This is a genomic window from Methylobacterium oxalidis (genome assembly GCF_007992195.1).
Lineage (GTDB): Bacteria > Pseudomonadota > Alphaproteobacteria > Rhizobiales > Beijerinckiaceae > Methylobacterium > Methylobacterium oxalidis.
Genome location: NZ_BJZU01000104.1, coordinates 1 through 44742, shown reverse-complemented (window position 1 = coordinate 44742; position 44742 = coordinate 1). Strand labels below are relative to the sequence as shown.

At 66.8% G+C, this 44742-nt stretch carries 56 protein-coding genes and 2 pseudogenes; 35 read left to right on the top strand and 23 right to left on the bottom strand.

The window, feature by feature from the left end:
* Both MOX02_RS22310 and MOX02_RS22305 read right to left on the bottom strand, forming a co-directional pair.
* Positions 1–251: pseudogene (locus tag MOX02_RS22310) on the bottom strand (hypothetical protein); the annotation flags it as partial.
* A 1198-nt stretch (positions 252–1449) separates the two neighbouring features.
* Positions 1450–1923 (bottom strand): hypothetical protein, encoded by a 474-nt coding sequence (locus tag MOX02_RS22305; protein ID WP_147028034.1) that lies wholly within the window; start codon positions 1921–1923, stop codon positions 1450–1452.
* 441 nt (positions 1924–2364) lie between these two features.
* Here MOX02_RS22305 and MOX02_RS22295 point away from each other — a divergent pair, with 441 nt between their 5' ends.
* From MOX02_RS22295 to MOX02_RS22280, 4 genes are all read left to right on the top strand, one after another.
* Positions 2365–3504: a 2OG-Fe(II) oxygenase gene (locus MOX02_RS22295; RefSeq protein WP_147028032.1), complete on the top strand. Its 1140-nt coding sequence runs from the start codon at positions 2365–2367 to the stop codon at positions 3502–3504.
* Positions 3505–3654: 150 nt separating this feature from the next.
* Positions 3655–4017 (top strand): hypothetical protein, encoded by a 363-nt coding sequence (locus tag MOX02_RS22290; protein ID WP_147028031.1) that lies wholly within the window; start codon positions 3655–3657, stop codon positions 4015–4017.
* A 221-nt stretch (positions 4018–4238) separates the two neighbouring features.
* Positions 4239–4601, top strand: coding sequence for a hypothetical protein (locus MOX02_RS22285; protein WP_147028030.1), 363 nt, complete (start codon positions 4239–4241; stop codon positions 4599–4601).
* 137 nt (positions 4602–4738) lie between these two features.
* Complete coding sequence (locus MOX02_RS22280; RefSeq protein WP_147028029.1) at positions 4739–6013, top strand: cation:proton antiporter; 1275 nt, start codon at positions 4739–4741, stop codon at positions 6011–6013.
* 831 nt (positions 6014–6844) lie between these two features.
* On the opposite strand, the gene MOX02_RS22270 is transcribed toward MOX02_RS22280, so the two are convergent.
* The 4 genes from MOX02_RS22270 to MOX02_RS22255 form a co-directional block, all read right to left on the bottom strand.
* A complete protein-coding gene (locus tag MOX02_RS22270) occupies positions 6845–7114 on the bottom strand; it encodes a hypothetical protein (protein WP_147028027.1) in 270 nt (89 codons plus the stop codon).
* A 112-nt stretch (positions 7115–7226) separates the two neighbouring features.
* A complete protein-coding gene (locus tag MOX02_RS22265) occupies positions 7227–7997 on the bottom strand; it encodes a potassium channel family protein (RefSeq protein WP_147028026.1) in 771 nt (256 codons plus the stop codon).
* A 177-nt stretch (positions 7998–8174) separates the two neighbouring features.
* A complete protein-coding gene (locus MOX02_RS22260; RefSeq protein WP_147028025.1) occupies positions 8175–9515 on the bottom strand; it encodes a DUF2254 domain-containing protein in 1341 nt (446 codons plus the stop codon).
* 151 nt (positions 9516–9666) lie between these two features.
* Entirely contained in the window at positions 9667–10191 is a 525-nt protein-coding gene (locus MOX02_RS22255; protein WP_147028024.1) for a DUF421 domain-containing protein, read from the bottom strand.
* Between the two features lie 212 nt (positions 10192–10403).
* Between MOX02_RS22255 and MOX02_RS22250 the strand changes: the two genes are divergently transcribed.
* On the top strand, positions 10404–10835 hold the full coding sequence (locus tag MOX02_RS22250; protein WP_238179522.1) for a cation:proton antiporter domain-containing protein: 432 nt from the start codon (positions 10404–10406) through the stop codon (positions 10833–10835).
* Here MOX02_RS22250 and MOX02_RS22245 read toward each other — a convergent pair.
* Positions 10825–11594 (bottom strand): IS5 family transposase gene (locus MOX02_RS22245; RefSeq protein WP_147028023.1). Its coding sequence is split into 2 segments (ribosomal slippage): positions 10825–11273 and positions 11273–11594, totalling 771 coding nucleotides; the frame shifts between segments, so codons are not numbered across the junction. The genes MOX02_RS22250 and MOX02_RS22245 overlap by 11 nt on opposite strands.
* Here MOX02_RS22245 and MOX02_RS22240 point away from each other — a divergent pair.
* The 3 genes from MOX02_RS22240 (at position 11491) to MOX02_RS22230 (ending at position 15428) form a co-directional block, all read left to right on the top strand.
* Positions 11491–12534: a cation:proton antiporter gene (locus tag MOX02_RS22240; RefSeq protein ID WP_147028022.1), complete on the top strand. Its 1044-nt coding sequence runs from the start codon at positions 11491–11493 to the stop codon at positions 12532–12534. The genes MOX02_RS22245 and MOX02_RS22240 overlap by 104 nt on opposite strands.
* Positions 12535–12950: 416 nt before the next feature.
* Positions 12951–14129: a Na+/H+ antiporter NhaA gene (gene nhaA / locus MOX02_RS22235; protein WP_147028021.1), complete on the top strand. Its 1179-nt coding sequence runs from the start codon at positions 12951–12953 to the stop codon at positions 14127–14129.
* 180 nt (positions 14130–14309) lie between these two features.
* Positions 14310–15428, top strand: coding sequence for a site-2 protease family protein (locus tag MOX02_RS22230; RefSeq protein ID WP_147028036.1), 1119 nt, complete (start codon positions 14310–14312; stop codon positions 15426–15428).
* Positions 15429–15743: 315 nt separating this feature from the next.
* Here the strand turns inward: MOX02_RS22230 and MOX02_RS22225 are convergent, their stop codons facing one another.
* From MOX02_RS22225 to MOX02_RS22215, 3 genes are all read right to left on the bottom strand, one after another.
* Entirely contained in the window at positions 15744–16220 is a 477-nt protein-coding gene (locus MOX02_RS22225; protein ID WP_147028020.1) for a hypothetical protein, read from the bottom strand.
* 17 nt (positions 16221–16237) lie between these two features.
* Entirely contained in the window at positions 16238–17434 is a 1197-nt protein-coding gene (locus tag MOX02_RS22220; RefSeq protein WP_147028019.1) for a tyrosine-type recombinase/integrase, read from the bottom strand.
* Between the two features lie 429 nt (positions 17435–17863).
* Complete coding sequence (locus MOX02_RS22215) at positions 17864–18547, bottom strand: hypothetical protein (RefSeq protein ID WP_147028018.1); 684 nt, start codon at positions 18545–18547, stop codon at positions 17864–17866.
* Between the two features lie 209 nt (positions 18548–18756).
* On the opposite strand from MOX02_RS22215, the gene MOX02_RS22210 reads away from it, so the two are divergent.
* From MOX02_RS22210 to MOX02_RS22200, 3 genes are all read left to right on the top strand, one after another.
* Complete coding sequence (locus tag MOX02_RS22210) at positions 18757–19002, top strand: hypothetical protein (RefSeq protein ID WP_147028017.1); 246 nt, start codon at positions 18757–18759, stop codon at positions 19000–19002.
* Positions 19003–19166: 164 nt separating this feature from the next.
* On the top strand, positions 19167–19385 hold the full coding sequence (locus MOX02_RS22205) for a hypothetical protein (RefSeq protein WP_147028016.1): 219 nt from the start codon (positions 19167–19169) through the stop codon (positions 19383–19385).
* A gap of 152 nt (positions 19386–19537) precedes the next feature.
* Entirely contained in the window at positions 19538–20251 is a 714-nt protein-coding gene (locus tag MOX02_RS22200) for a hypothetical protein (protein ID WP_147028015.1), read from the top strand.
* A gap of 38 nt (positions 20252–20289) precedes the next feature.
* On the opposite strand, the gene MOX02_RS22195 is transcribed toward MOX02_RS22200, so the two are convergent.
* From MOX02_RS22195 to MOX02_RS22145, 11 genes are all read right to left on the bottom strand, one after another.
* Entirely contained in the window at positions 20290–20904 is a 615-nt protein-coding gene (locus MOX02_RS22195) for a DUF1643 domain-containing protein (RefSeq protein ID WP_147028014.1), read from the bottom strand.
* Positions 20905–21237: 333 nt separating this feature from the next.
* Positions 21238–22275, bottom strand: a complete 1038-nt coding sequence (locus MOX02_RS22190) for an AAA family ATPase (RefSeq protein ID WP_147028013.1) — start codon at positions 22273–22275, stop codon at positions 21238–21240.
* Positions 22275–23261 (bottom strand): PD-(D/E)XK nuclease-like domain-containing protein, encoded by a 987-nt coding sequence (locus MOX02_RS22185; protein ID WP_147028012.1) that lies wholly within the window; start codon positions 23259–23261, stop codon positions 22275–22277. Before MOX02_RS22185 ends, MOX02_RS22190 begins: the two co-directional genes overlap by 1 nt.
* A 5-nt stretch (positions 23262–23266) precedes the next feature.
* Positions 23267–23506, bottom strand: a complete 240-nt coding sequence (locus tag MOX02_RS22180; protein ID WP_147028011.1) for a hypothetical protein — start codon at positions 23504–23506, stop codon at positions 23267–23269.
* Positions 23503–23856, bottom strand: coding sequence for a hypothetical protein (locus MOX02_RS22175; protein WP_170267953.1), 354 nt, complete (start codon positions 23854–23856; stop codon positions 23503–23505). Before MOX02_RS22175 ends, MOX02_RS22180 begins: the two co-directional genes overlap by 4 nt.
* Complete coding sequence (locus tag MOX02_RS22170; protein ID WP_147028009.1) at positions 23853–24197, bottom strand: helix-turn-helix domain-containing protein; 345 nt, start codon at positions 24195–24197, stop codon at positions 23853–23855. The genes MOX02_RS22175 and MOX02_RS22170 overlap by 4 nt, the downstream gene beginning before the upstream one ends.
* 96 nt (positions 24198–24293) lie before the next feature.
* Positions 24294–24701, bottom strand: coding sequence for a hypothetical protein (locus MOX02_RS22165; protein ID WP_147028008.1), 408 nt, complete (start codon positions 24699–24701; stop codon positions 24294–24296).
* Positions 24698–24925 carry a hypothetical protein gene (locus MOX02_RS22160; RefSeq protein ID WP_147028007.1) on the bottom strand — a complete coding sequence of 76 codons (228 nt, stop codon included), beginning with the start codon at positions 24923–24925 and terminating at the stop codon, positions 24698–24700. The genes MOX02_RS22165 and MOX02_RS22160 overlap by 4 nt, the downstream gene beginning before the upstream one ends.
* Positions 24925–25308, bottom strand: coding sequence for a hypothetical protein (locus tag MOX02_RS22155; protein WP_147028006.1), 384 nt, complete (start codon positions 25306–25308; stop codon positions 24925–24927). The genes MOX02_RS22160 and MOX02_RS22155 overlap by 1 nt, the downstream gene beginning before the upstream one ends.
* Before the next feature lies 1 nt (position 25309).
* Positions 25310–25546 carry a helix-turn-helix domain-containing protein gene (locus MOX02_RS22150; protein WP_147028005.1) on the bottom strand — a complete coding sequence of 79 codons (237 nt, stop codon included), beginning with the start codon at positions 25544–25546 and terminating at the stop codon, positions 25310–25312.
* Positions 25547–25549: 3 nt separating this feature from the next.
* Positions 25550–25732 carry a hypothetical protein gene (locus MOX02_RS22145; protein WP_147028004.1) on the bottom strand — a complete coding sequence of 61 codons (183 nt, stop codon included), beginning with the start codon at positions 25730–25732 and terminating at the stop codon, positions 25550–25552.
* A gap of 286 nt (positions 25733–26018) precedes the next feature.
* Between MOX02_RS22145 and MOX02_RS22140 the strand changes: the two genes are divergently transcribed.
* Positions 26019–26312 (top strand): hypothetical protein, encoded by a 294-nt coding sequence (locus MOX02_RS22140; protein WP_147028003.1) that lies wholly within the window; start codon positions 26019–26021, stop codon positions 26310–26312.
* On the opposite strand, the gene MOX02_RS22135 is transcribed toward MOX02_RS22140, so the two are convergent.
* Together MOX02_RS22135 and MOX02_RS22125 are read right to left on the bottom strand one after the other, a co-directional pair.
* Positions 26302–27258 carry a LexA family protein gene (locus MOX02_RS22135; RefSeq protein ID WP_170267952.1) on the bottom strand — a complete coding sequence of 319 codons (957 nt, stop codon included), beginning with the start codon at positions 27256–27258 and terminating at the stop codon, positions 26302–26304. The genes MOX02_RS22140 and MOX02_RS22135 overlap by 11 nt on opposite strands.
* Positions 27259–27748: 490 nt before the next feature.
* A complete protein-coding gene (locus tag MOX02_RS22125) occupies positions 27749–28084 on the bottom strand; it encodes a hypothetical protein (RefSeq protein WP_147028000.1) in 336 nt (111 codons plus the stop codon).
* A gap of 85 nt (positions 28085–28169) precedes the next feature.
* Between MOX02_RS22125 and MOX02_RS22120 the strand changes: the two genes are divergently transcribed.
* From MOX02_RS22120 to MOX02_RS22010, 23 genes and pseudogenes are all read left to right on the top strand, one after another.
* On the top strand, positions 28170–28895 hold the full coding sequence (locus tag MOX02_RS22120; protein WP_147027998.1) for a hypothetical protein: 726 nt from the start codon (positions 28170–28172) through the stop codon (positions 28893–28895).
* Entirely contained in the window at positions 28892–29089 is a 198-nt protein-coding gene (locus MOX02_RS22115; RefSeq protein ID WP_147027996.1) for a hypothetical protein, read from the top strand. The genes MOX02_RS22120 and MOX02_RS22115 overlap by 4 nt, the downstream gene beginning before the upstream one ends.
* On the top strand, positions 29086–29370 hold the full coding sequence (locus tag MOX02_RS22110; RefSeq protein ID WP_147027994.1) for a hypothetical protein: 285 nt from the start codon (positions 29086–29088) through the stop codon (positions 29368–29370). The genes MOX02_RS22115 and MOX02_RS22110 overlap by 4 nt, the downstream gene beginning before the upstream one ends.
* Before the next feature lie 40 nt (positions 29371–29410).
* Entirely contained in the window at positions 29411–29827 is a 417-nt protein-coding gene (locus MOX02_RS22105; RefSeq protein ID WP_147027992.1) for a hypothetical protein, read from the top strand.
* 3 nt (positions 29828–29830) lie between these two features.
* The gene (locus MOX02_RS22100; RefSeq protein WP_174804957.1) at positions 29831–30349 is read left to right on the top strand and encodes a RuvC family protein; all 519 of its coding nucleotides are present in this window, start codon (positions 29831–29833) and stop codon (positions 30347–30349) included.
* Positions 30346–30582, top strand: a complete 237-nt coding sequence (locus MOX02_RS22095) for a hypothetical protein (RefSeq protein ID WP_147027990.1) — start codon at positions 30346–30348, stop codon at positions 30580–30582. Before MOX02_RS22100 ends, MOX02_RS22095 begins: the two co-directional genes overlap by 4 nt.
* 2 nt (positions 30583–30584) lie before the next feature.
* Complete coding sequence (locus tag MOX02_RS22090; RefSeq protein ID WP_147027988.1) at positions 30585–30845, top strand: hypothetical protein; 261 nt, start codon at positions 30585–30587, stop codon at positions 30843–30845.
* Positions 30845–31090, top strand: coding sequence for a hypothetical protein (locus MOX02_RS22085; RefSeq protein WP_147027986.1), 246 nt, complete (start codon positions 30845–30847; stop codon positions 31088–31090). The genes MOX02_RS22090 and MOX02_RS22085 overlap by 1 nt, the downstream gene beginning before the upstream one ends.
* A 57-nt stretch (positions 31091–31147) precedes the next feature.
* The gene (locus MOX02_RS22080) at positions 31148–31654 is read left to right on the top strand and encodes a group I intron-associated PD-(D/E)XK endonuclease (RefSeq protein WP_147027984.1); all 507 of its coding nucleotides are present in this window, start codon (positions 31148–31150) and stop codon (positions 31652–31654) included.
* A gap of 43 nt (positions 31655–31697) precedes the next feature.
* Positions 31698–32231 carry an MT-A70 family methyltransferase gene (locus tag MOX02_RS22075; RefSeq protein WP_238179523.1) on the top strand — a complete coding sequence of 178 codons (534 nt, stop codon included), beginning with the start codon at positions 31698–31700 and terminating at the stop codon, positions 32229–32231.
* Between the two features lie 5 nt (positions 32232–32236).
* On the top strand, positions 32237–32428 hold the full coding sequence (locus MOX02_RS22070; protein WP_147027980.1) for a hypothetical protein: 192 nt from the start codon (positions 32237–32239) through the stop codon (positions 32426–32428).
* The gene (locus tag MOX02_RS22065) at positions 32425–33879 is read left to right on the top strand and encodes a replicative DNA helicase (RefSeq protein WP_147027978.1); all 1455 of its coding nucleotides are present in this window, start codon (positions 32425–32427) and stop codon (positions 33877–33879) included. The genes MOX02_RS22070 and MOX02_RS22065 overlap by 4 nt, the downstream gene beginning before the upstream one ends.
* Entirely contained in the window at positions 33876–35006 is a 1131-nt protein-coding gene (locus tag MOX02_RS22060; RefSeq protein WP_147027976.1) for a DUF1376 domain-containing protein, read from the top strand. Before MOX02_RS22065 ends, MOX02_RS22060 begins: the two co-directional genes overlap by 4 nt.
* Positions 35007–35055: 49 nt before the next feature.
* Positions 35056–35658 carry a transcription termination/antitermination protein NusG gene (gene nusG, locus MOX02_RS22055; RefSeq protein WP_147027975.1) on the top strand — a complete coding sequence of 201 codons (603 nt, stop codon included), beginning with the start codon at positions 35056–35058 and terminating at the stop codon, positions 35656–35658.
* Positions 35659–36493: 835 nt separating this feature from the next.
* Entirely contained in the window at positions 36494–36652 is a 159-nt protein-coding gene (locus MOX02_RS22050) for a DUF3309 domain-containing protein (protein WP_147027973.1), read from the top strand.
* 120 nt (positions 36653–36772) lie between these two features.
* A complete protein-coding gene (locus tag MOX02_RS22045; protein WP_147027971.1) occupies positions 36773–37090 on the top strand; it encodes an HNH endonuclease signature motif containing protein in 318 nt (105 codons plus the stop codon).
* Positions 37091–37204: 114 nt separating this feature from the next.
* Positions 37205–38554 (top strand): site-specific DNA-methyltransferase, encoded by a 1350-nt coding sequence (locus tag MOX02_RS22040; protein ID WP_147027969.1) that lies wholly within the window; start codon positions 37205–37207, stop codon positions 38552–38554.
* Between the two features lie 68 nt (positions 38555–38622).
* Complete coding sequence (locus tag MOX02_RS22035; RefSeq protein WP_147027967.1) at positions 38623–38958, top strand: RNA polymerase subunit sigma-70; 336 nt, start codon at positions 38623–38625, stop codon at positions 38956–38958.
* Positions 38958–40625, top strand: coding sequence for a terminase large subunit (locus MOX02_RS22030; RefSeq protein ID WP_147027965.1), 1668 nt, complete (start codon positions 38958–38960; stop codon positions 40623–40625). Before MOX02_RS22035 ends, MOX02_RS22030 begins: the two co-directional genes overlap by 1 nt.
* A gap of 20 nt (positions 40626–40645) precedes the next feature.
* Positions 40646–42616 (top strand): phage major capsid protein, encoded by a 1971-nt coding sequence (locus MOX02_RS22025; protein ID WP_147027963.1) that lies wholly within the window; start codon positions 40646–40648, stop codon positions 42614–42616.
* Between the two features lie 67 nt (positions 42617–42683).
* Positions 42684–43037, top strand: a complete 354-nt coding sequence (locus MOX02_RS22020; protein WP_147027961.1) for a hypothetical protein — start codon at positions 42684–42686, stop codon at positions 43035–43037.
* A 2-nt stretch (positions 43038–43039) separates the two neighbouring features.
* Positions 43040–44419, top strand: coding sequence for a phage portal protein (locus MOX02_RS22015; protein ID WP_147027959.1), 1380 nt, complete (start codon positions 43040–43042; stop codon positions 44417–44419).
* Positions 44419–44742: pseudogene (locus MOX02_RS22010) on the top strand (collagen-like protein); the annotation flags it as partial. The gene MOX02_RS22015 and the pseudogene MOX02_RS22010, both read left to right, overlap by 1 nt.

Genomic DNA, 44742 nt, shown 5'->3' with positions numbered 1-44742 from the left:
TCCTGGGGCGGGCGATCCTTCGGGTCCGCGGGCTTGCCGGAGCCGGGGACCTCCCGGCCGCCCGCGGCCGGATCCGCGGTGGGCGGCGCCTTGCCCGTGATCTCGCCGCTCTGGCGCAATTCGCCCTTCGCGCTGTCGTTCGCGCCGGCGGCGCGCGGGGGCGGCGCGCCCTCGGAGGGCTGGGCTACGGCGGGACCCGCCGTGGCCAGGACAAGCAGGGCGGCGAGGCTGGCGGACGGGGCGCGCATCATCGAAAGGCTTCTCGGAGCGGATGGGTCAAGCGGCCGGACCCGGATCGGCCCTGCGCCATAGGAACCCGGCGAGACGGCCCCGGGTTCGGCGGGGTGCGCGACACCGGCTCCCGCCCCTTTCGGAAGGTCTCAGCCAAGTCCGCAGCCCGCGCGACAGCCGCCGAGATCCCTGATCGGGCAGCGACCCGGACGGACCGCGGCGTCGTCGCGCGGCCTCGGCCGGGCACCGCAATCGCCTGACACGTCACGAGAAATCTGGTGGGCGGTGAGGGACTCGAACCCCCGACCCTCTCCGTGTAAAGGATGGGTGTTAGCGCGCCCTCCTCTGCGTTTCCCTCTGCGATAGGCCTTCTCAAGACCTCCTGTGCCCGTTCGTTCCCGGAGTTTCTGGGGAATAACTGGGGGGAGGTTCTCGTCCCGTTCGCAACGCCTAGGGGCCAAAATCTGACGCTTGGTACCCGCTGGCGAGGGCCCGCTTGCGACCCTTCTCGGGCCTTCAGAGGTCTGCTTACCAGCAGTCTGATTGGCCCAGAACGACAGAGCCTGGCCGAAAGCAGAACGGCGGCTTCCGGGCGAGTCACTGAGGTTAGCGGACGTCCCAGTCCAGCCCGCCTTGTTCCTGGCCAAAGCCGTCGCGACCGACGTTCCAATAGGGCCTGGAACGTCAGCGCGTCCGCCGTTCCAAAACGCCGGATGACACCTTGAGCCCTGCTTGATTTCTTAAGGTCAGCCCTTCTGCGCTGAAGCCGCCAAGATCGCTCGGCGCAAGGCTGCCCTTTTCAACCCTTCGCTAGCCTCACGGTCCCTCAAAATCCTGCCCACGAATGCCGCTGAGTGTGCGATCCGAGCGACGTTGATGTGATAAGCGTTGCCCAAAGGCACCAGCTTCGGCGCTGGCGGCACCAAGGCAGCCTCAACGCTCGCCTGAACCTCCTCTGCGGTGACAAGGCCTCCCTTTAGCAGATTGCCGACGGTCAGGTCTGTCGCCATGGAGCAGAAGCTAAAACTCGAACGCGCTTTTTTAAACGAGCAGATGGTGGCAGGTAATCCGGCGCTCCGCTCGCTACTCTGCAAAATTAGCTGCGTATGATCGCGCTTCCACGTCGCGCTTAGGTCGATCCGGTCTGCCTATGCTTGCTCGAAGGCAAGCGATACATTCTCCTCCGGCAGCGTAGCGACACGCGACGACGCTTGGCCATCAATGCTGGCGGGCGTCTGCACTCACACCGTGCATTAAGCTGGCAGCGGGCTCCTCGGCCCTGCTGGCCGCTCGCAGGATTCCTGGCACGTCCGCTCCAGCCGTGCCAAAGCGCGACCACGCTGCCTGGCAGCGGCGATGATCAGGGTCAGCAAGGAAGTAGCTGTCCTGCTCCTCCAGCAAGGTGTTGAAAACCGCAGCTCGTACGCCGTGGCTGTTGCCGACATAGAGCTGGTATACGCGGTCCCACAGCACCTCATTCAACTCCCACTCGCAGTTCGCGGCTGCCTTCATCATCGCCAGCTTGCGCAGGCTCTGGCGCTCTGCGTGAGGCATGGACAGGAAGCCGTACTGCGCCTTCAACACCTTACCGCCGGCCCCGTAGCCACTCTCGGTGGTGAGCGCCCAGCCGGTGTAGGCCGCTGCACTCATAAGCACGATGCCGGCGAAGAGGGTTGCTCTGAGGATGGTCATCCACACACCTCGGGACCGCAGCGGTAGGGATCCTACAACCTTGACGGTATCATGGAAGCACATGCTGAGGGATGCGGCTTGACGGCTGAGCGGGGATGAAGGCCACGATCAAAACGCCTACCCAGAGAGCTGCCCTTGGTGTGGAGGCAGCAAGAGACCTGCTGCCGTACTCTCGGGCTGAGCAACGTTACTTGTTTCCGCTCAGCCGCTTGGCTGTTCTGCTGAAGGATAGAGATGATCAAGCTGATGCTCTTTGTAACGCTCGGAACCGCAACGACGCCGTCCGTCCCGGTTCACATCGGGACCTTCGATGACATGCAGAAGTGCGAACAAGCGGCGCGAGCATCGAAGTTGATCACCCCGGACGGAGGCTTGGCACCCAATCGCCACTTCGTCTGCGTGAACTCAGGCTCTCTTCAGTAATTCAGAAGGCCGGCTGCGATGAGCGTTGTCACTGATCAGCCGCGCGCCTACGCGCAGCTTCTGCTAGGCGATCCTGCACCCTGGTTCCACCAGCGCTCCTCCGGCAATCCCCGCTACGCGTTCGACACGGTCGCCGGACGCTACGTGGTGCTCTGCTTCTACGGCTCAGCTGGCGATGCGCAGGCGCAGCAGGCCCTGGCAGCCGTCGCGGCCAACCGACAGCACTTCGATGATCAGCGCGCGAGCTTCTTCGGCGTCAGCATCGATCCGGAGGATGAGGCGCAGCAGCGGGTTCAGGAGAGCATTCCCGGCATCCGCTTCTTCTGGGACTTCGACACTGCCGTGAGCCGCCTCTACGGCGCCGCGCCGAGGGAGCCGACGCAGGATGGAGCCACCACCCTCCGGCGCTTCTGGATGGTGCTCGATCCGGCCCTGCGCGTGCTCAGGATCTTCCCGCTCGGTGAGCACGCGGCGCTGTTCGCCTACCTTGACCAGCTGCCGCCGGTCGGCCACTCGGCCGGCTTCGAGGTTCAGGCGCCCGTCCTCGTGCTGCCGGACGTGTTTGAGCCTGAGGTCTGCCGGCACTTGATCGGCCTCTACGAGGCGCAGGGCGGCTTCCAGAGCGGCTTCATGCGCGAGGTCGACGGCAGGACCGTCGAGGTGCACGACCGCAGCCACAAGGTCCGCAAGGACTTCATGATCGAGGACGAAGGGCTCACCAAGCAGCTGCAGGCGCGCTTCCTGCGCCGGGTCATCCCGCAGATCGAGAAGGCGCACTGCTTCAAGCCGACCCGCATGGAGCGCTACCTCGTGGCCTGCTATTCGGCCGAGGACGGCGGCCACTTCCGGGCGCACCGGGACAACACCACGGCCGGCACGGCGCACCGCCGCTTCGCGGTCTCGATCAACCTGAACGCGGAGTTCGAGGGTGGCGAGGTGAGCTTCCCGGAGTACGGGCCGCGCAGCTTCAAGCCGCCGCCTGGCGGTGCCGTGGTGTTTTCCTGCTCGCTCCTGCACGCGGTCTCGCGCGTCACGGCCGGGCGCCGCTACGCCTTCCTGCCGTTCCTCTACGATGAGGCCGCGGCCAAGATCCGCGAGGCCAACGCCGCCAAGCTCGCGGGCGGCAGCGCCTACATGGCGCAGTCCAGCTCGTCTTAGCGGTGCGGCTGCGGGCACTCGCTGGATCCTTGGCGTTGATGCGCTGGGTCTGACCGCTTGAGGCCAGATCGCCGAACCCTCACATGGTCGGAACTGAAGAGCTAGCCGCAGGCTTATTGGCGGCCTTTATCGTAGGAGTGGGTGACAGCAATGAAGGGGGCCTACCCTTTCGCTCTGGCCGGTGTGGCATGGATCGCCATCGGCACCTGGGCTGAAGCTCGTCGTGCGTCCCTCCAAGAGGACAACCCGGCGCTTCGTGCCGGCATCGAGGCTGATCTCGCCAGTCGTTACTGCCCAGGACTACGCATCGACCCGGAGCGGTTCCGCAGCTTCGGGCAGGCGCATGGGCTGAGCCACGAGGACTTCTTCATGAAGCGCCGCTCGGCCGGTCTGAAGCAGAGCATTGCTGCCACGACGCAGCGACTGCGGCAGACACCCGGGTCTGCCTGCGATCGCCTGTGGGCTGATTACGGCACAGCCGGGCACGCAGCCCAACTTCTCAAGCGGATGTAGTAAGCTGCGACAGAACAAATTATCTCTGTTGTTAACGGATTAAAATAAGACACTATCCGTATTCAGAGGATTATTAAATTTCATTCATCTACCTTGTTGCCCCGTGCCGCCGTAGCCAGATCAATTTAGGCCAAGGATCTACTCTGCTGCTCTTGCTGAGGCAAGACTGGCAATGAACCTTGCCTGCATTCAGACGACGCCCTGGAACAAGGAGACGCATGATGACGAGCATCAAGAGCACCATGACCCTGTTCGGCGCCCTCATGCTAGCAACCAGCCCGGCCTGGGCTGTCACCGTGACCAACCAAGCTAAGCAGGAGCATACCCTCACCGTCGACCTCGGCGCGACGGAGAACGACCACAAGGTCGCTGCGGGCAAGTCCCTGAACGTTGACTGCCCGGTTGGCTGCGCCCTGCGCCTGCGTAGCGGACCAGCAGGCTATGACCGCATGGCCGACAAGGGTGACAAGCTCGTGATCAACCAGGACGGCTTCCTGCTCTACGCGGACGAGGAGCTGGTCACAGGCTCGGTCAAGGAGAAACCGACCGACAAAGGCACAAAGGGTGACGCCACACAGAAGTAAGACAGTCGCTCCGCCAGCCTAAGCGATCTCTGGCTGGCTGCTCTCGATTGGGACGCCAAGGCCACTGGCACTAAAGGGGCGGATCTCTGGCGCATCTACGCTGCGGAACAGCGGGAGCTGCCGGGGGTTCGCCCCCGATGAACGTCTACGTGCTTGCTTTGGGCGGCTTCGGCGCCCTGGTTCTGCTGACGGCTTGGCTGCCGATGGTGCTGCGGCAGCTGCCATTGTCCCTGCCGATCGTGTGCGTCGGCATCGGTGCGGCGTTGTCCAGTCTGCCCTTCGTCGCAGAGGCCGTCGCTCACCCCCGAGAGCACCTGCATCTCGTCGAGCGCCTGAGCGAGTTCGTCGTCATTGTCTCGCTCATGGGAGCAGGCCTGAAGCTGGACCGGCTGATCGGCTGGCAGCGCTGGATCGTGACCTGGCGCCTGCTCGGCATCGCGATGCCGCTGACGATCCTCGCGCTGGCGTTCCTTGCGAGCACCCTCCTAGGCCTTGGGGCAGCTGCTGCCGTTCTCCTCGCCGGAGCCCTCGCGCCGACCGACCCGGTGCTCGCCTCCGACGTCCAGGTTGGTCCGCCGCAGCAGGGCCAAGAGGACGAGATGCGGTTCGCCCTCACCTCCGAGGCCGGGCTGAATGATGGCCTGGCCTTTCCCTTTGTGCACCTGGCAATCGCCTTGGCGGCTGCGGAGGGTTTCGGGCTGTGGCAGCTCGGCGAGTGGTTTGCGATCGCGGTCTTATGGAAGATTGCTGTCGGTGTCGCTCTGGGTGCCCTGATTGGCCGCGGGCTGGGTTGGCTGACTTTTCACCTGCCCAACAACGCCAAGCTGTCGCGGACCGGCGACGGCTTTGTGGCGCTCGGCGTCACCTGCATGACCTATGCGGCCGTCGAGATCGCGCACGGCTATGGCTTCATCGGTGTGTTTGTGGCTGCCGTGGCGCTTCGCTCAGCCCACCACAGCCACGACTACCATCACAAGATGCACGACTACGCCGAGGAGCTGGAGCGTTTGCTGATGATGGTGCTCCTCGTCGGCTTCGGTGCGGCTCTGATCGGCGGTGGGCTGCTCAAGGGGCTGACCTGGGAGGCCGCGCTGTATGCCGGTCTCGCGCTCTTCATCGTGCGCCCTGTGTGCGGGTGGCTCAGCCTGCTCGGCACAAACCAGCCCACGAGCGAACGGGCGGTGATCAGCTTCTTCGGCATCCGTGGCTTGGGCACGATCTACTATCTCGCTTACGGGCTGAACCATGCGGTGTTCGAGCAGGCCGATCTGCTCTGGAGCACGGCCGGTCTGACGATCCTGATCTCCATCCTGCTGCACGGCGTGACCGTGACGCCCGTTCTGCGCTTCCTCGACCGGCGCAGCGGGCGTGACACGGAGAGCGCTCAGCTCGGCCTGCCCCTGCCATCTTAAGTCGGCTCGATCCGGCTCCCGCCGCGTTAGTGGGGGTAGAGCCGTCCGAGGAACGCTCGCAGCTCGATGCGCCTGAGTTCGTCCTCGACCACCTGAACGGCCTGCTCGCTGATCTCGCCGCGGCGCTGGAGGTGGTTGAGCCTATCCCGCGCGGCCTTCAAGGCACGACGGCGCAGCTCGTCCTGGGTAGGCCGCCTGAATGGATTGTGCATATGAGAAGAACGGCTGACCGCCCCAACTCAGTCCGTTGTCCAAGGCCTCAACGATGAAGCTCAGGTGCTTGAGCTATGAGGTCGGCTCCTCGCTGCTGGCCAGCATCTCGATAGTGGGGCGGCCCGATCCCACGGCTGCGCCCGGACCCTGGAAGATGGCACAGGCGTAAACATGAGGCTGCGCCTCGCAAGGATCTTGGCCAGCGGCACCATCGAAGCGTGCAGCCAAGGCACTGAGAACGAGTAGCGAGGTCACAAACGCCAGCAGCCTGAGACGTGCGGCCATAGCAGCAGTTCCGTGGTTGGACAGCGGTTGGATGCGGGTGATTGCGCGATCGGAGTTAACAATCCGACAAGGCGCGCGATCTGCTCTGCAGAGGCGGTCAGGGAGCCTGGCTCCTAGCGAGGATTGATCCAGCGGACACCAACGGCGCTCGGCTCCCCGGTTGTAGCCGGCTCGTCGCTGTCGGCATCCGCTGGCTCGGTCTGATGCAGCGGAACGATCAAGGCTTGAACGATGGCTGCCCCTGCTCCCAGCAGCGCCACGAGCAGGTAGATCGCAGCGGCCCGCCCCGCCTGATGCAGCAGTTCCCGTGGTAGGGTTCGCATACGGCCACCCCTAGCGTGCCCGGAGAGCTGCGAAGGGCGCCCAGAGAATGACCGCTACAGCGACGAACATCGCCGCTGACATGGTCACGGCCTGCAGCGGAACGACGCCTAACAGGAGCGGGTCCGAGATCTCAAAGAAGGCCGGCAGATGATGCTCGACCGCCCAGGCGAGGCCGATCACCAGGGCCGCGACTAGGAGGTGCGTGAGGAACACGAACGTGACGCGAACCATCTCGCGCAGAGCGGTAGAGAAAACCGATGGCTGCGTGGGCTTGGGCATGGGCCACCAGATCCCTGAAGGCTGCGGCAGGCAAGCTTGGGCGTTCATAGGGTCAACGCTCAAGCCGCAGCTTTTTTCCCGGGTGGCCGTCAAGAAAATGCTGGCGTGCCGCTCAGTAGGTCCCCTCGTCCGGGATGTTGACGAGAGCGCCGCAGGCCTTGCAGTGCACGGCGTCGGGCTCATGCCGTTGCAGCCCACAGGCGTGGCAGGGGTAGCGCACCTTGTAGGGTCGGAACAGCACCTGCGCGAGGCGGAAGAATAGCGTCACCCCGCAGATCATCACAACGACCGAGATGATCCGGCCCGATGTGCCCGGCAGGGTGATGTCGCCGTACCCCGTCGTCGTCAGCGAGGTGACGGTGAAGTACAGCGCGTCGACCGGGTTGCTGATCGCAGGGTTGGTGTGGTGCTGGGTCGCGTACACCACCCCGGTCATGATGAAGACGAACACCAGAAGGTTCGTGGTGGCGAGGATCACCTCCTCGTAGTTGCGGAACAAGACGCTGTCCTGGCGCAACCGATCGAGCAGCTGGTAAGTCCGCAGCAGGCGCAGGGTGCGCAGGATGCGCAGGAACCCGGCCCCTTCCACAAGGAGGGGCGCCAGGAAAGAGATGATCGCCGCGATGTCGGTCCAGGTGGTCAGGCGCAGAAACTCACGCGCCGGTCGCGGGCAGATGATCAGGCGGGCGCCGAAGTCGAGTAAGACGGCAAAGCCCAAGACAATGTCGGCCGCCACGATCCAGCCCATCAGAGGCAGGAAGGAGGACACGATCACGAAGGCGATGGTGGCGATGTCGAAGACGAGCAGCCCGTAGCGGAAGCGGTGCGCCCTGTCGGTCTCGCCTTCGTAGAGTTCCTTGAGCCGTGCAATCAGTGCAGTCATGGAGCCTGTTGAGAGAAGTGGCTGCTCTTGGTTCTCGTTAGGCTCAGGAGGGCCAACGGCGGAGGCGCGAGCTTCATCCTCAGCAGAGTACCAGAACCTCGCGGACGCATCGGCCCCTGCATGGACTCTCCCATCGCGCGAACTCACGGAGAGCTGAGGTCCCCAAAAGCCGACAGGTCAGGTCCGGAGCGGAATGGTGCCGTCGCCGATGTATTCGGGAGTTGGGGCCGCATTCCAAGTCTGCACGCTGACGAACTTGGCATGCCGTTCCACGAGGTCGGCCAAGTCATGCGGGTCGTTGACGTCCCGCCGCGCCGCGGAGATGACGAGATCGGCGTGCCGCCGGAGCACGGCGAGACGGTCGGTCAGCCGTTCGACCTCGGCAACGCGGGCGAGCACGTCAAGCATGCGGGCGAGGACGTGCACCGAGCCAGAGGCGTTCTGGCGGATCATGTGGAACATCGCATCGCACAGCCCATCGTAGTCCGTCACTGGATGGAGGAGCACGATGCGTCCGTCGCGGGCGATCACTCCCGTTGGCAAGTGGCGGGGCACAATCCGGCACAGAGCATCGCCCAGGTGGTCGAGCACGCTTGCCGCTGTCATGGGATCGTTGATGCTGGGCGAGAGCGCCCGCACCGCAATCTCAACGAGCTGCCGCACTGAGTATTCCAGGTCCTGCAGGGCCGCCGGTCGGCGCCCGAAGGTGAGTGAACGGGCAACGGCGTCGCCGGCTCCCCCAACGCCAGCGGACAGGAAGGCGGTGGGAAAGCCTACCGGCACGTAGTCGCCGGGGCGCACACGCAGGGCGAGGACCACGCCAGCCTTCTGCGCCCACTCGGCAAGGCTGCCGGTATCGATCGCTTGCAAGTAGCCGCCGTCCGCCGCGGCCACAGGGCTGCCCTGCGGTGTGTCAGGGGGCCGCTGCAGGCCCGCCGCGTCGAGGGTGCGCTCCTGGACAGCCTCGCAGAGGTCGCGGTGCACGGCGTCGACCACCGTCTCGACGTTGATGCTGGTGGCGATGTGGTGGACGAACCAGACGAGCGTTCCGAGGCAGACCAGCGCAAGGGCGACGGCGCCCGAGACGGCCAGATGTGGAACGAACGGCTCTTCCTCGACGGTGCGGACCGTGCGCAGGACCATCAGGGCGTAGGCGAACGTGCCGAGAAAGATGCCGAGCACGATCTGGTTGCGCGCGTCGCGCACGAAGTTTCGAAGAAGCCGCGGTCCCATCTGGTTTGAGGCGAGCGTCAGCGCGGCGATGGTGATGGAGAAGGTTGTACCCGCCACCCCGATGGTGGAGGACGCAACCGCGCTGAGCAGCGCCCGTGCACCCTCGGCACCGCCGGCCCAGCCCCAGTTCGCCGTGGGTGAGGAGGCATCGTGACCGGCAACGTGCGCCGTCTCCAGCCAGACCGCGAATTGAGCCAAGCCGATGCAGCCGAGCACGACCAAGGTTGGGCGGAGCCAGAACTGGTCACCCAGGAACTCGATCCATGCTCGTAGCCGCGCCCTCATCGACGCTCCTCCTGAGAAACTCTGACGCGATGCAGGGCGAAGTGGCTGAAGGCGGGCTCCCTCTCATGCATGCCGCGTCGAACCTCCCTGGGTCGTCAGCTCGGACGTCCCGGTGCATCGTAGGCGGGGTCGCATGAGCGGTCAGGCGGCATCACCCGCCGTGCGCACCGGCGACATTGCTCAGTGTTCCGTGCCGGAGCGCTGCATCCGACTTCTCGGTCATGACGCTCAGGGAGCCATCCGTCTCAAGCACGACCGCACTCACTGCTGCCACATCGTAGGCGCCCTGCGACCGCAGTGCCGCGAGCACCTCCTCTCGAGTTACGCGCTGCTCCCGAAGCGCTTTGTCGAGGAACCGACCACGATGCAACAGAAGGGACGGCTCGCTTTTCACCAAGTGTCCGACGGTTGGGAAGCGGACGGAAAGCCATGTGATGGCAAACTGAAGGACCACGAGTAGGGCAAATGCCAGCACCCCTTCTGCTAACGCCACGGACTTGCTGAGCAGAGTTGTTGCCAGCGTCGAGCCAAGCGCCACTGTGACCACCAGATCGAAGGCGTTGAGCTTGGTCAGTGTGCGCTTCCCCGAGACCCTCAGGAGTACAACGAGTGACAGGTAGGCCAGCGGGCCGACGATGAGGACGCGTGCCAGCCCGGTCCAACTATCGAAGATCATGGTGGAGGCCCCTCTGCCGAGCGCATGTGGGGAGCGGACGCGTCGCAGCCGGAATGGTTGCCTTGCCGGCGATCCTCATGCCCGTTTGAGACGTTCCTGAGTTCGGACGCGCTTCGAGCAGCGCTGGTACCGGATCGCTGTCCGTTTGATGCCGGAGGGTGGGCGCGGCACGCAGCGAAGGGCATTCACCACGCGAGACTCAGGACCACTGTGTGATCTCCATCTTCGACCTCGTCGCGATGCTGCTGACGCTGTCCGCGCTGTTCGGCTGGATCAACCGTCGCTTCGTGCACATGCCTCACAGCATCGGCCTGCTCGTGATGGGCCTCGTCGCCTCGCTGCTGCTGGTGCTCCTCGACGTCGCCTTTCCGAACCGGCATCTCTACGACGCGCTGACCGGTGCCTTACGGCAGATCGACTTCGCCGACGTGGTCATGAATGGGATGTTGGCCTTCCTGCTCTTCGCCGGCGCCATGACCCTCGACCTTAGCGCCCTGCGCAGCAGGGCTTGGCCCGTAGCGATTTTGGCACTTGTCGGTACCATCATCTCGACTGTTGTCGTGGGTGGTGCCTTCTGGGCCGCCGCTCAGGGCATTGGCCGCCCGATCTCCCTTGCCTGGGCGCTACGGCCTGTTAGCTCTTGAGCCAATCGAGGGCGGCTGCGAGCGAGAGAACGCCCATGAAGCTTGAAGCTGTCTTCTCGTAGCGGGTTGCGATGGCACGCCATTCTTTCAAGCGCGCCCAGAGCCGCTCGACGAAGTTGCGGTTGTTGTAGATCCAGTCCGGACAGGCGACGGGAGCTTCATTGCGCTTTGGTGGGATCGCGGGCCGGGCACCCAAGGTCCAAATGTGCTCGCGAAAGGCGTGGCTGGCGTAGCCCCGATCAGCCACCACCCACTTCGGCACGCCCGGCAGACGGTCCAGCAGCGGGATAGCGTGTGGGAGTTCATGGGCCTGACCGGGGGCCAGGATGAAGGCGACCGCGCGACCGAGACCGTCGGCGATCACGCAGGCCTTTGTGCCAAAGCCACCGCGCGAGCGGCCCAGCGCCTCGCGCCTGTCCCGCTCAGCTTGTGAGCCCCTTTTCGATAGGCTCCTGCGGCCTTCTGATGCGCACGGATGCTGGTGCCGTCGAGGAACGTCATCCCGAGCTGCACCCCGGCATGCTGAGCGAGGCGGAGCAGGCGCTCCCAGACACCGAGGCGGGCCCAACGGATGAAGGTCTGAGCCGCGCGAGCCCAGGGACCAAACTCAGCCGGGATGGCTCGCCACTTGGCCCCGTTCTGATGCCGCCAGAGGATGGCCGAGATCGTGCGGCGCAGCTCCTGCGGCGGGGTCTTACCCCGCGGCCGGCACGCCTCGATCAGCGGCGCCAGCTTTCTCCATTCTGCGTCTTCCAGCATCACTCCTCCCCGTCAGGAGGAGCAAAACGCCCGCACACGGAACACGTTCAAGGCCGAACAGGCCGTAGTCTTCGGTGCCCTGATCAGCCCGACAGACCCGGTTGCAGTGCTCGCCACGTTGAAGAACGTGAAGGTGCCGCAAGCTCTGGAGATCGAGATGCAGGGCGAGGCGTTGTTCAACGACGGCGTCGGCATCGTCCTGTTCACCGTTCTCCTCGGTTTTGCAGCAGGCATGCACAGCGAAACGTCCAGCGCGACTAGCGTCGCTCACCTGCTCTTGCAGGAAGCTTGTGGTGGTCTGCTCCTCGGCGTCGTGACCGGGTACGTTGCTTATCGTGCAATGCGGACCATCGACGACTTCCCAGTTGAGGTCCTGATCACGCTGGCGCTCGTGGCCGGCACCTATGCTCTGGCGCAAAAGCTCCATACCAGCGGGCCACTCGCCGTCGTCGCCGCCGGGTTGCTCGTCGGCGACAGGGCACCGCGCGACGCAATGAGCGAGCGCACACAGGGGTATGTTTCGGCTCTGTGGACGCTTATCGATGAAGTGCTGAATTCCGTGCTCTTTCTCCTGATCGGCCTCGAGGTGCTGGTCCTGCGCTTCGAGACGAACTCCCTCATTCTTGCCCTGGCGGCGGTACCGATTGTCCTGCTCGCCCGCCTCATCGCGGTCTCCGCGCCCCTGTTGGGGTTTCGATGGAGCGGGAACTTGTCCGCCCGCAATGTACCCTTTCTTACCTGGGCAGGTGTCAGGGGCGGCATCTCGGTGGCTTTGGCTCTCTCGGTGCCAGAGAGCGAAGCCAAGCCTGTCATTCTCGCTGCGACCTACGCCGTGGTGCTGTTCACCATCATCGTGCAGGGGTCTACCCTTGGCGTGGTTGCACGACGCACGCTCCATGACCAGGATCAGCCCATTGCTGCAAGGAAGGTGCCGACGTGAATTTGCAGATCAGCCGGCCCGCTTAGCCGAGGGTAGAACGTGGACCGGGTGATGCCGAACTCCTCCAGGCTGCGGCGCACCGGCAGGTGGGACTGCTCGACCAGCCGGATGATTTCCAGCTTCTCGGGGATACGTGGCTGCCAATGGCGTCGTGGATGCCCTCAACGCGCTGTCGGCGGCCGTCACGGGCGACCGCAAGCACTTTCACCTCACAGCGCCGACCACGCCCGGCGGAGCCCTGACCCCGCTGCCAATGGCCGAGGAATAGACCGCCGCGCGAGGTCATTTGCCTCGTCGGTTGAAGGTTGCGGGCATTCCGCGGTGATGCGATAGACGCGCCTCGGGTGCGCGGGCCGAAGGTCGGACCGGCAGGTTTCCAGCGTTGGTCGGGCCGCCAGCGCCGGAGACCTGTGCTTGTGTTGCGCTCCTCTCGCCCTGCATCCGTCCTGCGCGCCTTCCTGGCCAGCGAGGCGAGCGGCGGCCTGATCCTGATGGCCAGCGCGGCTCTCGCGCTGATCGTGGCCAACTCGCCCCTGGCCGACAGCTACTTCGCAGCCCTGAAGAGCTACCTCGGCCCCCTGAGCCTGCTGCACTGGATCAACGACGGCCTCATGGCCGTGTTCTTCCTGCTGGTCGGCTTGGAGATCAAACGCGAGGTGCTGGACGGGCGGCTGCGCACCTGGCCGGATCGCATCCTGCCGGGCGTCGCCGCGCTTGGCGGCATGGTCGCGCCGGCGCTGGTCTATGTGGCGGTCAACTGGCACTCGCCCGGGACCCTGCGCGGCTGGGCCATACCGGCGGCTACCGACATCGCATTCGCCCTCGGCGTGCTGGCCTTGCTCGGCTCGCGCGTGCCGGTCTCGCTCAAGATCCTCCTGACGGCACTCGCCATCATCGACGATCTCGGCGCCGTGCTGATCATCGCCGCCTTCTACACCGCCGACCTGTCGCTGCCGATGCTGGGCGGCGCGGCCGTCACGTTCGCCGTGCTGTACGGGCTCAACAAGGCCGGCGTCGGTCGCCTGCTTCCCTACCTGCTGCTCGGCGTCGTCCTGTGGCTGTTCGTGCTGAAGTCGGGCGTGCACGCCACCATTGCAGGCGTGCTGCTGGCGCTCACCATCCCGCTGCGCCTGAGCATCGGCAAACCGGATGACCCCACCTCGCCGCTGCACAAGCTGGAGCACGCCATCCATCCCTGGTCGGCCTACCTCGTTCTGCCGGTCTTCGGCTTCGCCAACGCGGGCGTGTCTCTGGCGGGCTTCGATCCGCACATGCTGCTGGATCCGGTCACGCTCGGTGTCGCGCTGGGTCTGTTCCTCGGCAAGCAGCTCGGCGTTTTCGGTTTCGTGCTGGCGGCTGTGAAGCTCGGGCTGGCGCAACGGCCGTCGCGGGCGAGCTGGACGCAGATCTATGGCGTGGCGCTTCTGTGCGGGATCGGCTTCACGATGAGCCTGTTCATCGGCCTGCTGGCGTTTGCCAACAATCCAGCGCTCGAAGCCGAGACGAAGATCGGCGTCTTGGTGGGCTCGCTCACCTGCATGGTGCTGGGCGCGTTGGTACTCCGGCTCAGCCCCAGTGCGGTGAAACGGGCCTGAATTTTCGCGGCAGGAGGGGTCGAAGAGCGGCCCTCAGCTCCGGTTGGGCCCTGCGACGCAGGGGCGTTGCAACTCAACTCACTAGTTCCGGTTGCTTCCCTGATCCGATGCTGTCGACTTGAGCCTCAGCTTCCAAGGCAGGCTCGCCTCGGAGCAGACAGGGACTTGGCAGGAGAAGCTATGGGCTGGTCGCTCCCGGTAGGCGTGGTGAAGGGCACGGTCATCCGCGTCCACATCACGTTCCTGCTCTTCCTCGTCTGGATCGGCGTGGCCGCCTTTGCCCGAGGCGGTCAAGGTGCCGCTTTGCAGAGCCTGCTCTACATCGTGCTCCTGTTTCTCTGCGTGCTCCTGCACGAGTTCGGGCATGTCTTCGCGGCCCGCCGCTACGGCATTCAGACACCCGACATCACGCTTCTGCCGATCGGCGGTGTCGCTCGCCTGGAGCGCGTTCCGGAGAAGCCAGCTCAGGAACTCGTCGTGGCGCTGGCAGGACCTGCGGTGAACATCGCCATCGCCCTGCTGCTCTTCCTGGCTCTCGGCGGCTTGGCCTCAGATGCCGGGGCGGAGGTGGCCAACCCCGGGGTGAGCCTGCTGGAGCGCCTGCTGTGGGTGAACCTCTTCCTCGTGGCGTTCAACCTGATCCCGGCTTTTCCGATGGATGGTGGTCGCGTGTTGCGCGCCATCCTCGCTCACCGTCTCGGCTATGCTCGAGGCACGCAGATCGCCTCGCGAGTGGGTCAGGCGCTGGCCTTCGCGTTCGGCCTCTGGGGCCTTCTCAGCGGCAATCCGCTGCTGATGTTCATCGCCCTGTTCGTCTATCTCGGCGCCGCCTCGGAGGCCCACGCGGTCCAGATGCAGCAGGTATCGCGCGGCCTCCTGGCAGCCGACGCCATGATCACGCGCTTCGAGAGCCTACAGCCCGGCAGCGTGGTCGAGGATGCCGTGCGCTGTCTCATCGCCACGACGCAGCACGAATTTCCGGTCGTAGACGGTGCGGGGCAGTTGCGAGGCGTGCTGACCCGCGACGACATGATCCGCGCCCTGCGCGAGCGCGGCCCGGAGACGCCAGTGCTTGAGGTGATGCGCTCTGACGTCCCAGTGGTGCGGGACCGCCAGCTACTGGAAGATGCGCTGCGGCTGATGCAGGAGAAGCAACTGCCGGCAGTCGGCGTGGCAGATGCAACAGGCCGGCTCGTGGGCCTGATCACGCCTGAGAATGTCGGTGAGATGATGATGGTCTTGGCCGCACGTCCTGAGCGGCGCTCGCCGATCGTGCCCCGGATCCGACCTTCCGCGTGACTGAAGGGGCCGCGGCCTGCAAGCCGCTGGTGATCGGTGCCGTCTGCAGCTTCCTTCATGATGCGGAAGAGGCAAAATTCCGCCTTGAGGCTAATAGCGGCGTGCGAGAGTGGATCAACGGATCGCCCTCTCCTGACGCGACCAAAACCCATAGTGAGAGCCGCTCCATGTCCGCTATGGAAAAGCAATCGGGGCTAGCTGGATGACCGCAATGGGCGCAAGGCGGAACGTCCGCTTGCGGGCGGCAAGCCAATCTCCGCAAACCGCCCGCAGCGGACCCTTCGTATCGCGGTACCAAGCGTCTGATTTTGACCACTAGGCGCCGAGACGCTTTGCCAGCGCGATCATGAACTCCGCCGCCTCCCGGATTACCTCACTGGCGACGAGGTACCGGTCTGTGCCGGTCAGGGGTTCGCCGAGATCAATCAGGAGGTACGGAACGCCGAAGGGGCCGATTCCAAATGGGCCCTGCCCGTATCCTTTAATCTTCTCGCCTGGATGAACGGGGAGCGCGTGCTTCGACCCGTTCGCAAGTTCGGTGATGAGGGGGAAGCGAGGGCAGTTCGCGTCGAGCCAGTCTCGAAATGCCTCACGCTTCCGGAGAACAGTTCCATAGACGCGAGGTGGGTTCATGGGATTCAGCACGTGGACCCATAGCCATTCGTGCAAATGATAGGTCGATGTAACCGCGTTTATCGCACGGCTGGGATTGCTAATGGCGGCCAACAGATCGGCGAGGTCCTCCTCGACCTTCTCGCGATACTCCTTAGCGTTAGTGATCGCGAAAGGCATCCTGGTCTCCGCCTAGTTTAGGTCCGCCGTCGCCGGCCTGACACGCTCTCTACCACACTGCGGAGGTGCTCGGGCGCGTGGTGACCGTAGACTCGCTCGACGATCGCCTCGGTGGTGCCGAGCGCCATCGCGACCTTGCTGAACGGGACGCCGTCCATGACCGCCCAGGTGGCGAAGGTGTGCCGCAGGATGTGCGGCGTGACCTCCTCGCCGAGGCCGGCCGCCTTGCGTGCAGTGGTCCAAGCACGGCGCAAACGATCAATCGGCTGCCCCCCGAACTCGACGACGTGCGTGGTGCTGATCCTGCTCCAGCGCCGCATATGGCCGTGCAGCCGGCGCGACATTGGGATGGGCGTCCGCCGCTTCGAGCTCTCACCCTCTCGGAGGCCGCGCCGGTAGAGAATGCCGGAGCGTAGGTCGATATAGCCGCCCTCCGTCGTCGCCAGCCACTTCAGGCGCAGGATCGCTTCATGCCGGGTGCCGGTGTAGAGGCCGACCAGGATGAAGCGCGCGACGTGGCGCGACTTGTCATAGGTCCGCCCCTCGACGTCGCGGGGGCGGCGCCACATCTCTCGGCCCGTCTTCGGGCTGATCCCGACCTTCCGGAAGCCGAGGGCGGCCCATAGCAGGCGCGCGGCCTCGGACCGGTCGAGCCAGCGGTCGCGCGGCGGCGCCTTCTCGGGCATCGTCACAACGACGGGGTAGAGGAGCTTGTGCTCCTTGTGCGCGTAGCCGAACGCGGCAGAAAGCACGCCGAGTTCGCGACGGACGGTCTGCGAGCCGATGCGGGGCACTTGGTCGATCGTCGCAAAGCGGTAGCCTAGGCCCACTTTGAAGCGCGCCTGCGGCTGAGCCATCCGCCACGCGGCATAGGCGCGGCACACGTTCGGGGTGGCATGCGCCACCATCTTCCCGTCGAAGAACTCGATTAGGTGCGGCAGCGCCCCCCAGACGACATCGGGCCGCTCGGTCTGCTCGGCGCGCTCGTCCGCGTAGAGAGTCAGGACGTCCGTGATGAGGACGCGAGCGGGATCACCTTTGCCGAAGTCGGGTTTGTGCTTCTCTGCGAGGTATTCCTGCAGCGCTCCTTCAGCCTCTCGACGCTCGCCAAAGCCGAAGCCCGTGCTGCGCTCGTAGCCGCCGGTGTCTCGGATGACCCAGCGGTCTTCCTTCTTCCGATAGTAGAGGCGGGCACCTTTGGCTGGACGTGGCATCGGTCAATCATCCGCCTGATATCGGCGAGCGTGGTGAAGTGCTTGCCGGCGATTTCGAAGATTCGGAGGCGACCACGCTGCGCCTCGCGCCGCAAGGATTTTGCGGACACGGTACCGGCCGCGCCGAAGTAGAAGGCCGCCGCGACGGGCAGAGTCAGCGGCGTGTCGTCCTGGACCTCGGACCGGTCTGGGATGCGGACGGTCACCCTCCCCTCCCCCGCTCAAAAATCGCGCGCACTACGGGTGTGCTCGCCGCAGTCACATCGGAACCTCCGTGCGGACGAGCCGCCTTCGAGGACCGGACGGCGCCGAGCTCCCGGTAGCGGGCGAACCGATCGGTGTCGGTCTGCGGCGGGACACTGGGCGACGCGGCCGCGCGGCGGAGCAGGCGGTAGCGCTCAAAGCGCTCGGCATCAGATTGCGGCAGCCTCACGCGACCAGCTCCATCTGCTCGGGGCGCCGCTCCCAGCGGCCCGGCGTCTGCATTGCGTCCCAACGGTCAGCCATGCCGCGCGCAGTGTTCTGCGGACGGTTGTGGTTCTGGGCGATGTCAGTGCTGTCGACGGAGGCGAACGGCCACTCCCGGCCGGAGCACTGCATGCCGCGCAGCATGTGGATCATCGGCAGGCGGCGGTGTTCGGCGGCGAGCGCGTTGAAGCACTCGTTCATCCGGCGCCTCCACGGATCGGACAGCACCACCGCGTACTCGGCCGTCGAGCCAATGCAGACTCGTGGCCACTCCTGGCAGAGCCGGAGCAAGCGGTGCAGCGGCTCATCCATGTGCCAGACCGGCGCGCCCTTCTGCCCGTGCGGCGACTCGCGGATCAAGGCGTCCTGCAGCTGCGAGCCGCCGTCGATCACGTCGGGGATCACCGCCCAAGTGGTCGGGAAGTCGAGCCAGCGGTCGCACCAGTCGTAGTAGGCGGGCCAGTCCGTCTCAGCGCCGCGCTTCCACTTCGAGAAGGCGCCGTTGTCGAGCATGACGCTCTGGCCGATCTGATGCACCCGAGCGACGTCGTCGGGCCGCGCGTGCGAGACGCAGAAGCAGCGGCCGGCGAGCTGGTAGAGCGCGGTCAGCGGCGTGATGGGCGTGCCGTGGTAGTGGACCATCACGCGGTGGCCTCCCGATCACCAGCGTTGGGGTGGAGCGGGGGCATCAGGCAGGACGCGTCGATACTGATTAGACCGCAGGAATTAGCACTGATCCGCGGTATATCTTCGCATATCGCAACAACATTATTGATTGTCTGCGCGACGGCCTCATGCTCGCATCGGGCATGACTCGAGCCGAAGCAGAAGCCGGTAGACAGTACCCCGAGGCCGTGAGCGACTTGATCGTCGATCGGCTCGCGATGTTGCTGCTGCAGCAGATGCTTTCCGAGCTCGCGCGCACCTACCGCATGGAGGGCGCAACCGCTGCTCGCCTGATGCTTGCCGACATCGAGGAGGAGATCGCAGAGCGGCTCTACCTCATGTGCGATGTCTCTCCACTGATCCGAAACAGTCGCGAGGTGATCCGCGCCGTCGCGTTGCGGGTACGCGCCGAGCTGCGTGGCCAGCACGTCTGACGCCGGGTGCTGGATGGGCGCAAAGAGCATCAGGCGGCCCTCGTAGTCACGTTCGAGGGCGTACTGATGTGACCTGCTCTGCGGATGAGGCGCCGCCACCTTCTCGTTTCTATGAATAGGCCTTGAGTACAAGCAGGCTGACTTTGGAGTGGCGGAGATCGGACATGTTCGATCTGACGTGGCTCATTGCGTTCGCACTCGGCTGCATTCTCATCCATACGGCTGAGCGTTATGCAGCAGTATTGACGCCATTCTTGCTCGGCACTGCCTTGATCCTCGCCACGATGGTTGGAACCATCTTGTACCATCAGGCCATGGTGCGAATATCGGCTGATCTGCCGCTCTATGAGGCCGCCGCATTTGGTGTCGCCGTCGGGCGTTAGAGCCGCTTGAACACTATTGGTGTTCGCGCACCTAGTGCCCCTGTCGAAGGCGGGCTGAGTTGGATCGCGCGTCACGACCGCGCCTCCCAGCTCGGGCCGGTGGGGCTTGCGAGTTCGGCTGCGCTCACGCCATGAAGGCGCGGGGGGAGCCGATGGCCTACGATCCGATTGAGTACTGGCGCCGCGCGTCCTTGTTCGGAGTCGGCATCGTAGCGTGCTTCGGGCTGATTGCCGTCATCGGGCCGCAGATGTGCCCGGTGCCCAAGGCGCTCCTCACTACCGACCAGATCACCTCGAGCCTCCAGCCGAACTGCCTGGAGTTCTGGTTCAACCGGTACCAGACGCTGCTCGGTGTGATCGGTGCGTTGATCGCCGCCCGCTATGCATGGCTCGGTGTCCAGCGGCAGATCGCAGTAGCTAATAAACAACTGGACATAGCCTTGGGCGACGTGCCTCCCGACATATGGCTGGATCGGATCTTTATCTCCGAAAGGGATGATGCGCTCTTCTTCCGTATAGCGGTGGTAAATCACAATCGCCGGCCGCTGATTGTGACAGAAATAGCCCTTACAGAGCCCGGTGCTGCGGCCTTGAGCGTTGAGCGCGTGGACGATCAGGGAAGAGGGAAGCCTTTGGGAACCGGCGCGGTCGCGAACACGCAGCGCTTCCGAGAAACCGTGCAAGGAACTCGCCCAAGCGCCCCGGAAGCCCCTCAAATGACCTTCCAGCTGGCCCTGTACACTGCAGCGCCCGCCGATGGTCCACACCCGGACCGGGCTTCGTTTCGAGTCCGCTATGAGATGTTCGGGCTCAATGACGACCCCCGAACGGTCTCGCTCTCCTGGAGTGCTTCGGAGGACGAGTGACGCATCACCCCCGCCCCCGGCGCTGTGCTTTGCGAAGGTCATGCGGCGGCTCCTTCGCTCGGCGATCCAGCGCGCCAGAGCACCGGCTGGGCATGATCAGGGATGCGGTTGCGGCCGCGAGCCATCGGGTGGACCGGCGAGCCGTCCTTCGATTGCGCGAAGCAGTGCAGGTCGGGCCAGGGCGACTCGTCGCTCTGAATCTGCTCGCAGACGTGATCGACCCACTCGGGACCCCAGGCGCCGGCGCCCCAGCAGGGCACCACCAGCGCAGCGGCCTTCGCCTCGCGCACGACGATGCCGAGGTTCTCCTGGATGACGTCGCGGACGTACCAGTCCGGCCCGTTCTCCTGCCACCGCGACCAAGCGCGGCAGGCGGCAGGCGTCGAGGACCGGAAGGGATAGAGGTTCACCGCCGTGAACCCGCCGTAGCCCCAGACTCGGGCGAAGTGGATCCAGCGGCGCACGGTCGGATCGTCGATGCGGTGGTCAGCCGTCGACGGATTCAGACCGATGAAGCAGACGCGCCCGCCCTCGCCCCAGGTGCGGGTCAGTGTGAAGCGGTAGGTGCCGCAGCGCGAGAGCGACGCTGCGCGCTGAATGGTGTCGGTGAAGGCGACGCCGAAGAGGTCCTTCTCGCGGAGGGCGCTCGGCATCACGCGGCAGCCCTCGTCGGCCTGGCCGGCTCCCGATTCCCGCCGAACCCTTGCCAGCCCTCCCGGTTGATCTGCTGACGGCTTTCAACGATGCGAGAAGGAACGCAGATGCTCGAGCGGCCGGACGGCTCTCCAACCCCGGAGCAATGGGCGGCCGCAGACCTCACCGCCCGGGCGGTGGCACCGTGGTTCTTCGCGTTCCGCGCCTGGCAGACCATCTGGGTTGTGCCGTGCTTCGAGGCCGCACTCTCCATGGGCAAGGTCTGGGGACTACAGGCTCCGGCGGAGCCATCATCGCGAGACTGAGCGGCGGCGTGCTGGGGCGTCGTCATGTCAGGCGGCCTCCGTCCCACTGAAGCCCGGGAAGCCGTCGTCATCGCGAGCGTCGGCATCGTTCATCAGGTCGCGCAGCTCGCCCTCGATCGGCTCCAGGGCGGCGCTCTGCGCCTCCGTCAGCCGCTGACTCCAGAGGCCGAAGGTGTCGCTGCCAGCGCGCGCCTTCTGCCGGGCGGCTTCGTGCAACTCCTCGAGCTTGGATTTGCGATCCGCGGGGCGCTGGTCGCCCTGTGGCTTGCCCTGCGGATCAGGCTTCCGTTGCTCCTCGATCGTGCCGCCTCGCGCCCACTGCGCGAGGTTGCGGCCGATCTCCTCGTCGAGCGGCCGGCGGTTCTTTAGCAGCAGGTCCCGAAACTGCTCCGGGAGCTTCAGCATCTTCCGCTCGCCCGGCATGTCGGTCTGCCAGGTCGGCACGCCGTTCGCGCCCGGCAGCAGCAGGGCGTTCACGGTCATCTCGAAGAGAAATTCCTCGCCGGCGATCGGCATGTAGCCGAGCTCGGTCGGGCGGCCGCCCTGGATCTTCAGCTTGTCCTTCGCCCGGAAGCAGAAAATAAAGTTCGCGTTCAGCTGCAGGACGCCGTTGATGAACTGCCGCCGCTGCTTCGCCGGCACGATCCAGGCCGAGTAGGTGGCCTTGTCGCGCTTCGCCTTGTCCTGTCCCGCGATCCGGTCGAGCTCGGCCTCCTGGGTCATCAGGTAGCCGCCCACGCCCTCGTGCTCGTGGCTCATCGAGTCGACGATAATCGTGCGGGCGCCGCGGTCGACGCAGTACTGGAGCGCCGCGAGGTAATCGAGCGAGCCGAAGGGCGCGCCGAACTCGACGTGCCGGAACTTGAACCGATCGGCGTAATGCAGCGCGCGCTTCGATTCCGTGTCGATCACGAAGATGTCGCCGCCGGCCACCTGCTGGATGCCTTGGCCGAGCCTCAAGGCGCTGAAAGTCTTGCCCGAGCCGGAGGGCCCGAAAAGGCCGACGAGCAGCGGCACCTGCTGCCGAACCGCGTCCTTGTCCTCGAACGTGCGTGCTTGAGCCATCAGGCGGCGTCCTCTGTCGGGGAGTAGGGGGAGAGCGCGAGCGAGATCTGCGCGCCGTAGCGGCGGAAGAGCGGGTCGGAGATCTCGCGCGCTTCCCAGCGCGCTTCAGCCCAGCTCGCGGGCTCGACGGGCGACACCTCCTCCGGGTAGCCGGGCCAGACCCCGCTCTTCAGGCACTCCCGAAAGGCTACGGCCGCCGCGATCATGCGGCGCTCGCCGAGGTACTGCTGGCTGCCCGTGAGCGGCACGACGCGGACCTCGTGCGGCGCGTCGGCCTCGACGAAGACGAACCGGAAGCGGATCCGGCCGGAGAGCTCCGGCATCAGATGCGCGAGGCCGCGGCGGTACCACGCCTCCTGAATGTCGAGGCCTTCGGCGATGCGAGTGGCCAGTGTCCGGTCCGAGAGGCCGGCCGAGGTCGTCTTCAGGTCGTCGATCGTCGCCGTGTCGAGATCGAACCAGTCGAGGAGCGCTCTGCCCCAGATACCGGTGCGGTCGCGCCAGATCAGCGCCAGTTCGCCCTCGCCGTGCACGAAGGCGCGCTCGGCGCCGCGGGTGGTCTGCAGCCGCTGCTGGACGGCGGCCACAATCTTCTCGGCGCGCTCCAGATCGCAGGGCAGCACCGGGGTCTCGCCTCGGGCTATGGCGTCGTCGCGCTCGGCCTGGGCCGCCTTGCTCTGGTAGGTGGTGACCGGCTCGCCGCCCTTGTCGGTGGCGGTGATCACGTGGATGCCGCGGCCCTGACCGGTCAGCAGCTCGTGGGCGACGCTGCCGGTGTCGAGCTTGCGCTTCTTCGGGTCCTCGGCCTCGGCGCCCAGCCGCGGATGCGCCGCGTGGGCGTGGCGCTCGGTCTGCTCGACGATCGTGCGGGCGATGCTAGAGGAGAGCGACGGCTCTGGGCAGGGATCGGCGTGGTAGAGCGCCGCCGGCATTCGGTAGAAGCCCGGGCCCGACACCTTCCCCTCGGTGTGCTCGATGATCCGCATGGCGCTCACTCCGCCGCGATGCGAAGCGCCGGCTCGAAGCCGCACGCCGCGTTAATCGCCGCGATGAAGGCCTCGGCGCGGTCGAGGTCGGTGGTCCGGCTACCGGTCGGCATCAGCACCGCGACGAGGTTGTCGTCGGCATCGACGATGCCGCGGAGCACGCCGGCCCCGGACCGCAGCGGCGCCCGGATGCCGAGCTGCGCGAGGTAGGCCGCAGCCTCTGCCTGCAAAGCGGAGCGGCTCACGACCGGACCTCCTCGGCGCAGGGGCGGTCGACGTCGCCGCTCGTGAGGATCTCGGCGCCGCAGGTGTAGCGCCAGAAGCCGAGGCCGGTGTTGAAGCCAGAGGCGCGGCAGGTCGGGCAGGCCGCCTCGCGCAGGTCGATCAGGAAGCCGTAGCCCGCCACCTGCTGGGAGGCGACGCAGACGCCGATCAGCGCGATCCGCGGGTCAGTCGCCGCGTCGGCGATGCCCGGCCCGGCCGGCGCGAACTGGTATCCAGGGTCGGTCAGCACGGCCACGGCCGCCTCCGTCATGAAGGAAAGGATCGCCCGGAGCTCTGCGACCCCGGTTTCGGTGAAAGGTGGGAAGGTCACGGCCGCGCCTCCGAAGGCGCGAGGGTCGACACGATGCGGCGCAGGCTGATGCGCTGGTCCTCGCGCAGCGACCGAATCGTGCGCAGGAGGTCCCGCTCCTCGGGCGTCACCACCTCGAGGTCCGGCCCTTCGAGTGACGCGAGCGGAACGCCGAGGTACGCGGCAATCACGGCACACTGCTCTGGCGTGACCGGCCGGTGCCCGCGCTCGATGCGCGAGAGCACCGAGTTGCACAAGCCGGTCGCGGCCGAGACCTCGCTGAGCCGGAAGCCCTTCCGCTTTCGGAAGTGCCGTATGCGGGCGCCGACCGCGCCGCGCGTGAGGAGCGCCGGCTCAGCCATGGTCGGCCTCGCGCGTGATGATGAGGGTGCGCGCGCACCAGCCGAGGAGCGCGGCGATCGAGGCGGCGGCGAAGAGGTCGAGGGCGATCTGCATGATCAGCCCCCGAACCGAGCGAGGCCGGCGTCCGGCTGCGGGGCGACCGCCGTGGTGGTCAGGTCGTGCAGCAGCGCCGCGCGCTCAGCGTAGCCCTCGCAGAGGCGATGGATGTGGATCTCGTTGCAGCCGTCCGCGCGGATGTTGCGGATCCAGGCCGTGGCGTTGCGGATGCCCGTGCCGTCGGCAATCTCGACCGCCATCAGCGTCGAGAGGCCGGTGTGCTCCCGGCGGACCGCGAGGACGACCGCCGGCCCGCAATCCTCGACGCTCACGACGTCCACTGGATGAATGCCGACGACGTAGCGGCGGCCGCTCGCGCCGCGCCACGCGGAGAGCGCGAGGGCCGGCGTGCCGCCGAGCGCGGCGACAGTGCGGAGGGGCGCCTCAACGGCGCGTTGCGTCTTCATCGGGAGGCCTCCGCCTTCAGGCAGTTCTCGGCGTGGGCCAGCGCGTCGCGCGCGCCGGCGAGGTAGCGGGTGACGTGCCGGCGATCCGCGGCGCGGCCGCCGCGGCGGGCCCGGTCGAGCAGCTCGAAGAAGCCGCGCGCCTGCGTCATCGCCACGTCGGCGGAGATCCGCCGGAGCACGGTGTCGGAGTCCTCGTGAGCGAGGAGGCGATCGGGCTGCCGCATCACGCCCTCCCGCCGAGCAGCTGCGCGTACCCGAGTCCGTGTTCGCGGGCCTCGTCGTAGTGGGTCGGCGCGGTCAGGCGGTCGAACAGGTCTCGCAGGGCCACCGAGAGGTCGTCCTCGTCGTCGGCGTCGAGGCCCACTGCCGCGTCGAGCAGGACCTCGCGCAGCTTCGCCCGCTGCACCCGGGCGTGCCCGAGCGCCGCGACCGCCTGCTTCAAGGCGAGCTCGTCGATCGGCTTGCGCCCGATGCCGGCAAGATCGCCCTGCGCTAGACGTTCGATGAGCCGGTCGATGTCGCGCTCGGCGGCGGCGACGATGTCGCTCGCGGTGCGCAGGTTCTGGATCAGCGCGCGCTGGCGCGCCTGGATGGTCTCGCGCGCCATGTCAGCAGCCCTCCGCGGTGTCGAAGAAGGCGGTGATCGGCTGGCCGATGCGGTCGGCCAGGACCTGCAGGGCGCCGGCGCTGATCCGGTTCTGGCCCTTCTCGTATTTCTGGAACTGCGCGGGCGAGACGCCGAGCGCCTGGGCGAGGTCGCACTGCTTGAGCCCGGCCTCGGCGCGGGCGGCGCCGACGCGCGCGGCGATGCGGCAGTCGATGTCGGAGGGTGAGCGGCCGGCCATCGCTCAGAGCTCCTCGGGCTTGTAGCCGAGGGCGAGGGCGACGAAGCGCGCGCCCTCAACGAGGAGGCCGATGGCGGCGAAGATCGCGACCGGCGCGAGGCCGCATACGGCCATCGCTTGGGTCGGGGGCAGGTTGAGGAGGAAGTCGGGCACTGGGGCCTCCATCGCGAGCGGCGATGAAGACACGTTATCCGGGGGACATTGCCCCCGTCAACCAGTGTTGGGGGTAATTGCCCCCGCTTTTGCGCGAGGCACGGCATCAGACGCTCTGCAGCAACGTCAATCTGTCGGCTTAGCGCGGTCCCTACGAGCGCAATTCACAGATCGGAGCTGCCGCTTTCCGCCACTCATTCAGAGCCTTGCGCTCGCCCCTAGAACCTTTGTCCACAAGCGGACGGAGGGCGGAGATCGGGCGATTGACTCCTGCGCGAAATGCGAACGGAATAGGAACATTCGTGAAGGGAGATCACCAGTGTCGCTGCTGTTCCCGACCGCCAAGGCTGCCGGTTCAGGTTCTCTACCGCTCCTGCAAGAGCGTGCGTTCAACGTCAGGCTGAGATGTAACTCGTGCGAACGTGAGCGGTCTCAGGTGATCTGTCTTGCAGATGAGCCGAATGATCCTGCGACGATCCACGACTTCTGGGACTCGGGCGTAGCTCGCGAGATTGATCCTGACTGCATTTACTGCGCCGAGACCGGCGCGACCATTCTGGGAGTGAGCTATCAGCGTCAGCCGGGCGACGAGCCGCCGCGCTCTACCGAATAAGCTGATTGTCGAAGACGTAGCGCACGAGCGCGAGGATCGTCACCTCGCGCCCGTCGTCTGGATCAAGGTTGCGCGGCACCACGATCGGCTGGTGCTCTGGGTTCGAAGACATCGGGACGAACTCTACGCGGTCCGGGTGCAGCCGAATCGCCTTCACAGAGCGCTCGCGAAGCTGACCCGAGTTGATGGTCTGCTGAACCACGACGAGCTGGCCATCGCGCGGCTCCGCGCCCAGGTCCTCCCAGGCTGCGCAGATGATGAAGTCGCCATCTCGGATTGGCCGGGGTTTGGCCTCGTTCATCGAGTCTCCCCGCACGCGGTAAGCAACTTGGCGCGCGAACGGGTACTCAGGATCTCGAGGTGCCGAGATCGCCTCTCCGAGATCGTCGTCGAAGGCTTCCGCCCGCAGGAACGCTCCTGCCTTCACTTCTCCGTCGACCTTCGCGAGCGTGAACGAGCGATTGGCGTTCACCAGCCCATCGCCGCCGACGCGCAACGTCTTCGGTCCAGCCTCAAAGGCGAGCCAAGCCGCCGTGGTATTGAGCGCTCTGGCGAGCTTCTCAATGGTCTCCATCGTCGGAGAGTCGGTCGGCCGCCGCATCAGATCTCGGATGGCGGTGTCACCCATGCCGGCATCGAGCGATGCGGCACGCATCGATTTATTGAGATCTTTCAGGCGCTCGGTGATGCGCTCCCGTATGTCTCTGGGCATGCGAGGGAAGATACCCTCGCCGTTTTTCCACCGTGAGGGGGAAATGGTCCTTGACGTCTGGGGGATATTGCCCTCAACAATGGCGTCATGCTCACGGCTGACCATCTCCTGAACGTCGTGGATGCCTTCCGAGAGGCTCGAGGCATCTCTGACTCTCGCGTTTCGACGCTCCTGTTCAACGACGGTAAGCGCATCAAACTGCTGCGCGCCGGTGGGGATCTCGGTTCGCGTCATCTAGCGGCAGCCATGCGGTGGCTGTCGGAGAACTGGCCGACCGATGCTGTCTGGCCGGCCGACATCACGCGACCGGACCCCATGCCAAGCGCAGCGAACACTGCGGCTGCGCAGTCCGAGGTGGCTGCCTAATGCGCGGAGTGCTGTTCGGCCTCGCTGTCCTTCTGCCGCTCTATGCCTTCGCTCTCGCTTGGGTGGTGTGGTCATGAGCGGCTCCTCCGCCTCGCGCTTCGGCGCGTCCAATCTCGTCCAGGGTGCCGACCGGGCTGATCCGGTGGGCGTGGAAGACCCTGCGCGGAACCCGTTGCCGGCACGGGCCGAGAAAGCCGGCACCCCTTCATCGCGTACCGCAGGCCCTCACCAGGGTCGGGGCCTCGCCTCAGTGGCGGCCCTCTCCAGCTCAGGCTGTTCGATGGCTTCCGACGCGACGACGCACCTGCTCGACCTCTCGGCCGCCTGCCGGCGCGCCGCCGACCCCTACCTCGTGGCCTCAGACGAAGCGCAGCGCGCGGTCGGCGATGAGCTTATGGCGTGGCCCGGCATCGGCCGGTCGCTGGCCGACGATGCTGCGATGGCCGTGCATCTTCAGCAGGCGGCGGATCATCTCGCGCGCGCTGCGCAGAATCCGCGCGTGGCTGCTGTCTTCGCGCACTTGGAGGCCGGCGGCGACGTCGTGCTGGTGGCCGCCGCGCTGCCCAGCCCGGTTGTCGTTGGCGAGGATCAGCACGCAGCCCTCCCGGCGCCGGCCGATGGTCTGGCGGTACGGGTTCGCCGTGCTCTGCGCAGTCTTCGCGGGGCGGCCTGAGGTGTTGTCGTTCGCGAACATCTCGGGCGCCTCGGCCTCAGGATCTCGCGAGCACTGTATCGCGGGCACGACCTCGCGCCGGTTACTGCCCGAATTTCGGCTGTGCATGACGCGTCCCCTGCAGGCTGACGGCCTGTCTGATCAGGCGGTGCACGATCTCGCGCACGCCCGGCTCTTCGATGTCTTCGAGGCCCTGAGCTGCAGCCTTCCTCGCGCGGCGCGTGCGGCGCTCGTGAGCGGCGGCGGCGCGCGGCAGGCGCGCCGTCCAGCCTTGTCGCCTCTCCACCCGCAGCTGGCCCTTGCCGGGGTTCGCTGCGGTTCCTCGCGCGATCGCCTGTGCTTGGCGGCCGTCGATCGCGCTTCCGTCCTGACATCCACCGAGTGCGGGATCGCTGAAATGTCCGCTGCCTCCTTCATTTCCAGCAACCTTGTAGCCGCCTCCCCGGTGCTCACAGCATCGGGGGCTTCAATGGGAAAGACTGGACTGGCCGCGCGAAAGGTTTCGCAGGTCGATGCCCGAACGTTAGCGGAACGAGTGACTTCATTCCTGCGCGCGCAGCATCCGCTGAAGACCGCGCAGTGCGTCGAGGCCGAGACCGACATCTCAGCCAGCACCGTTCGGAAGTGGCTGGAGCAGGGCAATGCGCCCAGCGGTCCGGCCTATGACGCACTCGTGCGGCGCTACGGCGCGCCGTTCCTTTGCGCGGTGCACCCCGAGCAGGCCGACGAGTGGTTCGCCGAGGTCGCGCGCATGCAGGAGCAGGTGCACCTCGAGCGCGCCGTCGCGGTGATGAAGCGGCGGCTCGACGACGTGCGGGAGGGTCGCGCGTGATCGCTGCAGGCGCCGCACTCGTCCTCGCTTCGGGCCTGCGCAAGACCGCGATCGGCCTGCTCTACCTCGGGACGCTCGCCGAGCCCCTCCTGCGCGCCTCACGCTGGCTGGAGGATCGGGCCCGTGAATGGAACCCGCGCCTCTGGTCGCGGGACGAGGATCCGCGCAACGACATCCGGGAGCGCCGGCCGTGAGCGATCGGGCCGAACTCACAGATTCCGGCTTCGTCGTTCGCGATCCGCACGGTGAGGCGGTGGCCATCGTCTCGTTCACCCCCGGCAAGGGCGAGGCGAGCGTGGCGATCGCATCTAGCCGCGCTGTCGAGGCGGTGCTGCCGCTCGCCGAGCTGAAGACCTTCGCCGAGACGCTGGCCCGCGCGCACCGCGCTGCTCTTCTCGCCCAGGTCACCGACGACGCCGCGCCCTGCGTGCCGCGCTCCGCCGATCTGCCCGCTGTCACGAGCCCCTGGGGCTGATGCCGCCACGCGGGGCGCGCCCGCGCAACTGGAGACCATGATGGCCGAGAAGCTGAAATCCGCGACGCGAGCCGGCATCCATCCGGAGGTGCTGAAGAGCCTGATCTCGAAGTGCGACGGCATGAAAGCCGACATGGATGAGGCGCGCGGCGAGCTCGGCGCGGCCATTAAGGACGCCGAGGACACGCACGGCATCCACCGCAAGGCGTTCAAGCTGGTGCTGTCGCTGAAGCGGATGGAGAGCGCCGCCCGGGCCGACTTCCTTCGCGCGCTCGATGACTATCGCGAGAAGCTCGGCCTCAATCCGCAGAAGGACCTCTTTGACGAGGCCGAGGGCGACGAGCAGGCGCGGCGCGCCCAGCAGACCGAGGCGGCGGCCGCCGCGGATCGCGCCGCCGAGAACAGCAAGACGCTGAAGGGCGGCATCAAGCAGAAGCAGCCGGCCGGGGTGCACTGAGCCATGGCCCTGCCGAAGATCCTCGCCCTCGACCTCGCCACCCGCATCGGGTGGGCCTGCGGCGCGCCCGACGGCGAGCCGCTCTACGGGACCAAGGTCCTGCCGTCGACGGGCGAGGACATCGGCCGGTTCGCCGACGCCTACAACACGTGGCTCCTCGACATGATCACGCTGGAAGGACCGGCGCTGGTCGTGTTCGAGGCGCCGGTGCTCCCCGGCAAGACCACGCCGGCGACGGCTCGGAAGCTCATGGGCCTCGCGTGGCACACCGAGTTCGTCTGCCACCTCCGCGAGGTGCGCTGCGCCGAGCACCACCTGCAGTCGGTGAAGAAGTTCTTCGCCGGCAGCGGCCGGGCCGAGAAGGACGACATGATCGCCGCGGCCCGCCGCCAGGGCTGGGATCCGAAGGACGACAACGCGGCCGACGCGCTCGGCCTCTGGGCCTGCGCGGTGCACGAGAAGGCGCCTCGGCACGCGGCCCGCTTCCAGCTCGGCGCCCTCGGCACCGCGAGGGCGGCATGAACGACGCGATCGACGACCTCGTGGCCGAGCGCCTGTCCGCAGCGGCCGGCGACCCGGCGGCGCTCGCCGATCTGCGCGGCGCACTCATCGCCGGGCTGAGCCTCGCCATCGCGGTGACTGCCGAGGGCAGCGACCGCGCCGCGAGCTTCCTGTGCGAGGAGGCCACCTCGCTGCTGTTCGAGACAGTCACCGAGCACGCATGGGCGGTCGGCCATTTGGTCAACGGACGGTGACCATGCGCGCCGCCCGGTTCGCCGACCACCCCGCCTTTCAGCCCAATCGGCCCCGCGTGCGCCAGGTCGAGGACCTGAACAACATCCGCGCTGTCCTGCCGCTTGAGGCCGCGGAAGCATGTCTGGCGGTTTGGCGCGCGATGCATCTCGCCTCGGCTGTCCCGATCGCGCTGCGCGAGCTCGAGGCGCTGCCGGAGGAGACCCGGGCGCACGTGATCACGATGTCGGCGGCGATCGCGGGTACCCACCGGAGGGCTGCGTGATGACGCGCATACCCCTCGGCCTGCCTGAGCCCGTGCAACGGATCTTCGTCTGGTGCGCGCTCGGCTGCCATTTCGTCTACGAGGCCGGCCGCTGGCGCATTGAGCCGCCGGCCAGCATGCGCTTCCCGGTCGGCACCGCGCCGACCCCAATCCAAGACCGCACCGCCCACGCCGCTGTCCTGGCGGGCGCGCCTGTGACCCGCGCCGGCGACCTGTTCGCGGCTGATGCCGGGAGGGCGGCATGACTTGGCCCTTCGATCCGCTGCCGCCGCTCGGCTTCGACCTCATCATGGAGGATTGCCGTGAACGTTGATCACGACGTCCTCCGTCGGCTTTCGAAGGGTGACCAGGGAGCCTTGGATCTAGGCAAAGCGGCCGAACACTTGGTTTGCGCTGATCTCATCCTCGCCGGCTATCGTTGCTACCTGAGCGACCAAGGCCTGTCATACGACTTGGTCGTGGATGTGAACGGTCGACTTGTTCGCGTTCAGGTGAAGGCGACCTGCTTCCCATCCAACATGAATGCGACGGGACGGGCCGAGCGCATTGGCTACACCTTCCACGTGAGGCGACGCGGAAAAGCGTCGAAGGGCACAAGGCTCAGCGCGGAGCACTGCGATGTGGTCGCTCTCGTCGCTCTAGACATCCAGGCGATTGCCTACCGCCCGCTTCACGAGGTCGGCCAATGCTGCCAACTCATGCCGCCCGACCATGTTTTCGCGGGCAAGTTTAAGCGCAGCCCGGTTGTTCCGATCACCGGACTTCCGTTCTCCGAGGCCATCCAGCGCATCGGAGGCAGCAATGTCTGAGTGGCCCTTCGGCGATCTGACACCGTTGTCTTACGACGTACTGATGGTTGACCCGCCGTGGCGCTTCGCGCTGCGCTCGGCGCGCGGCGAGGCCAAGAGCCCGCATGCGCAGTACCGCTGCATGACGCTGACCGAGATCAAGGCGCTACCGGTCGGCCATCTCGCTCGCGGCGACGCGATACTGTGGCTCTGGGCGACTAACCCGATGCTGCCGCAAGGTCTGGAGGTGATGGCGGCCTGGGGCTTCCGGTTCGTCACGGCCGGCGCCTGGGTGAAGACGACGGCGACCGGCAAGCTCGCGTTCGGCACGGGATACGTGCTGCGCTCTGCCTCAGAGCCCTTCCTCATCGGCAAGTTCGGCCGGCCCGTTACGGGCAAGGCCGTGCGCTCGGCGATGCTCTCGCTGGCACGCGAGCACTCCCGGAAGCCCGACGACGCCTACGCGGCGGCGGAGGCCCTGGCACCGCGCGCGCTGCGCCGCGCCGACCTCTTCTCGCGCGAGAGCCGACCCGGCTGGGCCGCCTGGGGCGACGAAGCCGGCCGCTTCGACGCGCCCGCGCTGAAGGCCGCGGAGTGATCGCCGTGGCTGTGGTCGACCTCCAGCAGGTGCGGGACGCGAGGGCCGAGGAGGCCTGGGCCGAGTACGTGCGCGCGAAGACCCGCGCCGACGCAACCCGGACTCTGCGCGACATGGCGGTCGCCGTGCGGGCCTTCGACGCCTTCTGCCGGGCTGCGGGCCTGACGGATGCCGAGCGGGAGGGAATGCTTCGATGAGCGGTCCCGAACCTCGCCGCCGCGCCCGGGCCAACGAAGCTCTGCCCGAGGACCTGCCGCAGAACGCGGAGGCCGAGCGCGCGCTGCTCGGCAGCCTGCTCCTCTGCAACGACCTCATGGCCGAGGTAGCGCCGCTGGTGCAGGCCGAGCACTTCTACTGGCTCGACCACCAAGAGGTGTTCCGCGCCATCGCCGGACTGATCGCGGACGGCAAGCCCGCCACCGCCATCACCGTGAAGAGCTTCCTGCCGCCGGAGTTCGCCGGCATGCCGGTGCTCGCTTACCTCGCGGCTGTCTGCACCGAGGCGTGCGTGCCGGCGAGCGCCGCGGGGTACGCGCAGATCATCCGGCAGCTGGCCACGCGCCGCAATCTCGTCGGCACTGCCGACCGGCTCGCCGCGGCGGCCCGCACCGCGCCGATCGAGATCTCCGTCGCCGACATGATCGAGGCGGCCGAGACCGACCTCCTCGCCGCCCGCACCGCGGCGCCGGCGTCCCATCTCGCCAGCATGTCGGCCGCCGAGGGGGGCGCCTGGATGCTGGAGCGCATCGAGAGCCTGCGCGCCGGGTTGGAGCGGTCGAGCGCGATTTCGACCGGAATCGCGGATCTCGACCGGGCCACGAGTGGCGGCTTCCAGCGGGGGCAGCTCTGGCTGATGGCCGGTCGCCCGGGCATGGGCAAGACGGTCGCGATGACCTCGCTGAGCCGCTACGCCGCCCGCGAGGCAGGCGTGCTCGTCTTCCAATGCGAGGTGACCCGTGATCAGCAGTGGGCCCGCTACCTCGCGGACCTCGCCTACGTCCACAACCGGCCGCTCCCGTTCGGCGCCATCATGAAGGGCCGCGACCTCGACGACGAGGACGTGTGGCGGCTGGAGGATGCGCAGAAGCGGCTCGCGCAACTGCACCTGCGGGTCGAGTGCGAGCCCGGCGTGTCGGTTGCGCAGATCGCCTTCGCAGTGAAGGCCGAGAAGAAGCGCCTCGCCCAGCGCGGGCTGAGCCTCGGCGTCGTCTTCATCGACTATCTCAAGTTCGTGAAGGTGTCGGACCGCTACCGCGGAAACCGGGTTCTGGAGATCGGTGAGATCTCGGGCGCGCTGAAGACCCTCGCCAAAGCCGAGGACATCTGCGTGGTGCTGCTCGCGCAGTTGAACCGCCAGGTCGAGGCCGAGGGGCGTGCCGACCGCCGGCCCACCGTGGCGGACCTGCGCGATTCCGGCGAACTGGAGCAGGACGCCGACGTGGTGCTGCTCCTCTACCGCGACGCCTTCTACCTCGAGAAGAAGGTGAAGGGCTCGTCCGATCCAGACCTGCAGACTCGCTACTTCGAGCGCCTGCACAGCCTCGAGATCATCCTCGGGAAGAACCGCGCCGGCCCGACCAGCACCCTCGATCTCTGGTGCGACGTGGCCGCCTCAACGATCGCACAGCACGCAAGGGGGCCAGCATGACTGCCCAATCCGATTTGCCCGCACCGCTGGTGCCCCTGGAAACCGACATTCAGGGCCTGCCAGCCTTCATGCTCGACGTCGAGCGCCTCTTCGCCTCCGAACTCTGGGCGCTGTCGTCCGGCGAGGAGTTCAAGGCCGCCGTCGCGCTCTGGGGCCGCGCCTGGCAGCAGATTCCGGCCGGCTCCCTGCCCAACGACGAGCGCCTCCTGGCCGCATTTTCCGGTGCCGGACCGCGTTGGCGGAAGGTCCGCGACATGGCCCTTCGGGGCTTCGTCTTGTGCTCCGACGGGCGCCTCTATCACCGAACTTTGTGCGCGGACGTGCTGCGGGCCGCGAAGAGCAAGGAAGAGCGTCGTCAGCGCACCGCCGCAGCCTCGAAGGCGCGCCGCGCGAAGGGTGACGGCGGCGAGCCCCCGCCTTCAGGCGGCAAAAACGTCAATGAAAACAACGAAACGGCTCATCGTAACGATGGCCGTCACGATCACCGCAACGGTGCACGTCACGATGATCGTAACGAGGTACGTCACGAAGACCGTAACGATGCGCCGACGATGACGTCACGAACACCGTTACGAGTTCCCATAGACAGGACAGGACAGAACAGAGAAGAGAATATACCGGCCGCCGCCTGTGATCCTGTACCTCGCGAAGCGGCGGGGCCTCGCCCGGCCTGGAACACTCGGGAGAACTTCGATCGTATCGAGCGGCGATGCCGGGCCGCGCTGGCCGGGGGCGGACCGCAGGACCTTCGCATTGGCCCGATCGCCAAGCTCGAAGTTGAGGGCCTCGACCTCGAAGCCGAGATCATTCCGGCCCTCCTCGACATCGAGGCGTCGGCGCGTGTCCCGATCCGCACCTGGGGCGTGTACGCCGACCGCGTCGCCGAGCGGGTCACGGTGCAGCGCCAGACGCAAGCGGCGCAGGGGCTCCGCCCGGTGCCCGCTGCGCCGGGGCTGGCCGAGGATCTGATCGACCTCGGCGTGCACGGTCGGTGGCCCGAGGAGACGCTCCGAACCGCGATCGAGCGGTTCCGCCAGACCAAGTTCTGGGCCGAGGGCATCTTCGGGCCGCCACCCGGTGAGCCTCGGTGCCGCGTGCCGTCGCGCCTCCTGCTTGAGGCCGCCTGATGGCCCGCTGCGCTTCGCCCGCTTCGTCAAATGACATCAGGAGGATCGGTTGAGTCGGAGCCGAGGCAAGCGGACCCATATGCGCTACCCGCCGCGGCGGATCATCGACCAGAGCCGCCGCTGGTACGTCGCGGCGACCTGGGGCGTCGGCACGCCCTACGACGAGGCCGAGGCCGACCGCCGGGCCGACGAGGCGTTGCGCGACGCAGGGCTCGATGTGTGGATGGCCACCTACGGCGCAACAGTCGCGCGGCGCGGACGCAGGGTGGACGTCAACCTCCACTTCTTCCCGGGCTACCTTTTCGTCGGCCTGTCCGGCGAGAGCGAAGCGGCGCACGATCGCGACATGCAGCAGCTCCGGCGCTGCAAGCACGTCGCTGCGGTGCTCGGCATTGACCAGCCGCTCGCGCTGCCGCCGCTGCTCGTGCAGGCCATCGCGGACGCCTTCACCGGGGACGTGAAGTCCGAGCGCGTGCAGGCCGCAGCGCTCTACCGCATCGGTGAGATGATGCGGGTGACATCTGGGCCGTTCGCCACCTTCTACGCCAAGGTGACCGAGCTTCTGCACTCGGGGCACATCCGTGCTGACGTGCAGATCTTCGGGCGTGAGACCCCTGTGCACTTCGAGCCCGATCAACTCGCGCGTACTTGACTCTCCGATATCGAACTGAATCTATGTGCGCAGGACGACCGGATGTGTGTGCTGCGCTCCAGAGAGGGTGCGCCCTGCCGATCCTGGCGACGGGTTGAACCGCTCGCCTCTTTGATCGGAGTCTGTCCTCAAGGCAAAAGGGCGACGGCCAGAGCTTACCTGACCGCCGCCCTGAAGCACCGGCTACCCGTTACTTCTTGATCGTCTCCACGACATGGGTCTTGGGCTTGGACTTAGCCGTCTTCACCGAAGTGAAACGCCCGTTCCCTGCGTTTCGTCCGATCTTCTGCGCCATGGTCATCACCTCCTTTCCCGGGCAGAAGCCCGCGCGCAGAGGCTTGCCGGTCGATCGATGACGCCGTGGTCGCCCATCGATACTGAAGGTCGGCCGAAAACAGTCAAGGCGGCAGCGTAGTTGACTCGGCAGGATCGCCCCGGGCGATGTGACCGCTGCGGGGTGTTTCAGTGGAGCGCCGCGTGGCTCGCGATCAGTGTCACTGAGGATAGCAGCGTCTCCTCAAGCAACTCGCACCGGTTCAAGTTGGCCTGAGTGGACCTGCCGGTGCGATTCCCAGCATTTTTCGAGTTAGTTTTAGGATCTGTCGGCTCTGGTACTGGCGGCCAAATTGGACGATCTGGCCCAATGGGCTTTGGCATGTTGCTCCCCTGGCATCCGCCTGGTGCGAGAGACCGAGGAGAGCAGGGGATCAACCGGAGCGCCATACCTCTGATGAGGTAGAGACCTGCTCTATTGTTGGGTCACCCGATCGACCAGCGCTTGGCGTAGTGGTCATCTGCGAAGGCCCAGTTTGCTGTAGGCGAGTAGGGGTCGACCATGTCCCTCACCGCGATCCTGCTGATGATCCTCGTCGCGGTCATCCTGGGTGGCGGGCGCCTCATCGGCGGCGGGGTCTATCGTGAGGAGAGCTACAGTCTCGTCACGATCCTGGTTGTCGCGGCTATCGTGTTGTTGCTGATCGGTGGACGTTCTTGATGCCGGCAGCCCCTGTCTCTCCGACCTCCTCATCCTCTCCATCTGCGCCTGGGGGATCTGGGCGCTTGCTGCGATCGAGATGCCGCGTGCGGTGATGCGGGCGGGAGATGAGGCGCTGACATGGGTCGCCTGATCACCCTCGCGCTGAGGCTGAAGGCCCTCGACACGCGGACGGCGAAGCCCGCGCCGAAGACGGCTGAGAGCTTCTACACCTCGGTCGCTTGGACCACGCTCAGGGATGAGGTGATCCGCGAGCGTGGACGCCGCTGCGAGGCGCCGGGCTGTGGCAGAACGGGTGGTCGCGTCTTCGTCGACCATATCGTGGAGCGCAGGGATGGTGGCGCCCCCCTCGACAAGGCGAACATGCAGGTCTTGTGCGGGGCCTGCCATACCCGGAAGACGGCAGCCGCCCGCGCGCGGCGACTCGGGCTCCTGTGACCCCTGGGGGGGCCCGCAAAAGCCTGGGGCGGTAGGGGTGGGCAACCGCACAGGGTCCCATCCGCAGAATTTTTCCCGGCCACACGCGCACGCGCGACCCTGCCTGAGGTGCTGATGGCTGCGAAGAGGACTACCAAGCCGGCGCAGCTCTGGCCCGCCGACCACGTCGCGCGTCGCGCGGTCGCGGAGCTTGAGCCCTACGCGCGCAACGCTCGGACCCACTCGGACGAGCAGGTGGCGCAGATCGTCGCCTCCATCCGGGAGTGGGGGTGGACGAACCCGGTCCTCGTCGACGAGACGGGCACGATCATCGCCGGGCACGGCCGCGTGCTCGCAGCGGTGAAGCTCGGGTACCCTGACGTGCCGGTCATGGTGGCGCGCGGGTGGACGGAGGCGCAGCGCCGCGCCTACGTGATCGCGGACAATCAGCTGGCGGCGAATGCGGGCTGGGACGAGGACCTCCTGCGGGTCGAGTTCTCGGACCTCCGGGCGCTCGACTTCGATCTCGGGCTGACGGGCTTCTCGGTCGACGCGATCGCGGACGTGATGGCCCAGGCGACGGAGGGTCTGACCGACCCGGACGAGGCACCGCCGGTACCGGCTAAGGCGCTGACGCAGGGGGGCGACGTCTGGATCCTCGGCCGCCACCGGATCATCTGCGGCTCGTCGACGAACGCTGCCGACGTCGAGAAGGCGCTCGCCGGGGCGCGCCCGAATCTAATGGTGACGGACCCACCCTACGGCGTGAACTACGATCCGGGCTGGCGCCGGGAGACCTGCCTCGCGGGCAAGGGAATAGCCGAGGGCAAGGTTCTAAACGACGACAGGGCGGACTGGCGCGAGGCGTGGGCGCTGTTCCCGGGCGCGGTCGCGTATGTCTGGCACGGGGGCCTGCACACGGACACGGTCATGGAGAGCCTAGCTGCCTGCCGGTTCGCCATCCGGGCCCAGATCATCTGGGTGAAGCCGCGCTTCGCCATCTCACGCGGGCACTACCACTGGCAGCACGAGCCTTGCCTCTACGGGGTGCGCGAGGGCGAGGAGGACGAGTGGCGCTTCGTCCCCGAGCACGAGGTCGCCGCCTACGCGGTGAAGGACGGCAAGGCTGCCGAGTGGAAGGGCGGTCGGAAGCAGTCGACCATCTGGAACATCGAGCACGTCAGGTGTGACACCGGCCATGGCACGCAGAAGCCGGTCGAGTGCATGCGCCGGCCGATCGAGAACAATTCCGCGCCCGGCCATGCCGTCTACGAGCCGTTCTCCGGCTCCGGGACCACCATCATCGCAGCGGAGATGACCGGGCGCGCCTGCCACGCGGTCGAGCTTAACCCGGCCTACGTCGACGTAGCGGTGCAGCGGTGGGAGGCCTTCACCGGCCTCGAGGCACGGCTCGAGGAGACCGGCGAGACGTTCGCCGAAGTCCGGGCGCGCTGCGGCAGCGTTGAAAGGGCGTGTGTTGATTGAGTGACGAACCAAGGAAGGTGGGGCGGCCGGCGCACGAGCCGAATCCACGAACCCGGCGCGAGGTCGAGATGATGGCCTCGTTCGGGAACACCGAAGAGCAGATCGCGCAGATTCTCGCTATCGACCCGAAGACGCTCCGGGCGCACTACCGCTTCGAGCTCGACGTCGGGCACGTGAAGGCGACGAACGCCGTCGCGATGAACCTCTTCCGCCAGGCTACGAAAGACGATCCCAAGGCGGTTACGGCAGCGCAGTTCTGGCTTCGCTGTCGCGCCGGCTGGTCCGAGTACGCGCCCGCGCCGGCTCCCGCCCGCACGAAGGAGCTTGGCAAGAAGGAGCAGGCGGCGCTGGCGGCCGAGACGGCGGCCGTGGACACCTCCTGGGATGATCTGATCCGCCACTGATGTGGAACTTGTCGCGGCCTGACTGGCAGGACCGGATCCGCACCGGTCAGTCGCTCCTGCCCGACCTGAAGCTGAACCAGGCCGACGTTCGGCGAGCAGTCAGCATCTTTAACAAGCTCCGGATTCCGGACGTGCCCGGCTCGCCGCCGTTCGGCGAGGCCGCCGGGGATTGGTTCCGGGAGATCGTCGGGGCCTTGTTCGGCTCGATGGTCAACGGCGAGCGGATGGTTCGCGAGGTCCTACTTCTCGTCCCGAAGAAGAACTCGAAGACGACGAACGGCGCCGGCCTGATGATGACCGCGCTCGTCGACAACCAGCGCCCGAGGGCGGAATTCCTGCTCATCGGCCCGACGAAGGACGTCGCGGACCTCGCGTTCAGCCAAGCGACCGGGATGATCGAGGCCGATCCGGAGGGCTTCCTCCAGAAGCGGATGCACATCCAGGAGCATATCAAGACCATCACCGATCGCCGGACGAAGGCGAAGCTGAAGATCAAGACCTTCGACTCGAGCGTACTCACCGGCGTCAAGCCGGTCGGCGTACTTGTCGACGAGTTGCACGAGATCGCGAAGAGCCCCTCGGCCACGAATGTCATCCGGCAGATCCGCGGCGGCCTGCTGCCGAATCCCGAGGGCTTTCTGGTCTTCATCACCACGCAGTCGGACGGGCGACCGCAGGGCGCCTTCCGGGCCGAGTTGATGAAGGCCCGCCAGATCCGGGACGGCCGGGCTACCGGTTCGATGCTTCCGGTGCTGTACGAGTTCCCCGATGACATCGCGGTGGATCCGGCGCGGTGGCAGGACCCCTCGAACTGGCCGATGGTGACGCCGAATGCCGGCCGCAGCATCCAGATCGAGCGGCTCCTGCAGGAGTTCGAGGCGTCGAAGCTCGGCGACCCAGGCGAGGTCGCCGGTTGGGCCTCTCAGCACCTGAACATCGAGATCGGCCTCGGGCTCAAGACGGACCGGTGGCCGGGCGCGGAGTTCTGGGCGCGGCGCGCGGATCCGAGCATCACCCTCGAGTCGCTACTTGATCGCTGCGAGGTGGTCTGCGTCGGCATCGACGGCGGCGGCCTCGACGACTTGTTCGGCCTGAACGTGTTGGGCCGCGAGAAGGCGACCCGGCACTGGCTCGCGTGGTCGCATGCGTGGTGCCACGCGGGCGTGCTCGAGCGGCGAAAGTCGATCGCAGCGAAGCTCCGCGACTTCGAGGCGGCCGGCGAACTGACGATCGTCGACGACGAGCTGAAGGACGTCGCCGAAATCGTGGCGATCGTCAGCCAAGTGAAGGATGCGGGCCTGCTCGCCTGCGTCGGCGTCGACCCGGCTGGCCTCGGCGAGTTCATCGAGGCGCTGGCCGAGATCGGCGTGACCCAGGAGGATAAACTCGTCGTCGGCGTGCCGCAGGGCTACGGCATGATGAACGCCATCAAGACGGCCGAGCGGAAGCTGGCGAACGGGACGCTGCGCCACTCCGGCTCAGGCCTCATGGCCTGGGCTGTCTCGAACCTGAAGATCGAGCCGACCGCGACCGCCATCCGAGCGACGAAGCAGAATGCGGGCGACGCCAAGATCGACCCGGCCATGGCGCTCTTCGACGCCGTCGTGCCGATGAGCCTGAACCCCGAGCCAGCCCGGGCTCCCGAGTACCAGCTGATCTTCGTCTAGGCCCCGCCTGGAGACCTCCTATGAACAGAGCCTATTCGCTCCTGACCGTGAAGGCGGTCGAGGACGAGCAGCGCATCATCCGCGGCGTTGCGACCACGCCGAACCCGGACCGGGTCGGCGACGTGGTCGAGCCGCTGGGCGTGACGTTCCAGAACCCGATGCCGCTGCTGCACCAGCACGACAGCGACCGGCCCGTAGGAACCGTCAAATTCGACCGTCCCACCAAGGACGGCATCACCTTCGAGGCGGTGCTCCCCAAGATCGAGGAGCCGGGCCCGCTCAAGGATCGCGTCGATACTGCCTGGGGCGAGGTCAAGGCCGGCCTCGTCCGAGCCGTGTCAATCGGCTTCCGCGCGCTCGCCGACGGCTACGAGATCATGCGGGACGGCGGCATCCGCTACCTGCAGACCGAGGTGCTGGAACTCAGCCTCGTGACCGTGCCGGCCAACGCCGACGCCAAGATTTCCCTGATCAAGTCGATCGACCGCCCCCTGCTCGCCGCGTCCGGCAAAGAGCCGAAGGCATTCGATCGGCCTGCTACCCCCGGCGCTCCGGGCCCCCAATCCACCATCAGCCAGCCGAAAGGGGCTCGCATCATGCCCAAGACCATCGCCGAACAGATCCAGGCCTTCGAGGCAATGCGCCAGGCCAAGGCCGCGCGCATGTCGGAACTCATGAACCAGGCCGCCGAGGAAGGTGTCACCCTGGATACCGAGCAGACTGAGGAGTACGACGGCCTCGCCGCGGAGGTGAAGTCGATCGACGCACATCTCGGCCGCCTGACCGCCCTGGAGAAGGCCAATCGCGCCGCGGCCAAGCCCGTCGAGGGTGTAAAGGATGCGGAGACCGGCTCGCAGGTCCGCTCCGGCGTCCGTGTCGAGGTGAAGGGCCAAAATCTGCCGCCCGGCATGCGGTTCGCACGCGTCGTGCGCTGCCTCGGTCTCGCGCAGGGCAACCGTGCGGCAGCGGCCGACATCGCCAAGGAGCAGTACGGCGACGATCAGGGCATCGTGAACGTGCTGAAGGCGGCGGTGGCCGCCGGCTCCACCAGCAATGCCACCTGGGCGGGGGCCCTGGTCGGTGACGAGACCTCCGTCTTCGCGGACTTCGTCGAGTTCCTGCGGCCCATGACCATCATGGGCAAGTTCGGCGCAAACGGCATCCCGGCCCTTCGCCGCGTGCCGTTCCGGGTGGCTCTGATCGGCCAGACCTCCGGCGGCGACGGCTACTGGGTCGGAGAGGGCAAGGCCAAGCCGCTGACGAAGTTCGACTTCGAGCGCAAGACCCTGGAGCCCCTGAAGGTCGCAAACATCGCGGTCGTGACCGAGGAGACCTTGCGCGATAGCAATCCCTCGGCCGAGACGATCCTGCGCGATCAGCTCGCGGCGGCACTGAGTGCTCGCCTCGACATCGACTTCATCAACCCGGCCAAGGCGGCCGCGGCCGGAGTGTCGCCGGCCTCGATCACGAACGGGATCACCGGCATCCCCTCCTCGGGCAACGATGCCGACGCCGTCCGCGCCGACCTCAAGGCTCTGATGAGCCCGTTCATCACGGCGAACAACGCTCCGACCTCGGGTGTGCTGGTGATGCGGTCCATCACGGCACTGTCGCTGTCGCTGATGGTCAACGCGCTCGGCCAGGCCGAATTCCCGAACATCACGATGAACGGCGGCACCCTGCGAGGCATCCCGGTGGTGACCTCCGAGTACGTGCCGGCCGGTGTCGTCGCGATGCTCAACGCCTCGGACATCTACATGGCCGATGACGGCGGGATCGCGGTCGATATGAGCCGCGAGGCGTCGCTGCAGATGGACAACGCCCCAACGATGGACAGCGTCACCCCGACGGCGGCCAGCGTTGTGTCGATGTTCCAGACGAACAGCGTCGCCTTCCGCGCGGAGCGCACGCTCAACTGGATGCGCCGCCGCGACAGCGCGGTTCAGTACCTCACCGGCGTCGCCTGGGGCGACGAGCCCGAGACGCCTTGAGGCGTGATGACAACCGGCCGGGCCTCCGAGCTCGGCCGGCTTCCGGTGACGCTCTGGAGGTGCGGCGATGAGAATTGATCAGATCGCGACCAAGGCGATGAGATACGGCGGGCGCGTTCTCAAGCCGGGCGACACCTTCCAGGCTTCGCGGCGGGATGCCCGCGTGCTGCAGGCGATCGGCAAGTCCGGCCCGCCCCCGCAGGCCGACCCTTCGCCGCAGGCCAACCCTGCGCCGCAGGTTGACCTCGAGGAAGAGACCAAGGCCGCTGAGATCGAGCAGCTGCGCGCCGAGTACGAGGCGACGACCGGCGATGCCGCGGACGGCCGTTGGGGTGCCCCCAAGCTGCGCGAGAAGATCGCTGCGCCGAAGGAGCCGAAGGGCGGCAGCTACCAGCGCCGCGACCTGCGCGCCGAGGACTGATCTTGCGCATCTTCGGCCTGACGGTCACGCGCGAGAAGGCAGTCCCGAGCCTCGCCAGCGTCGACGGTCGCGGCGGCTGGTGGGGCATCATCCGGGAGGCCTTCGCCGGAGCGTGGCAGCAGAATGTCGAGGTGAGGCTCGACACGGTACTGACCTACAGCGCCGTGTTTCGCTGCGTCTCGCTCATCGCGTCCGACATCGCCAAGATGCGCCTGCGCCTTGTCGAGGTCGGCCAAAACGGCATCTGGAGAGAGACCGCGAACTCTGCCTTCTCGCCCGTTCTGCGCAAGCCGAACCGCTTCCAGAATCGGATCCAGTTCTTCACCAACTGGATGGAGTCGAAGCTCGTCCACGGCAACACCTACGTCCTGAAGGAGCGGGACGGCCGCGGCGTTGTGGTGGCCCTCTATGTCCTGGATCCGAACCGCCTGACGGCACTCGTCGCGCCAGACGGCAGCGTGTTCTACCAGCTCACCCGCGACGACCTTGCTGGCGTCAGCGATCTCGACGCGGCCGTTCCGGTCCCGGCCAGCGAGATCATCCACGATCGCTGGAACACGATCTATCACCCCCTCGTCGGCACCTCGCCGATCTACGCCTGCGGCCTCGCCGCCGTTCAAGGCATCCGCATTCAGAACAATAGCGCGCAGTTCTTCGGCAACGGCTCGAACCCGGGCGGCATCCTGACGGCGCCAGGCGCGATCTCGGAGGAGACGGCCAAGCGCCTGAAGGACCACTGGGACAGGAACTACACGGGCGCGAACGTCGGCAAGGTCGCAGTGCTGGGCGACGGCCTCAAGTACGAGCCAATGGCCGTGAAGGCGGCCGACGCACAGCTTCTCGAGCAGCTGAAGTGGACGGCCGAGACGGTCTGCTCCGTGTTCGGCGTGCCAGCCTACAAGGTCGGCGTCGGGCAGCCACCAGCCTATAACAACGTCGAGGCGCTCGACGCGCAGTATTACGCGCAGTGCCTGCAGATCCACATCGAGAGCATCGAGCTCGCCTTGGACGAGGGGCTGGCACTGCCGCAGCCCTACGGCACGGAGTTCGACCTCGACACGCTCCTGCGAATGGACACGGCCACGCAGGTCAAGACGTGGTCGGAGGGCGTTCGTGGCGGCCTCGTGAAGCCGGACGAGGGCCGGGCGAAGCTTGGGCTGCCGCCGACGGAGGGCGGCAATGCCGTCTACCTGCAGCAGCAGAACTTCAGCCTGGCTGCGCTCGCCAAGCGCGACGCCCAGGACGATCCGTTCTCTCTCGCGCCGAAGGCTGACCAGCGGCTTCCGAGCGAGCCCGATATGGCAGCGGCAGAGGCGGCCAACGAGAACATCAGCCAGGAAGCCGGGAAGGCTCTCGTCGCCATCTGGAAGGGCCTTCGCTGATGTTTGACGGCGAGGCGTTCGGACGCGAGATCGTGGAAGCGGTCAAGCGTCATGTCGAGCACGCAACGGCGCCTCTTCTGGCCCGCATCGATGCTCTGGAGAAGCGTCAGCCTGAGCGCGGCGAGCCGGGTGAGCGCGGTGCCGATGGTGCGCCTGGCGTCGGCGTAGCTGGCGCTTCGCTGAGGGGGGCAGGCGTGCTGATCCTGCGGCTCACCGACGGCGCTGAGATCGAGGTCGGCCATGTTGTTGGCCGCAACGGCGAGCCGGGGGAGCAAGGCCCGCCTGGGACGGACGGTGCCGATGGCCGCGATGGTGTCGATGGA

Excerpts from the sequence above, each read along its gene's own strand:
- MOX02_RS22305 (WP_147028034.1), bottom strand. The coding sequence starts at position 1,923 with ATGACCATCCTCAGAGCAACCCTCTTCGCCGGCATCGTGCTTATGAGT.
- MOX02_RS22295 (WP_147028032.1), top strand. The coding sequence starts at position 2,365 with ATGAGCGTTGTCACTGATCAGCCGCGCGCCTACGCGCAGCTTCTGCTA.
- MOX02_RS22290 (WP_147028031.1), top strand. The coding sequence starts at position 3,655 with ATGAAGGGGGCCTACCCTTTCGCTCTGGCCGGTGTGGCATGGATCGCC.
- MOX02_RS22285 (WP_147028030.1), top strand. The coding sequence starts at position 4,239 with ATGACGAGCATCAAGAGCACCATGACCCTGTTCGGCGCCCTCATGCTA.
- MOX02_RS22280 (WP_147028029.1), top strand. The coding sequence starts at position 4,739 with ATGAACGTCTACGTGCTTGCTTTGGGCGGCTTCGGCGCCCTGGTTCTG.
- MOX02_RS22270 (WP_147028027.1), bottom strand. The coding sequence starts at position 7,114 with ATGCCCAAGCCCACGCAGCCATCGGTTTTCTCTACCGCTCTGCGCGAG.
- MOX02_RS22265 (WP_147028026.1), bottom strand. The coding sequence starts at position 7,997 with ATGACTGCACTGATTGCACGGCTCAAGGAACTCTACGAAGGCGAGACC.
- MOX02_RS22260 (WP_147028025.1), bottom strand. The coding sequence starts at position 9,515 with ATGAGGGCGCGGCTACGAGCATGGATCGAGTTCCTGGGTGACCAGTTC.
- MOX02_RS22255 (WP_147028024.1), bottom strand. The coding sequence starts at position 10,191 with ATGATCTTCGATAGTTGGACCGGGCTGGCACGCGTCCTCATCGTCGGC.
- MOX02_RS22240 (WP_147028022.1), top strand. The coding sequence starts at position 11,491 with ATGGCCGAGATCGTGCGGCGCAGCTCCTGCGGCGGGGTCTTACCCCGC.
- MOX02_RS22230 (WP_147028036.1), top strand. The coding sequence starts at position 14,310 with ATGGGCTGGTCGCTCCCGGTAGGCGTGGTGAAGGGCACGGTCATCCGC.
- MOX02_RS22225 (WP_147028020.1), bottom strand. The coding sequence starts at position 16,220 with ATGCCTTTCGCGATCACTAACGCTAAGGAGTATCGCGAGAAGGTCGAG.
- MOX02_RS22220 (WP_147028019.1), bottom strand. The coding sequence starts at position 17,434 with ATGCCACGTCCAGCCAAAGGTGCCCGCCTCTACTATCGGAAGAAGGAA.
- MOX02_RS22205 (WP_147028016.1), top strand. The coding sequence starts at position 19,167 with ATGTTCGATCTGACGTGGCTCATTGCGTTCGCACTCGGCTGCATTCTC.
- MOX02_RS22200 (WP_147028015.1), top strand. The coding sequence starts at position 19,538 with ATGGCCTACGATCCGATTGAGTACTGGCGCCGCGCGTCCTTGTTCGGA.
- MOX02_RS22195 (WP_147028014.1), bottom strand. The coding sequence starts at position 20,904 with ATGCCGAGCGCCCTCCGCGAGAAGGACCTCTTCGGCGTCGCCTTCACC.
- MOX02_RS22190 (WP_147028013.1), bottom strand. The coding sequence starts at position 22,275 with ATGGCTCAAGCACGCACGTTCGAGGACAAGGACGCGGTTCGGCAGCAG.
- MOX02_RS22185 (WP_147028012.1), bottom strand. The coding sequence starts at position 23,261 with ATGCGGATCATCGAGCACACCGAGGGGAAGGTGTCGGGCCCGGGCTTC.
- MOX02_RS22170 (WP_147028009.1), bottom strand. The coding sequence starts at position 24,197 with ATGGCTGAGCCGGCGCTCCTCACGCGCGGCGCGGTCGGCGCCCGCATA.
- MOX02_RS22165 (WP_147028008.1), bottom strand. The coding sequence starts at position 24,701 with ATGAAGACGCAACGCGCCGTTGAGGCGCCCCTCCGCACTGTCGCCGCG.
- MOX02_RS22160 (WP_147028007.1), bottom strand. The coding sequence starts at position 24,925 with ATGCGGCAGCCCGATCGCCTCCTCGCTCACGAGGACTCCGACACCGTG.
- MOX02_RS22155 (WP_147028006.1), bottom strand. The coding sequence starts at position 25,308 with ATGGCGCGCGAGACCATCCAGGCGCGCCAGCGCGCGCTGATCCAGAAC.
- MOX02_RS22150 (WP_147028005.1), bottom strand. The coding sequence starts at position 25,546 with ATGGCCGGCCGCTCACCCTCCGACATCGACTGCCGCATCGCCGCGCGC.
- MOX02_RS22135 (WP_170267952.1), bottom strand. The coding sequence starts at position 27,258 with ATGACGCGAACCGAGATCCCCACCGGCGCGCAGCAGTTTGATGCGCTT.
- MOX02_RS22125 (WP_147028000.1), bottom strand. The coding sequence starts at position 28,084 with ATGTTCGCGAACGACAACACCTCAGGCCGCCCCGCGAAGACTGCGCAG.
- MOX02_RS22120 (WP_147027998.1), top strand. The coding sequence starts at position 28,170 with ATGACGCGTCCCCTGCAGGCTGACGGCCTGTCTGATCAGGCGGTGCAC.
- MOX02_RS22105 (WP_147027992.1), top strand. The coding sequence starts at position 29,411 with ATGGCCGAGAAGCTGAAATCCGCGACGCGAGCCGGCATCCATCCGGAG.
- MOX02_RS22100 (WP_174804957.1), top strand. The coding sequence starts at position 29,831 with ATGGCCCTGCCGAAGATCCTCGCCCTCGACCTCGCCACCCGCATCGGG.
- MOX02_RS22095 (WP_147027990.1), top strand. The coding sequence starts at position 30,346 with ATGAACGACGCGATCGACGACCTCGTGGCCGAGCGCCTGTCCGCAGCG.
- MOX02_RS22090 (WP_147027988.1), top strand. The coding sequence starts at position 30,585 with ATGCGCGCCGCCCGGTTCGCCGACCACCCCGCCTTTCAGCCCAATCGG.
- MOX02_RS22085 (WP_147027986.1), top strand. The coding sequence starts at position 30,845 with ATGACGCGCATACCCCTCGGCCTGCCTGAGCCCGTGCAACGGATCTTC.
- MOX02_RS22075 (WP_238179523.1), top strand. The coding sequence starts at position 31,698 with ATGGTTGACCCGCCGTGGCGCTTCGCGCTGCGCTCGGCGCGCGGCGAG.
- MOX02_RS22065 (WP_147027978.1), top strand. The coding sequence starts at position 32,425 with ATGAGCGGTCCCGAACCTCGCCGCCGCGCCCGGGCCAACGAAGCTCTG.
- MOX02_RS22060 (WP_147027976.1), top strand. The coding sequence starts at position 33,876 with ATGACTGCCCAATCCGATTTGCCCGCACCGCTGGTGCCCCTGGAAACC.
- MOX02_RS22050 (WP_147027973.1), top strand. The coding sequence starts at position 36,494 with ATGTCCCTCACCGCGATCCTGCTGATGATCCTCGTCGCGGTCATCCTG.
- MOX02_RS22045 (WP_147027971.1), top strand. The coding sequence starts at position 36,773 with ATGGGTCGCCTGATCACCCTCGCGCTGAGGCTGAAGGCCCTCGACACG.
- MOX02_RS22040 (WP_147027969.1), top strand. The coding sequence starts at position 37,205 with ATGGCTGCGAAGAGGACTACCAAGCCGGCGCAGCTCTGGCCCGCCGAC.
- MOX02_RS22035 (WP_147027967.1), top strand. The coding sequence starts at position 38,623 with ATGATGGCCTCGTTCGGGAACACCGAAGAGCAGATCGCGCAGATTCTC.
- MOX02_RS22030 (WP_147027965.1), top strand. The coding sequence starts at position 38,958 with ATGTGGAACTTGTCGCGGCCTGACTGGCAGGACCGGATCCGCACCGGT.
- MOX02_RS22025 (WP_147027963.1), top strand. The coding sequence starts at position 40,646 with ATGAACAGAGCCTATTCGCTCCTGACCGTGAAGGCGGTCGAGGACGAG.
- MOX02_RS22020 (WP_147027961.1), top strand. The coding sequence starts at position 42,684 with ATGAGAATTGATCAGATCGCGACCAAGGCGATGAGATACGGCGGGCGC.